Below are 57,671 nucleotides of genomic sequence, written 5' to 3' on the forward strand. Positions count from 1 at the left end.
CTTGATCGCCTCCTCCAGCGCCTCGTCCGGGCTGGAAAACGAGAGCCCCCTGGCAGCCACAATGCTCCTGAGGATCCGGTAGAAACGCTTTCGTTCGCGCTCCCTTAACCCCTCTGTAAAGGGCCTTGCCAGCCCTAGAATGCGCTTGGGCAACCCCCCCAACCGTTGCCCCGCCGCGGGGCGGGCCACCTCCCAGACGTGGGGGGTACTCTGGGCATCTTGGCAGAACCGGCCCCCTAGGTCTGGCAAACAGCACAATGACTTTTATGTGAGTTATGCCATGCTGCTAGTGACCAACCGGAACAGATACCCGCTATGAACTTCGACCGGGAATAAGTGATGCCACCCAAACTCACCAACGATCGACTCCTGCGCTATCTGCTGCTGCTGGCCTTGGGATGGGCCATTTGGCAAGTTTTTAATTATCTCGCGCCGGTACTGGTGATATTTATATTGGCCGGAATCATTGCCTTTCTACTGCACTACCCGGTGGAATATGTACGACGATGGTTGACCAAGGCCCTGGCAGTGACCCTGGTAACCACCATCAGTGGGTTGCTCCTGTTGGCCCTGCTACTCACCATTGGATTTACGGTCCTGGCCCAGGCACAGGATGTCCTGAATCGCTCCGATGAGATCATCAACTCCATTCTCAACCTACTCGACGAAGCGGAGAAACTGTTGGCCCGCTTACGGTTATCGGTTGATTTAGGGCTGGTTGAGAAGGCCATTAAAGATAACTTACTCACCTTGACCAGTTGGGTGCTCACCGCCATCCAAAAATTGGCCTATAGCTTGCTCTATTTCATTGTCATTATCATTATTGCCCTGTTTATGTTGTTTGAGGGGGCCAAGGTTTGGTGGTTTTTGGTGAGTTTTGTCCCGGAACCCTGGCGGAGTCGCCTCACACCGGCTGTGCAAAAAAACTTGATCGGTTTTTTTTGGGGACGATTCGTACTCTCTTGTTTCTTTGGGGCTTCGGTGTTTGTGGTGTTTTGGCTGATGCGGCTGGAACAGGCCTTGTTTTTGGCAGTGATTGCCGGTTTGTTTGACCTGATTCCGGGAGTGGGGGCGACAATAGGAGTGACTTTGGTAGCTTTGATTGTATTACCTCAGGGACCACTGCTCAGCCTGCTGGTGATCCTGGTCTGCGTGGTCATGCAGCAAATTGAAGAGAATTTACTCCTGCCCAAAGTGATGAAGGATTCGTTGAATATTAACCCTGTCGTGATGTTTTTTGCCTTACTGATCGGCGCCCGTGCGGCGGGTTTGATTGGCGTATTTTTGTCCATTCCCATAGCCGGGGTTCTGGTGAGTCTGCTGGACTTGGAGGCTCTCAAGAGTGGATCGGCTGCCGATCAAAACCGCCGACTTCCGCCACCGTAAAGAGGGGACGGGCTTTGACTTCGTCGTAAATGCGGCCAATATATTCCCCCAAAATGCCGATGGCCATTAGTTGCACAGCACTGAGAAACAGGACGGCCAAAATCACCAGCGTGTAACCCGTCAAGGGGGAATCCGGTAGAAATAGTCGCCAGTACAACACTAAAAACAACATGATGATCGCGACCAATCCGGCTAAGAATCCTAAGTAGGTAGCCAAGCGTAACGGCACCCAGGAGAAAGACACCAGGGCGTTCATCGCTAGGGCCCAACTTTTCAGCCAGGTGTACTTGGCTTGACCGGCATAGCGGGGTGGGCGCTGGTACAAAAGGGGAGCTTGCCGAAAACCTACCCAGGCCCGCAGACCCCGGACATAGCGCTGGCGCTCGGGCATGCTATTCAAAATGTCCACCACCTGCCGGTCCAACAAACAAAAATCGCCACTGTCGGGGGGAATGTCCACACTCGCCAGGTAGGTCAACAGCCGGTAAAACACATGGGCGCACAACCGTTTGAACCAATGGTCTTGCCGCTGGATGCGCTGCCCATAAACCACCTGATACCCCTGCTGCCAAAGGTCAATCATATTGGGGATCAATTCCGGCGGGTCCTGTAAATCAGCATCTAAAATCACCACTGCCTGGCCCCGGGCAAACTGTAAGCCGGCACTGATGGCAATTTGATGGCCAAAATTGCGGGCCAGGGCGACATAACAAACACGGGGGTCTTTTTGGCGCAATTCCCGCATGAGATGGAGGGATTCATCCCGACTGCCGTCATCGACCAAAATCAATTCCGCCGGACCATCCAGGCTATCCATAATGGGGCACAGGCGCCGATAGAGATGGGGCAGATTGGCGGCTTCGTTATAGACCGGTACCACCAGGGAATAACGCACCATACCCTAGGATTCCAGCAACTCGCGCCGCACCCGTCGGATGGGGACATTGGCAATGAGGGCGGTCACCCGCTCATCCATTTCCAGGGAAAACTCCATGCCTTCAGCGTCAAATTCCACATAACGGCCAATCACTTCCACAATTTCCTGGCGCATTTTCTCTAGCATTTCCGGCGTTAAGTCCGTCCGGTCGTGGGCTAAGACCAATTGCAGGCGGCGTTTAACCTCGTCCCGGCTACCGGTGGATCGGGGAAACCAGCGCTCGAATAACTCGCGAAGGGCATGCAAGACCGGCATATCAACGGCTAAAGAAACGGCGCAAGCGACCCATAAGCGTATTGTAGGGGGCATCCAGGTCCAACAAGGGCACCTTTTCCCCTTCCAACCGCCGGGCAATGTTCTGAAAGGCCATTCCCGGGAGGGACAAATTAGCCTCCAGTACCAGGGGTTCGCCGCGGTTAGTCGAGATAATCACCCGCTCATCATCGGGGATCAAACCGACCAAGGGAATGGCCAAAATTTCCTGCACGTCGCTGACGGACATCATGTGGTTGCTCTGCACCATCTGGGGCCGGATACGGTTGACGATTAAGCCGATTTTGCGAATGCCGTGGGCCTCTAATAACCCGATCACCCGGTCGGCATCCCGCACGGCGGCAATTTCTGGGGTGGTCACCAATAAAGCTTCCTGGGCCGGGGCAATGGCATTTTTGAACCCCGTTTCGATCCCCGCCGGGCAGTCAATCAATACATAGTCAAATTTTTCGCTCAATAAACCGGCCAAATGGCGCATCTGGTCCGGGGTAATGGCATCTTTATTGCGGTTTTGGGCCGCCGGCAGCAGGGCTAAATTGGGTTGGCGTTTGTCCCGCACCAGGGCCTGTTCTAAGCGACAATCTCCCGCCAAGACATCCAACGCCGTATAGACCACCCGGTTTTCTAAACCCAACAGCAAGTCCAAATTGCGCAGGCCAAAATCGGCATCAATCAAGGCCACCGTCCGCCCCAAACGCGTCAAAGCCATGCCCAGATTGGCCGTCGTTGTGGTTTTGCCAACGCCCCCTTTGCCAGAGGTAATGACGATCACCCGCCCCATCTACGTTGCCAACCTAACCGCTGGATTTGTCTATCAGAATACCCCCCCGAGGGCCGTTCTGCCAAAGTCTCGGGCCGGCTGTAAAAGAATTTCATCCCCCTGGACAACGGCCACTTCTGGGTAAACGGCGGATTGGGGGGGCAGCCGCGCTACTCGGTCGCCAATGCGGATTTGGGTCGCCGCCATTTCCAGGGCCATAATCAACCGGCGAGTATCCCCCTGGGCACCGGCATGGGCCACCCCCCGCAACCGCCCCCACACCAGAATGTCGCCATCGGCCACGATGTACCCCCCAGGATTGACATCGCCGACCACCACCACTGTACCGGGATGGCGGATCTCGACCCCTGACCGCACCGGTTGCACGACATACAGGGGGGGCGCAGCGGCTACCGCCGGCGTTGTTTCTAAGCTGGGTTGTTCCACGGAAAAACCGGCCATCGCTGCCGCCACCGCCGTCGAACGCACCAGGGAGCGCACGGTGGTCAACACCAGTTGTCGCTGCCGAAGTAAGGTTGCCAACCACTGCCACTGGTCGGTGGTGACCATCCGTTCCCCGGCCAGGACGCGCACCGGACTGTGGGGGGGCCACCAGGGATCGGTGAGTTGGAAGTAATGCTGCAACAACTCCTGGAGGTAGGGCCAGTCCGGCTCCGGGGGCAATAGCAAATCCAGCCCATCGGTTCCCGGTTGCACCAGAGGCAGGGTCATGGGGTCCCTATCCGCAGTCGCCGGGTGATGATGGTAATGCCCCCCTGGCGCACCAATACTGCCGATAACCATTGACTACCCGGCGTTGGGGGAGCCTGCCCCGTTTTGAACAGCCCGCCGGCGGAGAGCACCTCCAGTTTCAACCGGGGATGGTCCAGTAACTGGGTAGGCTGTACCGGCTCGGCCACCGCCGTTCCCAGCAATTGGTCGTCCTGGAGCGGTTCCTGCACAATCACGTCAAATTCATACTGCTGACCGGGCGCCACCACCTCTGGAAGATTCACCGTCACCCGGGGCGGTTCCTGGCCGGAGGTCAATTGGGTTTGTTCGCTGAGAATCTCCTGGCGCTGGATTTGCCCTTGCAGAACTGTCTGGCGGGTTTTCAGGACGCTGGTCAGGTCAAATCGGCGATTTTTCTGGGTCTCCGTCCCCCGCAAGGTCATTTGCACATCCACTACAAAGCCCTGGTCTCGGGGTTGCCAGTCCAGCAATTCAACCCGGTAAGTCAGGTTGGGAAAGCGCTGCCACAGGCGGGTCAGGGCCTTGGTCATCAAGTCCCGGTTGAGGCCATCCCCGTGGGTAAAATTGGGGCTGTACAGCTGTAAGACGGCGTCAGGGTTGCGCTGGTTGAGGGTCTCCTCCAGTCGCCGCACCAAGGCCTTTACCGGTTCCGGGGCCGTCTCCGGGGGGAGCGCCTGGGCTACACCGTTGCTGAGACACCCGAGCCACACCCCTACGGCCATCCATCTCGTGCATCGGCCCATGGCTATGCCTGCCCAAGTGGTCGCCCTTCATTTTAGCGATGAATCGGTACAATTTGTCATGTTGGGCGCAGGGAAGGCAGCCATGACGACAGGGGGGGCCTTGACAGTCACCAAGATGGCAGCGGATTGGAGCATCGAAGACAGCGAGGAACTCTATCGCATCCGGGGGTGGGGTGACCCCTATTTTTCCATCAACGCCGCCGGCCATGTGACGGTGTCGCCGATGGGGGAACGGGGCGGCTCCCTGGACCTGTTTGAACTGGTGCAAGCCCTGCAAAAACGCAATATCCAATTGCCCCTGCTCATTCGTTTTCCCGACATCTTGCAAAACCGCATCGAGCGCCTCCATGCCTGCTTTGCCAAGGCCATTGCCCGCTATAACTACAACGGGGTTTACCGGGGGGTTTTTCCCGTCAAATGTAACCAACAGCGGCATCTCGTAGAGGCCCTGGTGCGCTTCGGTGAACCTTTCCACTTTGGCTTAGAAGCGGGGTCGAAACCGGAATTGTTGATTGCCCTTTCGATGCTACCGGCCGGTCAAGAGGACAACCCCCCCCTGTTGATCTGCAACGGCTACAAGGACCGGGAGTACATCGAAACTGCCATGCTCAGCCGCCGCCTGGGGCATCATACCATCATTGTCCTAGAGCAACTGGCGGAATTGGAATTGGTGATTCAGACCAGCCGACAACTGGGGATTCGTCCCGTGCTGGGGGTGCGGGCTAAACTCAGCACCAAGGGGGTCGGTCGCTGGGGCAACTCGGCGGGGGAACGGGCCAAATTCGGCTTGACCATCTCGGAAATTCTGGAAACCGTTGAGCGTCTCAGGAGCGAAGATTTACTCGATTGTTTGCAGCTGCTGCACTTCCATATTGGCTCGCAAATTTCCGCCATTAGCGTGCTCAAGGACGCCCTCAAAGAGGCGGGCCAAATTTATACCGAATTGATGGCCTTGGGGGCGCCAATGGGGTATTTGGACGTGGGGGGCGGCCTGGGGGTGGACTACGACGGCTCCAAAACCAATTTCTATGCCTCGGTCAACTACACCATGCAAAACTATGCCAATGATGTGGTGGCCGCCATTAAAGATGCCTGTGTACAGAAAAATTTGCCGGTGCCCACGATTATTAGTGAAAGTGGCCGGGCGTTGACAGCCCATCAGTCGGTGTTGGTGTTCAACGTGCTAGGGACGAGTGAAGTTTGGCAAGGCATCCCGACGCCCCCTGATCCGTCATCCCACCTAGTGTTGAAAAATCTCTACGAAACCTACAGTACCATTCGCCCAGATAACTATCAGGAGGCCTACCACGACGCCACCCAGTTCAAAGACGAGGCCATTAGCTTGTTTAACCTGGGGTATTTGAGTCTACGGGAACGGGCGGAAGCGGAACGGTTGTACTGGGCCTGCTGTCAAAAAATTCTGGAGATTACCCAGCAGCAGGATTACGTGCCCGATGACCTGGAAGACCTGCCCAAAACCATGGCGTCTATTTACTACATCAACCTGTCGGTATTTCAGTCGGCGCCAGACACCTGGGCCATTGACCAATTGTTTCCCATCATGCCGATCCACCGGTTGAATGAACGCCCCCGTTGTCGGGGAACCTTGGCGGATTTGACCTGCGACAGCGACGGTAAAATTGACCGGTTCATTGATTTACGGGATGTCAAATCCTGGCTGGAACTGCACCCCTACCGGCCCGGCGAACCCTATTACCTGGGGCTATTTCTCGGTGGGGCCTACCAAGAGATCATGGGGAATTTGCACAACCTGTTTGGCGATACCAATGTGGTGCATATCCGCCTGTCCCCGAATGGTTATCAAATTGAGCATGTGGTCAAAGGGGATACCCTGCGGGAGGTGCTGGGTTACGTGCAGTACAATGCCGACGACCTGTTGGAGCAGTTGCGTCGCCAAAGTGAAGCGGCCCTGCAAGCCAAACGCATTACTCTGGAGGAGGCCCAACGCCTGCTGTCCCACTACGAACACAGCTTGAACCGCTACACCTACCTCAGCGATGGCATGGCCTAGGCAACATAGAGACGGGCTACTTCCGTCAGGGACAGGCGGGATTGGCCGACCAAGCTCAAGGGGGACTGCTGCCCCCGGGACAGGCGCATGACCGCCGCACAGCCGATCATGGCCCCATTGTCGGTGCAGTACTTCATGGGGGGAATCACCACCCGGATGCCCTGTGCTGCCGCGGCTTGGGTGATGGTGGTCCGCAGTTCCCGATTGGCGGCTACCCCCCCGGCGACCACCAGGGTTTTCAGGTCGTGATCCAAAGCGCAACGGATGGCCCGGTGGGTCAGGGTCTGGACTACGGTGTACTGGAAACTGGCGGCCAAATCGGCAGTGGGCAACGGGGGAGGGAGTTGGGCCACCAGCCGCCGGACAGCGGTTTTCAGGCCGCTAAAGCTCATGTCGTAGGGGTGATAACCGCCCTGGGGCAGGGAAATTTTCCCCTCCGGCAGCGCAAAGGCCTGGGGGTTGCCCTGGGCTGCCAAGCGGTCGATGGCCGGGCCGCCGGGATACCCCAGCCCCAACAGACGCGCCACCTTGTCAAAGGCTTCGCCGACCGCATCATCCCGGGTTTGCCCAAGGGGTACATAGGTTTGCCAGTCCCGCACCGCCACCAGGCTGGTATGGCCTCCAGACACCAGCAGGCACAAAAATGGCGGCGTCAAATCCGGTTCCGTGAGATAGGCGGCGCAAATGTGGCCCTCCAGGTGATGAATCCCCAAGAACGGTCGCCGGTACAGAACGGCCAGGGTTTTCGCCGCCGCAAGTCCTACGTTCAAGGCCCCCACCAGCCCCGGTGCACAGGTCGCCGCGATGCCATCTATTTCACTCCAGCGATACCCTGTTTCCGCCTGGACTTGGGCGAGCAAAAAATTGATCACCTCCAGATGCTGGCGGGAGGCAATCTCCGGCACCACTCCCCCATAGGCTTGATGCTGGCGAATTTGGGAGGCCACTGCTTCTGAGAGCACCTGCCGGTCTCGCACGAGGGCAACAGCGGTTTCGTCGCAACTGGTTTCAATGGCTAAAACGGTGGTCACGGTGATGGGTGGGCTAGGACGTTGTGATTTGCTTAATTTCTTATGGTAAAAACTGCCCAACCCGGGGGGCGGCATGGCCGTATGCTAGGGTGAGAGTAATGACGCTGCCCCCGGCATGAACTGGAACCTGACAGACGCCCATAAGGTTTGTACTTACGCCCTAGTGGCTATGGCATTTGCCGCCCTGGTCCTGGCCAATGCTACCCATCCAGTGGCCAACGGCCTGTTTTTGCTGCTGGGGGTGGCAAGCTGGTTCTGGGAACCGCCCCGGATTCGCTGGGAGTCCTATGCCCGTCTCTGGCTGCCCTTGACGGTGGGGGTGCTGGTCGTTTTGGTGGGGGGGACCATTCTGTTGCGGGCTAATCCCCTGGATGCGGCGCTTTACTTGCTGCTTTATCTGACGCTGGCGAAATTATTTCAGCGGGAACGCCCGGAGGATTACAACCAGGCGATGGCTCTGTCGTTTTTGCTGTTGGCGGCAACCACGGTCTACACGAGCGATATGTTGTTTGGGTTGATCTTTGCCCTGTACGTGATTTTGGGGGTGGTGAACTTTACCCTATATCACTTGCGGGTACAGGTGCGGGAGCATCCCAAGGCGGCAGCCCAGTCTGGCCGGTTTGGCCCCCGAGGGTTGATGGCTTTGGTGTGGGTGGGGCTGGCGACGTTGGTGTTATCGGTGGGGTTGTTTTTCTTGTTTCCCCGGATTGGGTTGGGTTTTTTTGGCCGGGGGGGAGCTGGGCAGCACCAGGCAACCCGAGGGTTTGGGGAGCAGGTGCGGTTAGGGGAGCACGGGCGCTTGCCCCAGGATACCCAGGTGGTGATGCGGGTGGAGTTTCCCGAAGGCCGACCCCCTTTGCTCCTGCCCCTGTACTGGCGGGGGGTCAGTTTTGACCGCTATGACGGCCAGACATGGTCGCGCACCCGCTTGGATGGGGAATTGCGAGTGGCCCAAGACCAAGTGGTGGAACTGCGTCAACCGGCAGCCCATCTTTCCCTCATTCGCCAGGACATTTATTTGGAGCCGTCGCCCCATCCGGTGTTGTTTGCCCTCCATCCCCTGTACCGGGTGCGTCTGCCGGAGACAGCCCAAGGACTGCGGGTGCAGGTGGGAACCCTAGGGGAAACCCAGCAACGGGCGAAAATTATTCGGCAGCGGGGACGGTCGCTCTATGTAACCCGCACCGGCGATGTGTACTACGGCTATAGGGGCGATGTGGGTTATCAGTACACCGCCTGGAGTCGCCCGATTTTTCCTAGCGCCAACGATTTGCGCCGGGTGGACATGGCCCAGACCCTGCAACAGGTGGCCCAGGCGGGGCTGCTGGATATGTATTTGCAGTTACCCGGTGACCTGAACCCCAGGATTCGGGAACTGGCTGCCGATGTGACCCGCAACGCCCCAACCCTGTTTGACAAGGTCGAGGCGATTCGTCGTTATTTGGCCGAGTCTAAAACTTTCGCCTACACCACCGACCTGCCAGACCCGGGGGCTGAACCGGTCTTGGATGCCTTTTTATTTACCCACCGGCGGGGCCACTGCGAGTACTTTGCGACGGCCATGACGGTGATGTTACGCAGCATCGGGATTCCGGCGCGGTTGGTAAACGGTTATCTGGGGGGACGGTGGAATGCCTACGACCGGTATTTGGCTGTGCAAGCCGCCCATGCCCACAGTTGGGTGGAGGTGCCCTTTGCTGGTTACGGTTGGCTGACCTTTGACCCGACACCGCCCGGCCCCTTACCCCAGGCGGGGAACTGGTGGTCGGATTTACTGGATGCCCTGCGGTTCCGCTGGAACAAATATGTGCTGGATTATGACCTGGATACCCAAATGGAGACCCTGCAGCAGGTGCAGTCCTGGTTACAACTACAGCCCCAAAAGTCGGCGAAAGCCTTGGATATGCAGATGGTTAGGCGAACGGGGGCTGTACTGGTTCTCACCCTCACGGGCGGCTTGTGGGGATATCGCCGGCGGGGACGGGCGTGGGGCTGGCGAGACGGTTTGGGCTTGGTTGTACTGACCGGGGTGGCCGGTTGGGTGGCGGAACCCCTGCCCTGGCCCTGGAGTGGACTGTTGGGGGGCGTGGCGCCGCCGTTAGCCTACTGCGTGGCCCGCTATCTCCAGGAAAAACGGACAAACGTGGGTGTGCCTCCTGTAGCCCGTTTGTACTTGCAATTGCGGCAGGCGCTGGTGGAACAGGGGTTCGGGATCACGCCGGAGATGGGCCCCTTGGCCGTGCGCCGCTGTCTCCAAACCAGCTATCTACCGGACCGGGAAACAGGGGTGCACCTGATTAACACCTACATGGACGTCCGTTTTGGGGGGCGGTCCCTTAGCCCCGGGGAGTTCAGGGCCTATCGGCAGCAGTTGCGCCGTCTATTGCACCGGTGGCGAACCTGGCAAGGGCAGAAAGTCCTGCACTAGGCGATAGACCTGCTCGCGCGGGACATCCCAAGTGAGGATGTGATTCCCTTCCTCCAGCCAATGGAAGACCTTGTGGGGACTGCCGAGTTGTTGGAACCCCTGCCAGGTCGCGCTTGGGTCCACTACCCGGTCGTAGCGGGATTGAATCACCAGGGTGGGTACCGTGACGCGAGGCAACAGGGCGCGGACTTGACGTTGCAGGGCCAGGGCGCTGCGGACAGCCGTCAGGTTGAAGTCCCGGAAAAACGTGCATTGCCAGGCTTGGCGCTCCAGCACCGGGTCGCTGATGGGCAACCGGAGACGGGGCAGACTGGGCAGGAGATAACCCAAGCTGTAGAGCAAGGGCCACTGCCAAGCCCACATTCCCAAAAAGGGCGCCAGTAGGACTAAGCGGTACACCGGCAAGTGGGCAGCCAGATAGAGGGCTAACAAGCCACCGTTGGAAAACCCCACCACAGCCACCTGGTCATGGGTTTGGCGCAACTGAAGGTATTCCTTTTGCACACAGGCGACCCATTCCGGCCAGGTGGAGACGGGCATCTGGGGAGCCGGTTGGTCGTGCCCCGGTAAGTTCATCCCCCGCACCGTCCAGCCCTGCTGATGGAGCCGTTGGCCTAGGGGGTGTAACTCATACACACCGCCCCCCAGCCCGTGAATGAGCAGGCAAGCCCCCTGTCCCCTGCCCGGGTAATAAAACGGCTGATTGCCCATCGGTGACTGCATACCCCGACCCTACCATGAAATCCCTTGCGTTAGCATGAATAAGCCTCTGTGGTCGGTGATGTCTTATGGAACAGGCCCTTTTGTTGGAAAAACTGCTGGACCTGGCCCGCCCCCGCGCCGAGGGAGTGGAGGTCTATTACCTGCGCAGTTACAGCCGCCCCGTCCTGTTTGAAAACAATCGCCTCAAATCCCTCGATAGCAAGGCGATGCAGGGGGTGGCCCTGCGGGTGATTGCCCAGGGACGCCTGGGGTTTGCCGCCAGCACGGACCTCACCCGCCTGGAGGAGGTGGTCAACGTGGCCCTAGACACGGCAACGGTCGGCGACCCAGTAGAGATGGACTTTGCCGCTGCTCAACAGTGGGAGGACACCCGCCCGCCGGTGGAATTGCCGACGACGGCAGCGCTGGTGGAGATCGGTCAAGGCCTGGTCGAACAAGTCCATGCCTATAATCCCGAGATTCTGGTGGATGTCTCGTTGCAGCCCAGTGCCGGGGAGGTGCAGATTCTCACCGATAAAGGTGCCTATGCCCGTTACCAACGGCAATCCCTGAGCGTGGGTCTGGGGGGCAACTGGGTACGGGGGGAAGACTTTTTACAGATTTACAGCTATCAGGTCACGGATGGATCCCCCCCGGACTACCAGCGGCTGGTGCAGGAGGTGGTGCAAAAGTACCGCTGGGCGGAGCAAACGACTTCAATCACCGGGGGTAACTTGCCGGTTTTATTCACCCCCCGGGCGGTCGCCAGTGTGTTAGCCGGACTGTTTGAAGCCATGCTGTCGGGGCAAGCGGTGGTGCAAAAGGCTACACCCCTGGCGGACCGGGTCGGGCAGCGGGTGTTCGACCCCCAGTGGACGATTACCGAAGACCCCACCGCCGGGGTCAACGCCCGCCGATTTGACGATGAATGCACGCCGACTCAGACCCAAACGTTGATCGAGCAGGGGGTGGTGCGGGGCTTTTACTGGGACCGCCTGTGGGCGCAGCGGGCCGGTGGTGTTTCCACGGGTAATGGCTACCGGGGTGGCCTATCCCGACCCGGCCCGGAATTACTGAATCTCTGCATTGCCCCAGGGATGGTTCCTTACGCCGAGTTAGTGGCCCAGATCCGCGACGGGGTAATGGTGGACCAGGTGCTGGGGGCAGGCCAGTCCAATCAGTTGGCCGGGGAATTTTCCGTGAATCTGGACCTGGGTTACCGGGTGGTCAACGGCGAAATCGTCGGGCGGGTGAAAAACACCATGGTGGCCGGGAGCATCCTGGAGGCACCGGTGGCGGCCATGAGCCGGGAACGGGAATGGGTCGGCGGCAGCGTTTACAGCCCGGCGATTTTGTTTGCCTCCCTAGGGGTTGCGACCCGGAGTTGACCAAAGGGTTAAAATGGCTACAGATTGCAGCTCAACTTCGGTCCGTACGCCAATTTGGGTCGGTTAACCCCCACCGATTTCTGCATTGACAAGGTACGATAGAAGTGTCTGCACAACCGGCTCAGGGCAGGGAAGGTTATGTTTGAACGTTTCACGGAAAAGGCCATTAAGGTCATCATGCTCGCCCAGGAGGAAGCCCGTCGCTTGGGGCATAACTTCGTGGGCACCGAGCAAATCCTCCTGGGGTTGATTGGCGAGGGCACTGGGGTGGCCGCCAAAGTGCTCAAGTCTATGGGTGTAAACCTGAAAGATGCCCGGATTGAGGTGGAAAAAATCATTGGTCGGGGTTCGGGCTTTGTGGCGGTCGAAATTCCCTTTACCCCTCGAGCCAAACGGGTTTTGGAATTGTCGTTGGAGGAGGCCCGGCAGTTAGGCCACAATTACATCGGTACTGAACACCTGTTGCTGGGGTTGATCCGGGAAGGGGAAGGGGTGGCCGCCCGGGTGTTGGAAAACTTGGGCGTGGATTTGTCCAAGGTGCGGACCCAGGTGATCCGCATGCTGGGGGAAACGGCGGAGGTGACCGCTGGCGGCGGCAGTACCCGTACCAAGACCCCCACGCTGGACGAGTTCGGAACCAACCTCACCCAGTTGGCGGCGGAAGGGAAATTAGACCCAGTGGTGGGTCGGGAGAAGGAAATTGAGCGGGTGATCCAAATCCTGGGGCGCCGGACCAAGAACAATCCGGTGTTGATTGGGGAACCGGGGGTAGGCAAGACGGCGATTGCCGAGGGTTTGGCCCAGCGCATTGCCAATCGGGACGTGCCGGACATTTTAGAGGACAAGCGGGTGGTGACCCTGGACATTGGCCTGCTGGTGGCGGGTACCAAGTACCGGGGGGAATTTGAAGAGCGGCTCAAGAAAATCATGGACGAGATTCGCCAGGCGGGGAATGTCATCCTGGTGATCGATGAAGTCCATACGTTGATTGGGGCCGGTGCGGCGGAAGGGGCCATTGACGCGGCCAATATCCTGAAGCCGGCCCTGGCGCGGGGTGAGTTGCAGTGCATTGGGGCCACTACTTTGGATGAATACCGCAAGCACATTGAGCGGGATGCGGCTTTGGAGCGTCGGTTCCAGCCGGTGATGGTAGGGGAACCCTCGGTGGAAGAAACCATTGAAATCCTATTTGGCCTGCGGGAGAAGTATGAGCAGCACCACAAGCTGAAGATCACAGACGAGGCGCTACGGGCGGCGGCCAAGCTGGCGGATCGGTACATTTCTGACCGGTTCTTGCCGGACAAGGCCATTGACCTGATTGACGAAGCGGGGTCGCGGGTGCGGCTCATCAATTCGCAACTGCCGCCAGCGGCCAAGGAACTGGACAAGGAGCTGCGGCAAATCCTGCGCCAAAAGGACGATGCGGTGCGCGCCCAGGACTTTGAGCGGGCCGGGGAATTGCGGGACCGGGAGATCGAAATCAAGGCGCAGATCCGAGCTATTGTCCAGAGCAAGAAAGCGGAGGCCCAGCAAGGGGGCGGCGAAACCCCAATGGTGACGGAGGAAGACATCGCCCAAATCGTGGCTTCCTGGACGGGGATTCCGGTGAGCAAGCTGACGGAGACGGAGTCGGAACGCCTGCTACACATGGAGGAAACTCTGCACCAGCGGATCGTAGGACAAGAGGAGGCGGTGCGGGCCATTTGCCGAGCGGTGCGGCGGGCGCGCGTGGGTCTCAAGAACCCGAACCGGCCGATTGCCAGCTTCATCTTCTCCGGGCCAACGGGGGTGGGCAAGACGGAGTTGACCAAGGCGCTGGCGGCCTACTTCTTCGGCTCCGAGGAGGCGATGATCCGCCTGGATATGTCGGAGTATATGGAGCGGCACACGGTCTCTAAGTTGATTGGCTCACCGCCGGGTTATGTGGGCTACAACGAGGGGGGCCAATTGACGGAGGCGGTGCGGCGCCGGCCCTATACGGTGGTGTTGTTTGACGAGATCGAAAAGGCCCACCCGGATGTGTTCAACCTGCTGCTGCAAATCCTGGAGGATGGCCGGTTGACCGATGCCAAGGGGCGCACGGTGGACTTTAAGAACACGCTCATCGTGATGACCTCCAACATCGGCTCTAAGGTCATCGAGAAGGGCGGTGGCGGCTTGGGGTTTGAGTTGAGCGAAAACCAGGAGGATTCCCAGTACAACCGGATTCGCAACCTGGTGCATGAGGAGCTCAAACAATACTTCCGCCCCGAATTCCTGAACCGGATTGATGAAATTATCGTCTTCCGGCAACTGACCAAGGACGAGGTGAAGCAAATTGCCGACATCATGCTCAAGGAGGTCTATGGGCGGCTGGCCGAGCAAGGGATTACTTTGCGGGTGACGGAGGCCTTCAAGGACCGGCTGGTGGAGGAAGGCTACAACCCGTCCTACGGAGCGCGGCCTTTGCGGCGGGCGATTATGCGGTTGCTGGAGGACTCCCTGGCGGAGGAAATCCTGTCCGGGCGCATCAAGGCGGGGGATACGGCCATCGTGGATGTGGACCCGGAGACCAAGCAGGTGAAAGTGCTTGGCGAACCAACCACCCGCGAGCTGTTACCCCAGTCCACCAGTTAAACGAATAGGTACATCCTGAAACGGCAAGAGACCCTGGTATCCAGGGCTTTTTGTAACTGCGCTTAACTCAACACCACTCGACCGGTGAGCTGTTCCCAGCGGCGTTGCAGTTCGGCGGTTAGGAGGGGATGTCGGCGCAAATCCGGGTCCTGTTGCAGCAGGTGTTCTGCGGCGCGGCGGGCCGTTTCCAGCACCTCCTGGTCTTCAATGAGACTGGCCAGGGCTAAATCCGGCAATCCGGCCTGTCGCGTCCCTAAGATTTCTCCCGGCCCCCGCAGGCGCAGGTCCATCTCAGCGATAAAAAAGCCGTCCTGGGATTGGGTTAGGACCTGTAGGCGCTGCTGGGTGTCTTCCCCTTGGCTGTGGGCGACCAAGATGCAGTAGGAGGGGTGCGTTCCTCGGCCTACCCGTCCCCGCAGTTGGTGCAGTTGGGCCAAGCCGAATCGTTCAGCATTCTCCACCAGCATCACTGTGGCATTGGGCACATCCACGCCCACCTCCACCACGGTGGTGCTGACCAGAATTTGAATCTCCCCATCTCGGAAAGCTCGCAGGGTGGCTTCTTTTTCGGTGGCGGACTGGCGCCCGTGGAGTAACCCCAAGCGCAACCCCTTGAAGGTCATTTCCTGCAACCTTTGGTACTCGGCGACGGCGGCCCGGGCCGGTAATTTTTCCGACTCCTCCACCAGGGGCAAGATGATGTAGGCCTGACGACCCTGGGCCACCTCCCGGCGAATCAAGTCATAGGCAAAGTGGCGTTGACTGCCGGAAATCACCGTCGTTTGAATGGGTTGGCGACCGGGGGGCAATTCATCGAGCTGACTCACATCCAAATCGCCGTGGAGGGCCAGGGCCAGGGTGCGGGGAATGGGTGTGGCCGTCATGGTCAGGACGTGGGGGGCCATCCCTTTTTGTTGCAACAGGGACCGTTGTTCTACGCCGAAGCGGTGTTGTTCATCAATCACCACCAGCCCCAAGCGGGCAAACTGCACCTGCTCTTGGATCAGGGCATGGGTCCCCACCACCAACGGCACTTCCCCAGTGGCCAACTGGGCCAGGATTCGTCGGCGTTGACTGGCCTTGGTCGAACCCGTGAGCAATTCCACCGGGATGTGCAGGGGCGTCAACCATGTCAGCAGTTTTTGGTAGTGCTGTTCAGCCAGCACCTCCGTCGGGGCCATCATCGCCACCTGATAGCCCGCTTCAATCGCCGCCAGCATGGCCATAACCGCCACCACCGTCTTGCCGGAACCCACATCCCCCTGCACCAGACGCTGCATGGGTCGGGGCTGGCGCAAATCCTGAAGAATTTCTTGAATTACCCGTTCCTGGGCTCTGGTCAACTGAAACGGCAGGTGTGCCCGAAACCTTTGCAACAGTTCTCCTTCGGCTGACAGCGCCGGACTCGGATACTGCCGTTGCTGTTGCCGTCGTTGCAAAAAACTCAGTTGCAGGTAGAAAAATTCATCGAACACCAAGCGATAGCGGGCCCGTTTTAACGCCTGAGCATCAGCGGGGGCGTGAATGTCCTGGTAGGCCGTTGCCAGGGACACCAGATGGTAGCGCCGGCGCAAGGATTCCGGTAAGGGATCGGGCCAGGAGCGCACCAAGGGTAAAACGGCATGGATGGCCTGGCGCACCCAACTGGCCTTGAGTTCCCCCTTGAGGGCATACACCGGCACCATCTTGGCAACGGCATCTTCGGTTTGCTCGTCAATGACTTGGATTTGGGGGTCGGTCAGGGTTTTGCTGAACTTTGTCCCCTTGACCAATCCCGACACGGCGATCAATGTCCCGGGGGGATACTGTTTTTTTTGCTGTTCTTGCCAGGCTTTATTGGCATAGCGTTTCCCCATGACATAGCGATTGATTTTCAGACGCCCGGACCGGTCGGCCACCCACCATTCCAGGATGGTCAACTGGGGATTTTTCGGGCTGGTGAAACAACGAAAACTGCGAATCGTGGCAATCACCGTGACGGTGTTCCCCGGCTGTAAATCCTTGATCAGCAGGTGCTGGGAGTAATCCACATAGCTGCGGGGGTAATAGCGTAAAACGTCCCCGAGGGTTTGCAGCCCCAATTGCTGGAGATATTTCTTCTGCTGCGGTTTGAGAACCTCCAATTGGCGAATAGGGGTATCGGCTGTAACCACCGGCGCTGGTTTGTCTAGCACCCCCGGTGTAGGGACGGGTTGGCGGATGTGGGGTAAAAAGGTGGCGATGCGCTGGAGTAGGGCTTCCCGCTGGTCGCCAGTCAGATGGGGGTAGTGGTGCAGCTCTGCCAGTAGGATTTCCCATTGGTTGATCTGGGCAGCCGGTAGCCAATCCAGGGGTACCAGGCGCAGTTGTTGCAGGAGAAACTCGGAAAACCGGTACTGGCGGCCCTGCAGGTTGGGATAGCCCGCCTGTTGTTCCACGGCCAACGCCTGAGCCACCCGCGCCGCATCCCAGGTCATAGTTCCAGTGTAGCCACCAAAAAACGGCCACAAAGGTTAATATCAGAGGGAGTACGCCATTGGGATACAGCTTATGGACCTGTTCGGCACAAACTTCCTGTCCAACAACCTGATGCTACCCATTCTGGACTTCTTCTACCAGGTGGTGCCGAGTTACGGGTTGGCCATTGTGGCGCTGACGCTGGTGGTGCGGCTGGCCTTGGCGCCGATTAGTGCCGGGCAGATTCGCAATATGCGGCGCATGAAGGTAGCCCAACCGGTGATGCAAAAGCGGGTGCGGGAAATCCAGGAGCGCTACAAAAACGACCCCGCCAAGCAACAGGAGGAAATGGCCAAGATTTATCAGGAATTTGGCAATCCCCTGGCCGGTTGCTTACCCCTGCTTTTGCAATTGCCCATCCTGTTTGCCCTGTTTGCCACCCTGCGGGGTTCGCCTTTTGCCGATGTGTCCTATCCGGTGGAATTGGAAATTGTACCCCGCGACCAAATCGTCCAGTCTCAACCCCTTAACTCCCCATCCCACAACATCTATGTCCAGCCGGGTTTACACTATCCCATCCGGGTGGTGAGCACGGCAGGGAATAAATTGCCTGTGGGGGAAGAGACCGTTCTTGATTTCCGCACCCCCGATGGCCGTAGCCTAACCAGCATTATCCAGGAGGTGAACCACCCCGAACTCATGCCCCGCTGGACGGTGAAAAACGGTGCTGATTTGGTGGAACTGGTCACGGAAAACGGCCAAGCTCGACTCAAAGCTCTCCAACCAGGCAAAGTTTCTCTTGTTGGCGTCGTGCCGGGCTTAGCAGCTAATGAAGGCTTTTTGTTCATCTCTGCTCTCGGTCAAGTCGGGGCTGTTGATAGCAAGGGTGTAATTCACTGGGATACGTTGATTTTGGTGGCCATCTTTGCTGCCAGTACCTACGTCAGTCAGCTGATTACTAGCCAGGGTGATGTCATCAAAAATCCCCAGCAGGATCAGGTGAACAAATCCCTGCCCTTGATACTGGCGGTGATGTTTCTCTTTTTCCCCCTACCTGCCGGGGTACTGATGTACATGGTCGTGGCCAACCTCTTCCAAACGCTGCAAACCTTTATCCTCTCCCGGGAGCCGTTGCCGGAAAATTTGCAGAAAATTGTGGAGGAGCAGAAGAAAATGCTGGCCGCCCAAACGGAAACCCTACCCTTTGAACGGCAGCGGCCTAAGAAGAAGCCGAGCTAAGGGAACGGTACAGATCAACATACTGCTGCACCACCACCGGCAAGCTAAAGCACCGCTCCACCTTCTGTCGGGCGGCTTCTCGCAACGCTACCCCCTGGTGCACCACCCAAGCCATCCCTTGCGCCAAATCCCGGGGGTCAAAGGGCTGAGCCAGATAGCCGTTTACCCGGTGGTCCACGATGTCCTGCACCCCCGTTCCGGCAAACCCCACCACCGGCGTCCCACAGGCCATGGCCTCCGTAGCGACCTGCCCAAAGGCCTCCTGTCGTGACGGCACCACCAGCACATCGGCAGCGCTGTAGGCCAACACTAGAGCCACCTCATCCGTTAATTTGCCCAAACACCGGACCGGTAACCCCTCCAGACCCGGCGCCTCCTGCTGCCCAAACACCAACCAAAGAGCGTCCACCTGCGACCGGAGCACCTGCGCTGCTGCACACAACACATCCCAGCCCTTGTGGGGTTCCTTGAGCAAACCCAAGCCACCGGTCAGGACAATGGGCGCATCGGGTGGTAGGCGGAGCACCTGGCGCGCGATGGGCGGGGGAATCGGGTAATACCGGTCCGTATCCAGACCGTTGGGGATCACCTCGACCGGACAATGCCCCAGCAAGGAACTGCGTTTCACGGCATCGGCCAGCCAGGCACTGGGGGTAACTATCACCGGTTGAAAATTCCGCCAGGCCCGTTTTTTGCGCCGCCAGAGCCAGTGGGATACATCCTGTTTTTGCGTACTTTTTAATTGGGGGCAACAGCCGCATTGAGCCGTGAAGGAATCGCAACCTTGACTGCAATGGCATCCCCCAGTGATAGCCCACATATCGTGGAGCGTCCACACCAGCGGTTTGGTGGTTAGGTGGGGGAGGGCTTCAGGGGTGAGAAAACGGCTGACCCAGTGGAGATGCAAAAGGTCAAAATCATGTTTGTGGATGTGTCGCGTTACCCCATTGGGCGTCCAATGCACGGAAAAAGCGCGGGCGTGTTCGGGATAAAAGCGCAAGGGCCATTGGTCGGCAATGGAGCGCAACCGGCGCAGCCAACGGGGTTCGGGGTATTCGACAACCATCGGGTCCTGGCTGTGTTTCTGGAGCACCAACTGTTGGGAATCAATCCCTGCCTGGCGCAACCCCTGATGCAGACGATAGGCCGCCCGCGCCGCACCGCCAAACGTGTCGTAGGTACTCAAATGCAAAACTCTCATCAATCCTGGGGCAAGCGATACTGGCTGACAATTTTTTTAGCGAACTCCGGCACATGGCGCACCAATTTTTGGGGGTAGTGCCGGCGGACATAGAGATAGTTGCGGGTGAAATGGGAGTCAATGGAAAAACGGGCATACTCCAGACCTTTGGGGCCTAATTTTTCGATCACCACCCCCATCAATCGGGCCGCCCACATAGGCAACGTTACTCCCTGGTCATAGGCCGCGATACTTTGTTGCACCGCTTCCTGGCGTCGTCCTTGACTGGTCACCGGCTGTAGTTCCAGTTCATCCTTGACCAAATCCAACATCTCCTGACCCCGAGCGTTGCGCACCACCAGCCATTGCCAGCCAAAAGGTGCCCCCATATAGCCCACCACCAAATCCGCCAATCCGTTGACATAATCAAAACAACTCAAACAGGACGGCGCAAAGATATCCTTCAGCTCCCGCGTTTTCAACCCAAAAAACGGTACTTTTTCCACCGAGCCATCTGCATGTTGGAAATGCACATGGTAGTCCTGCATAAATTCGTAGTGGACCACGGTGTGGGGTGAGCGGCTGGTGGTTTCCAGAAACTTTTGCAAACCGGCCCGGGTGACATTATCCACACAGGGCGTTCCCAGAACATACAGCTTTTTCAAACCCAACTGTTTTTCTACTGCCCGCAGGGCCTGAATTTGACACCCCACGCCAATGACCAGCAATCGGCGGATGCCCGACCGTTCGATGGCATCCAAGAGATTCAGGTTCGGCGACAGGGTGGGCTTATTCACCCGGGCGGCCAACACCTCTGCGGGGGTGCGGGCTAGGACAGGTTTGGGCTGGAAACGGTCCTCCGGTGTATTTTGCACACAAACGACAGCTTCCACCCAATTTTGCTGCAACATCCGCATGCCAATGGTAGTGACAATCCCCGTCCACTGGGCGCCGGCAATCGGTTGCTTTTTGCGGGCCGCCACCATCAGGCGATAGACCCCAAAATAGCACTCATCCATATCGTCCACATGGCGGCAGCGGCCGTGGGTTTGGGTTTCTAAGCGGTCAAACTGCTGTTGCAAAAAGGCGCAGGCGGACTTGACGTAATGGATGTAGGACGTATCGCACAGGCCGCACTCACTGCAGAGTTCCTTGGCCGGGCGGGGACGACCCGGAGGCAGGGGGCGAGCCTTGTGATGGGGAGCCATAGCGCCAGGGAACCGATTGCACAGATACACCTTCTTTACTGTAAACCCTGTCAGCAGCCTGCGCCACCTGTAAACTGCCCTCTGATATAATCAAGCTGTTAACTTAAGATTTCGCTGACCTCACACCAGTTATCACGCATTGAAGGAGGCATCTAACATCATGGGCAAGCTCAATTTCTGGGCTGTTGTTGGGGTCAGTTTTTTCCTCTATGGCGCTCATGCTTATCCCTCTTGGGCGGGGGGATTTACCCAACCGGAAGGGGGTGCTTTTGTGAGCACGACATTTCGCACCCTGGACAGTGGCAGCTTTGAAAAATTAGAAATAGAGGCCTACGCTGAATACGGCCTCAAGGACAACATTACCCTCCTTTTCAAAGTCCCTTATCAATGGATTCGCGATGAGCAGTTCAACCCTGCTCGCACCAATAGTGGGTTTTTCGATGCCGAAGTCGGGGTACGTTGGCGGTTCACTCAAGACCCTCGCTGGGCCGCAGCATTGCAGGTGACGCCCATTATTCCCTTGGGGTATGATCCCAATGCCCCCTTGCCCTTATCCCGGGGGGGAGTGGGCCTGGATGTGCGGGTGCCGGTAAGTCGTACATTTCCGGTTGGCAAGCGGTTTGGTTATTGGACCCTGGAGGTGGCTTATCGCCCCTACTTCAGTAAACGTTCGGATGAGTTTCGCACCTTTGCTGAAGTGGCTATTCCGGTCACCGATCGTCTGGATGTCGCCACCCAGATTGACAGTATTATCGGCACCCAAGACCGGGAGGCAGATTTTACTAAAGTGGTTGGGCAATTGCGCATCAAAGCCAACGACACCATCCGCATTGTACCGGCAGCCTATAAGCAAATTGACGGCCCGGGCTATGGCTTTGAACTCGGTCTATGGTTCACCTTTGGCGGCGCCATTGCTACCGGTAAATGAATCCCCTCTCCCGACGAATTGTTTTATCAGGGGCAGTCGCTTACTCTCTGGCAAATAGTTTTTCATCTTGCTTGTCCCAAGCCGTGGAGCAAATGCCCCGCCTTTATGGCGTCAATGCCTACTACCTATTGGTTGAAAGCTACCGCCAGGCGAGGGAGCAACCAGGACGGGCTTTGAAGGATGTGGTCATGGACTACCTGACCCAAAGTTTGCGCCTGGATATGCTTCGTCGCAACAGTCGTATCAATGCCCTGCGGTTTTGGGCCTTCAATGATTACCCTATTTCTGCACCGGAGGTGCCACCGGGGGTTTTTGATGGCGCCCTGTGGCAAGCTCCTAATCAACCGGTGGAATTCGTCTTTCGCCTTCTCGATACATTAGTTGCCTGCCTAAGCGAACTGGGTTTTTGGCTGGTTGCCGTCCTGGGCAATTACTGGTTGTCCTATGGTGGGATTTTGCGCTATTTAGAATGGGCCGAAGCTGTTCCACCCGGTACGTGGCTCAATGCCTTTTTAACCCTAAAAGACCAGGATAAATATCTCCAATACGGCCCAGAGTTTTATCTCAACAAAAAAGTAGAGCAAATTTTCCAGAGTCACACCGGAGAAGTCCTAGGGATTCTTGGAAAATATCCCAGTATCATTGCTATTGATATCCTTAATGAACCCAGGGGCAAAGGGATATACGCCCAGGAAAACCGTCCGGTCAAACCTAATGTTTTCATGCAACAAATTGTGGCAGACTGGTTGCAGAGGCAGGCCGTTTTTATCCAGGGTCAAATCCCCCGTCGTATATGGGTAAGTTCTGGGGAAGAAGGATGGTTGAATCAACCGCCCCGGTTATCCCTCAACTACCTGCGCGCCGAACCCCAATTTTATGAGGGCATTGACCTGGCGCTCAATATGACCCGTCCGGCTCTGACCCTGGGCAGTATTCACATGTACACCCATCCGGCCGTTGAACTGACCAAAACTACCATCCTTGGGCTACCATTCCTAGACCGGCGCGGTTGGGATTTTCTGCTGCGTTCTGACCGTCCGCCTACGCGTCAAACCTACCGCCAGTTAGGGGATGAATGGTTGCGTTCCCGCGCGCTGGCGATGCACCGCAAACCTTGGTATCTGGGGGAGTTAGGATGGTGTCGTCCCCGCAGCCTCACCAATAGACGCCCCCTATCGAGCCACGCCTTGCAAAGCGAGCGGATAGTTCTCTACCGTCACTGGGCAGAATTGGCCTTTAATTTGGGTGCGCGGGGGGTGTTCCTTTGGTTACTCAACGGCCGACAACACCAGGATGAGTTTTACGGCATGACTCCTGCCCAAATCCAAGCCATCTTTCCCCGCTAATGTCGCTCCTATTGCCGCTGCCATAACTGGTAGAAATCATTGCTGGCAATGTTGATAAATGCCCCCCCCAGGGGAAGATTGTCCAGTTGCAGTTGGTCGGCCGAGGGTTCGAGGTCCGTTCCGCGCCGCAGTAAAACATAGCTCACCACCTCCTCCGGTTGGGTCAAAGCCAAGTTGAATTCGTACTGATGGGGTAGGACAAACAGATGGGGGTTGTGCAGGAGATAAATAAAGCTGAAATTGACGGCATCATCGAGTAAAATTCGCTGGTCTGGTCGTAATCGCTCGAACAAGACCTGGACGATGGTCTGTTGCGCCCTTTGTTTTTGCTGCCAACGCCTAACCCCAGAACCGGCGCTTTCCCTGGGGCCAGCGATCTGCTGCCACACCACCTGTTCCGTCGGCACTAAATCGGCTGAGGCCAACAGGTGCCCGCTACTATAAAGCGTCAGCCCCAAAACCGCTACAATCGGCAGCAACTGAACCGGCTGCCACTGACGCCCTTGCAACAACATCACCGGCAGTAAACTCACCAGGGCGCCACTGCTGGCTAACTGGGGGAGAAAATGGCCCTGCCACAGCATGACCGCCAACAGCAGCGCAGGAAGCGCCAACAGCAGCGCAGACGGTAGCCAACGATGCCGACCTGTCCAGAGCGTCAGAGCCGCCAGTACATAATAAGCGGGCAGCGTTTTTGCCAACCACAGCAGACTTTCGGCCAGGGCCTGCCAACCCGGGGCTGAGGTCAACCACAAGCCCATCTCCGGCCAGCGCAAGCCGTTGCCCGGGGCTTGGAGAAAGTAAAAGGCATCCCCCGCGATTAACCAATTCACGTACAGAAAGCCCAAAACCGCAATGATGGGCATAAAGCTGATGACCAGAACCACCGTGAGCTTCAAGGGGATATAGGATTCTTTGAGGGCAAACCAACTGACAACCATCAGCACCGGCAATAGCCACCAGAACTCATACCGCAGGAGCATCAGGGGGGTCAGCGTCAGTCCCAATAGAACCAGATTCACACTCAAGGGGTAGTGGGGGTCCCGCGGCTGAATCAGTTGCCAGTACAGGAGAACACTCAGACCTAAAAACAGGCTAATGGCCGTCCAGGTCGGACTGGTCAGGACCATGACCACAAAAGCCGGATTGAACAACAGCATCCCCAAAATGACCCGCCGCCACAGAGGCCGACAGGGCAATTGGGCCACCAACCATCCGAGCCAAAAGACTAACCCCGCCACCAACAACACCTGTGTAGTTATAGGGGAGCCAAGCAGCATAGTCAGGTAAATCAGCAAAGGGGGAAAGGCATAACCGATAGCACTCAAGCGGGGGTCTGGCCCTTGTGCCGCAATCAAACCCTTAGCCCCCAGAAAGTGAAATTCCTCACTGAGTAAATTATGTGTATCTAAAAAGATCAAGCCAAACGTCAAGAGCAGGCTGTAGCCCAGAGCCAACGCCAAATGACGATTCCCAGCAGACATGGCACCCCCTCACCCCCCAAGCGCCATTTTACCCCGGAACGCCCTGGGCGGGTTCGAGGTCAAACCAGAAGGTACTACCAATGCCCACTTCACTAATCAGATGAATGTCCGTGTGGTGCTTTTGCAGAATGCTTTTGACAATGGACAACCCCAGACCCGTGCCCTCCAGGGTGTGCACCCGATTTTCCACCCGGAAAAACCGGCCAAAAATGGCTTTTTGGTGTTCTGGCGCAATGCCAATTCCCGTATCACTGACCTCCACCCGCACCCGTCCTTCCCAGGGAAACGCCCAAATGATCACATAGCCCCCTGCCGGTGTAAACTTCAGAGCGTTACCCACCAAATTGGCAAACACCTGGAGCAATAGGTCATAGTGGCCAATCACATCCGGTAAATCCGGGTCCACCACCGCTGTCAAATGAATGCCCTTGTCCTTAGCCGTCAGACGATGGGCACGCAGCGTTTGCTCAATCACCGCGCTTAGGGAAGTGGGACTCAAAGGATAGGGTTTGCCCGATTCTAAACGGGAGATGTCCAGGACGTCATTCACCAAACGGGTTAGCCGGTCCGTCTCCCGATTGACCGTTTCCAGAAAATCTTGTTTTTGCTCCTCCGTTAGACTATGGCCGTACTCATACAGCGTCTCGATAAAAGATTTGATGTTGAATAGGGGCGTGCGCAACTCGTGGGAGACATTGCTGATGAAATGGCTTTTGGCCTCATTGAGTTCCATTTCCCGGGTGACGTCCTGAATCGTAATGGCAATGCCCTGGAGTTGGTTGCGCACCTGGTCAAAAACAGTCGTCAGGAGAACCTTAAGGATGCGTTTGTAAGGGGACTCCAGAGCAATGCAAAACTCCAGGGGTTCAGCCAAGGGTGCTTTTTTTTCAATCAGGTCGGCCAGGGGCTGTGCCAAGGTAGTAGCGACTGGTTCCGGCAAAACATCCATTGCCAGCTGTCCTAGAACCGTCTGACCCGACCAACCAAACAGGCGCTCCGCTGCCGGATTTACCAGCACAATTTTCAAATCCCGGTCCAGCAAAATTGCACCATCGGCGATCGTGGACATCAAGGTATCCAATTTCGCCTTTTGGGCCGTGATTTCTTCAATGTTTTGCTCCTCATAACGGGCCAGGCGTTCCGCCATGTCGTTGAAGCTGTCGATGAGTTCGCCAAGCTCTCCCCCGAAGGGTAAGTCAATCCGCTGACGGAAATTCCCCGAGGCAATATTCTTCACACCGATGAGTAATTCCCGAATCGGGCGGGTGATGGTAATGGCATTGAACACTCCCCCCAGAATCACCAGAATCCAAATGGAAATAAAAACAGCTAAGGTAATATTGCGGGTGAGTAAGGAAGCATTCAAAATCGTCGGGTTGGGATTGATCCCCAGCGCTAAAATGCCAAGGTACTCACCTTCGTGCACCAGGGGCACAAAAATGTCAGCGATGAGACCATCAGGCGTGAGGTGCTGGCGCACAAAGGGTTTGTCGGGGGTAGTCGGTTCCGGTAACTGAATGCGTCGGCGCAGGGTTAACGAATTTTGCACCTCCACCGCTGAAAAGGGAATGCCGAAGTAGATTTCCCCTTCTTGATCGGCATACAAAATGTAGCGAATGCTGGAGGTGCTGTTGTAGAACTTTTCCGAAAGACGCGCCAGTTCATTGCGTTTATCTTGGGCTACCAAGGGTGCGACGTTTGCTGCCAACAGTAACCCCAAATCCCGACCAAAGCGGGTGTCATTCAGCCGGGCATCCTGCTGGATACTATGAACGGCCCAAAAGGTCAACAAACTCATCAGCAACGAAACGACCAGTGTCGCCGCTGCCATGAGCCGCGTTTGCAGCGTGAAATCGGACCACCACCGAACAATCAGGTTGATGAATCGCTGGAACAACGGCGTTGTCAGTACAGGTCAACTCTATATATTACGTTACGCCATCGCTCCCTTGGGCTGGCGAGACGGGGTTCCCCCTTCGGAGCTAACTGGCATAATAGGATTAGGGTTGGACTGGACGGATGCTCTCGCCCCAGAGAATTACCCAACTGATTCAGGCCCATCTGCCGGACGCCCGGGTGGACCTGCAGGACCTGACAGGAGGCGGTGACCATTGGCAGGCGGTGATTGTCTCTGAGGCCTTTGTGGGCAAAAATCGGGTCCAGCGGCACCAACTCATCTATCAAGCGCTGCAAAGTGTCCTGGCGACCAACGAACTCCACGCCCTGACCATGAAAACCCTCACACCGGCGGAGTGGGATGCCCTGACGCAGCACTCCCGATAGGATTGGGCAATTCCTAGGTGATAACCCTGGCTTACTTAAACCAATTTCATAAACCCGTAGCAACATAACTGGTACTAAGCCACTCGCCCATGATAGTTTTTGAGTAGGGGGGGCGCGTCAGGGGTGAAAAAAATGATCAGCATTAAACGTTTTTTGACGGGCATATGCGTTGTGGGTTTGGTCTTAGGATTCGGCATCCGTGCTCAGGCCAATCCCTTTTTACATAGCATCAGGGAGCAGTTGCAACTGGTGGCAAGAACGTTGGGTTGGGATGGCTATCGTCTATCCCATGAGCCTTTCACTGGTGTCCTGCGGCAAGGGGAAACTGATTGGATTGCTATTCGACTTCGTTCAGGCATCGAGTATGTGATAATTGCTGTCTGCGACCAAGATTGCCGAGACATTGATCTGCGGCTATATGATGAAAATGGGTATCTGATTGACGATGATTTGGCTTTGGATGATGTTCCTGTTGTCACGGCCATCCCTAGGCGGACGGCTACATTCCAGATTGAGGTCATCATGAGTCGCTGTAGGACGCGCGATTGTGTTTATGGAGTGGGGGCCTTTGCCCGCTAATGCCGCATTGACCCAGCCTTTAGCTGCGCTGCTGCGCTGGTGGATACGCCAACAAGTGACGCAGGCGGTTGAAGTGCAAGTGTACCTAGGAGACATGACGTCGCTGTGGCGGTCGGGTCGTCTACCCCTTATCCAGGTGAGTGCCCACAACGTCATTTACCGCCAAGTTCACTTACAGCAGGTGGTACTCCAAGCTCAAAATATCCAATTTCATTGGCCTTTTTTCCGTCAATACAAAGAACCCTTTATCGAACCAATTGCTGTTGCCATCACGGCCACCATCACCGAACAAAACGTGAATCAATCCCTGTCTGTATTGCAGGACTTTTTACAGCCCTATCTCCAGGAATTGACCGGTCAGAGGTCCAGAATTCAGGAACTCCATATCCGCGAGCAATATATAGATTGGTGCTTGGCCAACGGTCACACCTACAGGACCCAAGTAACTTTGGTTTCACCTTGGGAATTGGAACTGCAAACCCTGGCGCCAGAACCGAAAACCACCCGGATTTCCCTGGGTTCCGATGGGCAAATAGATAAGTTGAATATCGAAACGGGAACTATCTATCTATCGGGGCAATTAGTCATCCGACCAGCAGGGGCACCAGCAGGGTCACAAAGTAATAGGCCAGGGGAGCCGTAAAGACATAGCTATCGGCGCGGTCCAAAATCCCCCCATGCCCCGGAATAAACTGCCCGGAATCTTTGACGCCGGCATCCCGCTTCATCATGGATTCCGTCAAATCCCCCAGCAAACTGGTGACCCCCGTCATCCAGCCCAACACCAAACCTAAGCCCACCGGCCAGGCTAATTGCACTGCCCCCATGGCTCCTACTCCCATACTGGCCAGTACCCCAAAAACGGCCCCCTCCACTGTCTTTCTGGGACTGATTTCCGAAAGTTTCGTCTTGCCAAAGGCCCGTCCGAAAAAAAAGGCGCCAATGTCCGCTGCCCAAATACAGCCAAAGGCCAGCAACGTCACCTTTAAGCCCAAGGGCCACTCACCGCCGTCCGGCCAAAAGCCCAACAAAGGCAAGTTGCTGTAGGCGCTTTGCTCCACCCCCCGTAACCGCACCCAAAAACTGGGCAGATATCCTCCGTAAAACAACCCCAAAATTGATGTGGCAATGTCGGCAATGGTGGCCAACTTCGGCTGAAAGAGCAAATAAAAACAAATCCAGCTCCCACCAATCGGTAATACGGCGTCGGCTAAATTGGGAGCGATGGTGGCTGTGATGATTAATAGTTGGCTCACTACCAGGGTAGTTTTCGTCGCTGGGAGGATGCCTTTCCGTTGCGCCAAGGCAAAGTACTCCCGCTGTCCCCAAAACACCAAAGCTGCTACTCCCGCACTAAAATACCAGCCCCCCAAAATCACCCACACTAGCGCCAGCAGCAAGGCCACGGCACCGCTGATAATTCGCACTCCTGGAATGGATGCCCAGCGAGACCAGTCCTTCAACCTAGCTCACCTTGAATTGGGCCACATTTTTCTGTAATTCCGCCGCCACCCCCACCAAATGGGTAAAGGAATCCGCCACCGCTACCGACTGCTGGGACGTATGATTGGCAATCTGGGCCACGTCCTCCATCGTACGACTGACCACCGCGGAGGTTTCCGACTGGGCCTGGGCCGCCTGGGCGATTTCCGCCACCAAACTGCTGATTTGGGCTGTAACTTCGGCAATGCGACTCAGTTTCTGGCGCGCCTCAGCCACCAGTTGCGTCCCCACTACCACCTGCTCCGTCCCCGCCTCCATCGCCGCCACCACCTCATTGGTTTCCGCCTGGATTTCCTCCACCAGTTGCTCGATTTCCCCAGTAGCGTTAGCGGATTGCTGGGCCAGGGAGCGTACCTCCTCCGCCACCACCGCAAACCCGCGTCCCTCTTCCCCCGCCCGCGCCGCCTCAATGGCCGCATTCAACGCCAGCAGGTTGGTCTGGGCGGCAAAGTTACTGATGAGACTCACCACCCGGGAGATTTTTTGAGAAGCCTCGCCCAGGCGCTTGACCTTCTTAGCCGTGGCCGCCACCGTCTCGCGAATCGCTGAAATCCCCGCTACAGTACGGTTCATGGCCTCGTCCCCCTCCCGGACCGTTTCGTTGGCCCGCTGCACCTGCAACTCGGCGCTGTGGGCATTAGCCGCCACCTGCTGAATCGACCGCACCATCTGCTGGATTTGGGCTAGAGCAGCTTGGATGGCCTCCGCCTGCCGGGCCGCCTCCGACGACAGGGCATGCACAGAAGGCGCACTGTGTTGGGCTGTGTCAGTCACTGCCTGGGCCGCCACCTGCACCTGTTGCACCAGTTGCTGCAGGCTTTCGATGATGGCGTTGAAAAAGTCGGCGACCGTCCCCATTTCCCCCGACGTCACCCGCGCTCGCACCGTCAAATCCCCCTGGAAGGCACCCTCAATATCCGCCAGGAATTGCGCCAATTGCCCCTGGAGAGCTTCCCGCTGCTGCCGCTGCTCCTGGGAGACCGCCTCCGCCTGTTGCCGCGCCTGCTCCACCTGCTCCAGCAAAATGGCCTGGTCCAGGGCATAGCCCACCTGCAGCGCCACCTGCCGCAGCAAATCAACCTCTAACGCCGTCCACTGACGCGGACCGCTGCACTGATGGGCAATCAGCAACCCCAGCAACTTCCCCTCCGCCAGGATCGGGGCCACCAAGTTCGCCTTCACCGCAAAGGGTTCTAACTGTTGCAGGTGACAGGGCGTCAACCCGGCTTGGTAAATGTCCGGCGTCGCCTGCACCCGTCCCTGACGGTACTTCTCCACATAGCCCTCGGCAAAGCAGGGGTCGTCAATCTGCGCTCCTAAGGCTTTGGGCCAACCACCCGTTACGGCCTCCGCCACCACCGTCCCTTGCCAGTTCTCGTCAAACAGATACACAATGCACCGGTCGCACTGTAGGGCTTGGCGCACCTCCTGCACCGCCGTGTTGTAGATGGCCGAGCGCTGTAGACTCTGGCGAATTTTCGACGTGATGGCATTGATGCGTTGGGCCTGGGCCGCCGCCAATTCCTGCTGCCGTCGCAGGGTCGCCTGTTCCTCCAGGGCCACCGCCTGGTCCAGGGCATAGCCCACCTGCAGCGCCACCTGCCGCATCAGGTCAATCTCCAACGCCGTCCACTGGCGGGGACTGTCGCACTGGTGGGCAATCAACAACCCAAACAGCTTATTCCCCAGCAAAATCGGCGCGACTAAGTTGGCCTTGACCCCAAACGGCTCCAGTTGCTGCAAATGACAAGGTGTCAAGCCGGCTTGGTCAATATCTGGTGTAGCTTGCACCCGCCCCTGCTGGTACTTCTCCACATAGCCCTGGGCAAAGCAAGGATCGTGAATCTGCGCCCCCAAAGCCGGCGGATACCCAGGCGTCACCGCCTCCGCCACCACCGTCCCCTGCCAGTTCTCGTCGAACAAATACACAATACACCGGTCGCACCGCAGGGCCTGGCGCACCTCCTGCACCGTCGTCTCGTAAATCCGTTGCCGCTCCAGGGACTCCCGAATCCTAGACGTAATGCGGTTGAGCAACTGCTCCTGCTCCGCCTTGGCCCTTTGCTGCGCCAGGAGATTGGCCTGGTCCAGGGCAAACCCCACTTGCAGCGCCACCTGCCGCATCAGCTCAATTTCCCCCTCTTGCCACTGGCGCGGACCACTGCACTGGTGGGCAATCAGCAAGCCAAAAAGTTTATTCCCCAGCAAAATCGGCGCCACCAGATTGGCCTTCACGGCAAAGGGTTCCAACTGCTGGAGATGACACGCCGTCAATCCTGCCCGATAAATATCCGGTGTAGCTTGCACCCGCCCCTGCTGGTACTTCTCCACATACCCTTCGGCAAAACAGGGGTCATAAATCTGCGCCCCCAACGCCCGCGGCCATCCCGGCGCCACCGACTCCGCCACAATCCGTCCCTGCCATTGCTCATCAAACAAATACACCACGCAGCGGTCGCTTTCCAGGGCCTCCCGCATTTGCTGCACCGTCGTCTGGAAAATCGCCTGCTGGTCCAAAGTCTGGCGAATGCGCAGGGTGATGTCATTGAGCAACTGAGCCAGGTTGGCCTTGGTCTCCTGTTCCCGCCGCAACTGCTCCTGCCGCTCCAGGGCAATGGCCTGGTCCAGGGCAAACCCCATCTGCAGCGCCACCTGACGGATCAGTTCAATTTCGTGGGGCTGCCACTGGCGGGGACCCCTGCACTGGTGGGCAATCAACAACCCCAGCAACTTCCCCTCCGCCAAAATCGGCGCCACCAAGTTGGCCTTGACCTGGAACGGCTCCAACTGCTGCAAATGGCACGCCGTCAACCCCGCCTGATAGATATCCGGCGTCGCCTGCACCCGTCCCTGACGGTACTTCTCCACATACCCTTCGGCAAAGCAGGGGTCATGAATTTGCGCCCCCAGCGCCCGGGGAAACCCATTGGCCACCGATTCGGCCACCACCGTCCCCTGCCACTGCTCATCGAACAAATAGACAATGCAGCGGTCCGCCTGCAGGGCCTGGCGCAACTCCCGCACGGTGGTGTCGTAAATGCGTTGACGGTCCAGGGACTCCCGCATCTTGACAATCAGGTGATTGAGCAGGGCCGCCTGGGTCATCTGCACCTGTTGCGCCTGCCACAACCGCGCCTGCTCCAGGGCCACCCCCAGTTGCAAAGCCACCTGGGCCAAAAACTCCTTTTCCCCTTGGGTCCAAGCCCGGGGTTCGCCGCACTGGTGGGCAATCAGCAACCCCAACAACTTCCCCTCCACCAGGATCGGCGTCACCAGATTGGCCTTGACCTGGAACTGCTCCAGGATGCGCACATGACAGTCTTGGAGACCCGCCTGGTGGATATCCGCCACCGCCTGCACCCGTCCTGCCTGGTACTGGGCCAGATACCCCCCCCGAAAACAAGGGTCATCAATTTTTTCCTGCAGCGCCGACCGCCAGCCCGACCCGACGGATTCCGCCACCACCGTCCCCACCCCCTCGGCATCCAACTCATAGACCACCACCCGGCCGCAACGCAACACCCGCCGGGCCTCTTGTACCACCTGGTCCATGATCGCCTGGGGGTCATGGGTCTGGCGCAATCGCTGGATCAAATCCCGCAGCGCCTGGGCCTGCTCCTGCTCCGCCTGTTGTTGCTCCGCCATCTGTTGCAGGTGGGCCGCCAGGGCGTTAAGTTCCTGGGCCATCCCCACCCAGCCATCGCCACCGGTTAGCGCCACCCGCGCCTGCCAATCCCCCCGCCGCAACCGCTGCACCATCTGCACCAACAACCAGGCCGGTTGAGTCAAGCCCTGCCCCAAGAGCGCCGCCGCCGCCAAGCCCAACACCAGGCCCACCACCGCTGCCGCCCCACCTGCCCACATCTGCCGTTGTTCCCCAGGCGCAGGGCTGGCCGAATTCACCGCCTGGTAGGTCACCGCACCCCCCACAGCCCCCGCCAACCCAGCCAACACCGCCAGCGTGACCACTTGCCGCGCCAAAGCTCGAGTAAGATTCCCTGCCGGTGCAGGCTCCACCACCGGGGCTGCCCCAGCCTGGGTTGGCGCTGCAGGAGGCATCTCGACAAGCGTGGGGCGGGGGGACGTCTGAGTCATCGCTGTTCCTTGGCCGGTCACCTTTTCCATCTTGCCCCGCTGTTGGCTCCACCGCCCAACCCTTGTAACGTTTTGTTGCGACACGGGAACTAACTCAAAGGCGCCATGACCACCTCGTGGCTATCAATCAGCGCCTGCAGCTCCTCCGCGTCCACCGTTTCCTTTTCCACCAGTAGTTGCGCCAGCTTGTCCAGGAGCGCCCGGTTGTGAGTGAGCACATACTTGGCCTTTTGATAAGCCCGCTCCACCAACGCCCGTACCTCCTCGTCAATCAGGGCCGCCGTTTCCTCCGAGAAATCCCGCTCCAGGGCAATTTCCCGCCCCAGGAACATGCCACCTTGACTGCGCCCCAAAGACACCTGCCCCACCCGCTCGCTCATGCCGTAGCGCATCACCATCTGCCGCGCCACCCGCGCCACCTGTTGCAGGTCATTGGCCGCTCCGGTGGTCACCTCCTCTTCCCCAAAGACAATCTCTTCCGCCACCCGGCCCCCCAAAGCCACCGCCATCTGGTTTTCCAGGTAACTGCGGCTATACAGCCCCGAGTCCATCCGGTCCTCGTTGGGGGTAAACCAGGTCAGCCCACCGGCCCGCCCCCGGGGGATAATACTGATCTTCTGCACCGGGTCGTAATCCGGCGTCAAAGCCCCCACCAGAGCATGACCAGCTTCGTGGTAGGCCACCAGGGTTTTGCGCTTCTCGCTCATCACCCGGTCCTTTTTCTCCGGCCCTGCCAGGATACGGTCAATCGCGTCGTTGATTTCATCCATGGAAATTTCCGTCAGGGAGCGCCGGGCCGCCAGGATAGCCGCCTCGTTGAGCAAGTTGGCCAAATCCGCCCCCGTAAACCCCGGCGTGCGACGCGCAATCTTTTCCAAATCCACATCCGGTGCCAGCACCTTCCCCCGGGCGTGCACCTTGAGAATCTCCAGCCGTCCCTTGTAGTCCGGGCGGTCCACCACCACCTGCCGGTCAAACCGTCCAGGCCGCAACAGGGCCGCATCCAGCACATCGGGCCGGTTGGTCGCCGCAATCACAATAATGCCACTGTTGCCCTCAAACCCATCCATTTCCGTGAGCAACTGGTTCAGGGTCTGCTCCCGCTCGTCGTTGCCACCCCCCAAACCAGCCCCCCGTTGGCGACCCACCGCATCAATCTCATCAATGAACACAATGCAGGGGGCATGTTGCTTGGCCTGTTCAAACAAATCCCGCACCCGAGACGCCCCCACCCCCACAAACATCTCCACGAATTCCGAACCCGAGATACTAAAGAAGGGCACCCCCGCTTCCCCGGCCACTGCCCGCGCCAGCAACGTTTTCCCGGTCCCCGGCGGTCCCACCAGCAGCACCCCCTTGGGAATCTTGGCCCCTACCGCCGTAAAACGCTCCGCATTCTTGAGAAAATCCACCACCTCCGCCAATTCCAGCTTCGCCTGGTCAATCCCCGCTACGTCGGCAAAAGTCACCTGGGTTTGGGGTTCCATGTGCACCCGGGCCCGGGACTTGCCAAAATTCATCGCCTGGGAGCCGGGACCCGCCTGCGCCCGCCGCAGCAGGAAAAACAACCCCAGCAGCAACAGCACTGGCAAAAACAGGCTGCTCAACGCCCGGAACCAGAACCCTTCTTCCCGCCGGGGCACTACAGAAATATCCACATTCTTCTCCGTGAGGATGTTGATCAAATCCGGGTCATTGGGCAAATTCACCATCACCCGGGTGCCGTCCTGGCGCACCACCTCCGCCTGAGTTCGGTCCGACGTGATGCTCACCTTGGCCACCTGCCCCGCCTGCACCGCATCAATAAATTGGCTATAGCGCCACACCTCCACCTGCGGGCGCCGGTCTAAAAAGGCCGTCCCAAGAGCCACCACCACAATCGCCAGCAACACGTACAGCCCAACGTTGCGCCACCGCTTGTTCACCGAACCCACTCCTTAGCCCAACTGTCTTTGTTTTGATGTTAACGCAAGCCAGAGTAATGTGAACAATTGTTACGATTCTCAGAGAGAAAGGGGGGTGTTTGACTGGGTGCTGGGGGTCTGGGGCGTAGGTTGCCCATTGGCAGACCGCTGGTGGCCATTAAGCAGCAGCGATTCCCACAGTACCCTTGGCCGGAGGTATCCCTGCACTAGACGCCACAGCCGCCCCACCTCCTCCAGGTGCAACCGGTCATCTTCCGTCAGGGCCAAAACCAGCTGGGTTCGCAAAAATCGCCCCTCTTCCGACAACAAGTAACGCAGCGCCGGTCCCAACAGGGGTTGCAGGTTGAGGTCCCCCGCTTCTTGGGCCACCGCGAGTAAACTTTCCAGCCGCTGCCATTGGAACCGATTGTCCTTGAATAAGACCTCCATCAGCCGCCGCCGGAAGGCCGGAGTTTCCCCGGTGAGCAAACGCTGGGCCACATAGGGATAGGCCGCATCCACAATGCGAAAATTCGGGTCCAAGGTCATGGCTATCCCCTCTTGGGTCACCAGGGAGCGAATGATCAAGGCAAAATGGGCCGGCACCCGAAAGGGGTAGCGATACATTAAATCGGAAAACTCATCCGTGGCCTGCTTGAAGCGAAAATCCCGCAGTTGGGTCCCTACCGCATGCTGCCACAGGTTTTCCAGGGCCGGCACGATGGGGGTGATGTCCGTATCCGGTGGCAAAAATCCTAGCCTTACAAAATCCTTGGCCAATTCCACGTAATCCCGGTTGACCAGATGCACCAGGGCATCGGCAATTTGTTCCTTCGCCTCCTGGGTCAACTGGTCCATCATACCAAAGTCAATGTAGGCCAATTTGCCGTCGGTGGTGAGAAATAAATTGCCCGGGTGGGGGTCAGCGTGGAAAAAGCCGAACTCCAACAACTGCCGTAGTCCCGCCCGCACCCCAATTTGCACGAACTGGTGCATTTCGATCCCAACTTTTTTCACCACCTCCGCATCGGTGAGTTTATAACCGTGAATCCACTCCAGGGTCAACACCCGGTGGTTACTATAGGCCCAGTAAATTTTCGGGACTTTAATCGTCGGGTCATCCCGAAAATTGTCGGCAAATTTTTCCGCATTACAGGCCTCGTGCAGGTAATCAATTTCCTCAAACAACTTACGGCCAAATTCATCCACAATGGAGCGCAAATCGTCCTTCATGTGAATGGGTAACCAGGGCTGCAACCAGTGGGCCAGCTCCCGCAGGATATACAGGTCCAGGGTGAGAATGGGGATCAGGCCCGGTCGCTGCACCTTGACCGCTACCTCTTCCCCCGTGCGCAGGCGCCCCCGATAGACCTGCCCCAAACTGGCCGCCGCCACCGGTTCCGGCGATAACTCTTCGTAGATTTCCGACACGGGCCGTCCCAGTTCGCTCTCGATAATTTGGTAGGCGACGGCGTTGGGAAAGGATGGCAACTGGTCCTGCAGTAACGTTAGTTCCTCCAGATAATCCCGCCGCACCAGGTCAGGCCGGGTGGACAGGGCTTGCCCCACTTTGATGAAGGTTGGCCCCAAGTGGGTAATCAATTGCCGCAGTTGCGCCGCCCGCTGGGGCCGATTTTGGACTTCTCGCCCCGTGAGACGGTCCCACCCCAGCGCCGCCAGAAACTGGGCCATGGCCCACCCCACCTGGATCAACCGCCCCCAGACCCGCCAGAAGCGCCACCGGTAGTAAGCTGCAATCACCTTGGGGTCATACCGTCGCAGGTGATCAATCCCGCCCCGCTTGCTCATGGGTCACCGCACCGCCCGCCTCTCTTAATCTAGTTAAGAATTGTTTTGGCTCCCATTAAGAAATTCTATTGTTTCTGGGGCTGTCCCCGGCGTTGCAGGCGATGCAGCCACCAGCCGGAGAGCACCGCCAGGCTCCAGCAGGTCCAGCCGGTTATCGGTTGCCAGAGCAAGACCCCCCCCATCCCCAGGAGCGTCCCCAGGAGCAGACCCACCCCGGCGAGGGTGCGTTGCACATCCCAGCCCAAGTCCTGTAAAGGGGGCAATCCCGTTGCTTCCCGTTGTCGCCGCCATCCCGGTCCCCCAGGGCGAATCCGGCGGTAGAAGGCATTTAAGGTCTCTTCCCTTTCCGGGGGCGTGCAGTACATCACCACCGACCAGGCCAGGGCCGTTAACCCCGTGGTGACCAGCAATCGCCAGCCAAAATCTTCGATGCGGATAAGGGGCGCCACCGTTGTTCCCAGGCCAATCCCTAAGCCCGCCACCAGGGCCGTCCATTCCGCCGCCGCGTTGATGCGCCACCAAAACCAGCGCAGGATGAGCACCAAACCCGGCCCCGTACCCATGGCAATCACCAGGCGAAACACCGTCGTCACCTCCTGGGCATAAAATGCCGCCAACCCCGCCAACGCCGTCACCAGCACCGACGAGAGCTGCCCGACCGCCACCAATTCCGCCTGGCTGGCCTGGGGGCGAAGAAAGCGCTGGTACAAATCCCAGGTCAGGTAGGACGCCCCCCAGTTAATCAGGGTGGACATGGTGCTCATAAACGCCGCCAGCAGGGAGGCCACCACCAGTCCCAACAGCACCGGCGGCAGGAAATCCCGCATCAGGCGGGGGTAACCCAACTCCGGGTCCGGCAAATCCGGGTAGAGCATGCGAGCCACCAGGGCCACGATCACCCAGGGCCAGGTGCGCACCACATAATGCAGCAAGTTAAACCACCAGGCGGCCCGTTCGGCTTCCTGTTCATTGCGGGTGGCGGCCAGGCGTTGGATGAATTCTCCCCCACCGTCGCTGCGTCGGAAAGCCCACCACTGCACAAAGACATAGGCCAACAAGGTGCTGGCGGACAGTCCGGCCTGTTCCCCCCAGGGCCAGAGCTGCAACATGGCCGTGCCCTGGAAATGGGTCACTACTTGGGCCATGCCCCCTACCCGTTGCAGCGCCGCCACCGCCACCACCACCGCTCCCGCCAGGGCCAAGACAAACTGCAGCAAATCCGTCACCACCACCCCCCACAGACCCGCCACCCCGGCGTACACCAGCACCAGGAGGCTGAGGGCTATCACGCTCCACAGCTTGCCCTGGGGTCCCGGGTCTATCCCCAAGCTGGTCCAGATATCCAGCCCATCCATAACCTTGACAGCCGCCAGGATCCCGTAGCCCATGCCGATACAGTTCAGAGGCACCGCAAACAAAAACGCCTTAGTAGCCCGTAAAAGCGCTGCCCCCCTACCCCCATAGCGCAGTTCCGTCAATTCCGCATCGGTGATGATTGCCGCCCGCCGCCACAGCCGCGCAAACAGGTAAATCAGCACCACGTGGGTCAAGGCGAAACTCCACCATTCCCAGTTGCCTGCCACGCCCCGTTTGGCCACCAAACCGCATACGTACAGGGGGGTATCGATGGAAAAGGTCGTGGCCGCCATGCTGGTACCGGCTAGCCACCAGGGCAGTGCCCGCCCCGACACAAAAAACTCCTCCAGGTTGCGGCTGCCCCGGCGCGCCAGGTACAGCCCTACCGCCAGACTGCCCACCAGATAAAGCCCCACAACCACCCAATCGGCAACGGTCACCTGCCCTCACCGGCAAAACCATTGATTCACTATACCTTGGCCTGGGATGAAGGCTGGTGACCGGCAGGCCTCACGGGTGGCCGTTTCCCACCGGTGGTTAGGACGGGATTTCAGGGAAAACAACCCCCGACTGCAACCATCCTCATCCCCATACACGAAGACCTGATTTTTGGGAGCCTAGGACTTGGCTGCCTTTTGTTTTTGAAACTGGCCGAACTGCAATTCGTAAACCGTTTCTTCCTGGTCCGTTTCCAGCACCAAGGGTGAACGGGGATAGGCCACACATAACAAGGCAAACCCCTGTTCCACCAGGGCCGGGCTTAAGCCCATGGCATCCGGTTGATCCACGGTGCCGCTGATCAGGCGGGCTGCACAAGTCGTACAAATGCCGGCGCGACAGGAGGACGGTAACTCCACGCCAGCAGCTGCAGCGCTATCCAAAATTGTCCGGTCGGCTGGCGCCTGGATGGTAAACACCTGTCCCCGATGGCGAATCTCAACCGGAAAGACCGCAGTCATCGTCGTTCTTGCTCTCGGTCATTTCACCTAGGCTTCATTATAGGACATGACCCCCACGCTAGGATCAAAAGCAGTGCCGGGTCGGAAGTGGGATGGGGAACAGTCTGGAGATTCACCGCGAGACGCTGGAGTTGCTGGAATGGCCGCGCCTGTGTGAACACCTAGCCACTTTTGCCCAAACCAAAACTGGACAGCGGGCCGCCCGTCATTGGCAACCGGTAACCGACCAGGCCACCGCCCTGCACCTACTGGCGGAAACCCAGGCCCTAGACACTCTGGCGGAACGGGGGGTGCGCCTGGATTTGACCAAGGTGGAGGATGTTCTCCCGACCTTGGAACGGGCTGAGCGGGGGGGGGTGCTCAGTGGCCACGAACTGCTGTCTCTGGCTTACTTGTGTCAAACGGCCCGGCAGGTGCGGCGGCAGATTGCTGGGCAGCGGGACATCCCGGTTTTACAAGATCTAGTGGACCCCTGGCGCACCCATCCTGATCTGGAGCAACAGATTTTCCACTGCATTGACGACGGGGGAGAGGTGACCGACCGGGCCAGTCCCGCCCTAGCCCAAGCCCGCCAGCAATGCCGGTACACGGAAGAACGCATCCGGCAAACCCTGCAACAGCTCATGCACAAACACCCCCAGGCACTCCAGGAACCCCTGATCACCCAGCGCCACGACCGGTATGTATTGCCCATCAAAGCCAGCCACAAGGACGCCATCCCCGGTCTGGTCCACGATACCTCGGCGTCAGGGGCCACCTACTATATCGAACCCCAGAGCTTAGTTCCCTTGAACAACGAGTGGCGCATCCAGCAGCAACGGGTGCAGGAACTAGCCGAGGCCGTGCGGCGGGAATTGAGCCATCAGGTGGCTGCCGTTGCCGATGACCTGCGTCTGTTGGCCGAGGGGTTAACCCGTCTGGATGTGGCCTATGCCCGGTGTCACTACAGTCGCTGGCTAAAGGGCCATCCCCCGGTCTTGGGCGAGGCGGTGCAACTGCGCCAGGTGCGTCATCCCCTGCTAGTGTGGCAGGCCCAGCACGAAGCGGGTCGGCCCGTGGTCCCCATTGATATCCTGATCCCGGCAGAGGTGCGGGTGGTGGTGATCACCGGCCCCAACACCGGTGGCAAAACCGTCACCCTAAAGACCTTGGGACTGGTCGCGCTCATGGCCCAGGCAGGCCTTTATGTCCCGGCGGCGGCTCCGGCGCAACTGCCCTGGTTTGACCAAGTCCTGGCCGACATCGGCGACGAGCAATCCCTCAGCCAGAATCTCTCCACCTTTTCCGGCCACATCACCCGCATCAACCGCATCCTCCAGGCGGCCACCCCCACCTCCCTGGTGCTGTTGGACGAAATTGGCGCCGGCACCGACCCCACCGAGGGTACGGCCTTGGCCCGGGCGATTCTAGAAACCTGCGCCGAGCGGGTTCGTTTGACCTTAGCCACCTCCCACTACGGCGAACTGAAGCTGCTCAAATACCGCGACCCCCGTTTTGAGAACGTTTCCGTGGCCTTTGATGAAGTCACCCTAGCCCCGACGTACCATCTGCTCTGGGGCATTCCCGGCCGGTCCCAGGCCCTCCAGATTGCCCGACGGCTCGGCGTGGACCCCACTATTCTGGAGCGGGCGGCATCCTACCTGCACAGCCACCACCGGGAACTCAACGACCTCCTCCAACAAATCGAGCAACACCGTCAGGAACAGGTGGCGAAAAATCAAGCTGCCGCTGACCTCCTGGCCCAGGCGGAACAGCTCTATCAGCAAATCCGGCAACAGGCCCAGGAACTCCGGCGGCAAAAACAGGCCCTCGCCGAACAGCATACCCAAGCGGTGGAGGCAGCCATTGCCCAAGCCAAGCAGGAAATTGCCCAAGTGATTCAAAGGCTCAAGGGTCGGCGAGTAACCCCCCAGCAAGCCCACCGAGCCAGCGCCACCCTGGGCGAGATTCAAAGACGCCATCAACCCTCCCCTCAAACCATTACCGTCGGCTTTAACCCCCAAATTGGGCAGCCAGTGCGGGTACTGGGGCAAGTGGGGCAAGTGCTCAGCCTACCGGATGCGGACGGCAAGATGACGGTGCGTTTGGGACAACTGCGGGTGACCGTCAACGCCAAGGATGTGACCTCTTTAGACGGACAACCCGTGGCCCTACCCTCACCGCCACCGGTGCAAACGCCGGACAACACCATTGACCTGCGGGGGCTGCGGGTGGAACAAGTCCCCGACCAACTGAACCAGCGGCTCCATGGGGGGCAACGGGCCTGGTGGATTATCCATGGCCAAGGCAGCGGGCGACTCCGGCAAGCGGTCCAGACCTATCTAGCACAGCACCCCCACATCCAACGCTGGGAAACGCCTGACCCCACCACCACCGTCGCCTATTGGCGCCCATGAACCTGCAGCGACGGGTGCAGCGATTTCTCCGGCAATCCCACGCCCTACCCGCCCAAAGCCGCGTGCTAGTGGCCGTCTCCGGTGGGCAAGATTCCCTATGTCTCTTAGATGTGCTGCACCATTTGCGTCCCCGCTGGGGCTGGGTGCTGGGGGTAGCCCACTGCGACCACGGCTGGCGCCCCGATAGCACTGCCAACGCCCAGTACGTCGGGGAATTAGCGCAACGCTACGGCTACCCGTTTCACCTGGTGCAAGCCACCGACTTACCCCAGCAGGAAGCCGCCGCCCGCCAATGGCGCTACCAGGCCCTGGTGCAGATCGCCCAACAACACCAGTACACCTACATCGCCACCGGCCATACCGCCAGCGACCGAGTGGAAACATTTTTGTTTAACCTGTGGCGGGGCAGTGGGCTGAGCGGGTTGGTGGCCCTGGTTCCCATACGGCCATTAACGCCCGGCATTCAGTTGGTCCGGCCCCTGTGGGACATCACGCGGGAAGAAACCGCCGCCTATTGCCAGCACCAGGGGTTAACCATCTGGCCCGATAGCACGAATCAAACCCTCCAGCACCGACGCAACCGCATTCGCCATGAGCTAATCCCTTACCTACGCCGCCATTTCAACCCCCAAATCGAGCGACAGCTGCTGCAAACCCTCGACATCCTCACCGCCGAACAGCAGTTTTGGCAACAGTGGGTCAACCAGGTCTGGCCCCAGCTCTACGACCCCCAGCGGCAAGCCCTAAACCGACGAAAATTGGCACAGTTGCCCTTGGCCGGCCAACGGCATATCTTGCGGGTTTTTCTGCAAAAACAACTGGGTCGCCCCGTGACCTTTTACCACATCGAGCAGGTGCGACACCTGGTAACCGCAGGCCACCGCTCCCAAACCGCTCCCCTCCCCGGAGGCAAACGGGTAATGGTGCAAAGGGACGTTTTCGTGATGACCGATTAACCCTGAAGGACTTGCTGTATCAGCCCCAGTAATTCATCCACAACGGGGGCCTGACCCTGCCCAATCCCCTGATTGACCTGGTGATAGCACGCCCAGAGCTGACGCAGGTGGTCCTGGCAGGGGGGCAATAACTCCTGGTAAGCCTGGATCCGTCCCAGCAATTGTTCCAGTTGCTGCTGGGTTTGCTCCCATTCCTGCTGTTGGTGGGCCAAGGCCTGCTGCCGCTGGCTCTGGGCCTCCCGTTCCTGCTGCATCTGTTCCCGCAATTGATGCAACTGGGCCTGACGGGCCTGAAGCTGCTGCTGACAGACCTGCCGCTCTTGACTCAGGCGTTGCCACTGTTGCTCTGCAGCCTCCAGGATAGGTTCGAGGTCCGACGTTTGGTCCTTAACCGGGGTGTGTCCCAAGCGTTGTTCCAGAATCTGTCGGTAGGCGCGGGCGATCGCTTCCCGCTCCGCCAAGGTTTCCCGCTGCCCCTGGAGAGAGGCCTCTAAAAGTTGGTAACTCTGCTGCTCACTTTCCAGTTCAGTTTCCAGGTCAATGCGCTCGTAGTCATTGGCGTGCTGAATCCTGGCGCGAATTTCATCAATCGCCTCCTGTTGCATCCGTAGCTCCTCTTCCTGCTCCCGCAAATAATCCCGGAGTGTTTGAACCGCCTGTTCCTTCTCTTGCACTTCCTTTTCCAGTTCCGTTAAGTCCATCGCCATCAACGCCCCTCGATCCACCAGGGCGCCGGCACCTACCAAATGTTTGAGTCGTCTACAGGTCTGTTCCTGGTCATGGACCGCCTGGTCAAGCCCCTGCAACCGTTGCCGGAGTTGTTCGCTCTCCGCCTGCCAATGTTCCACTAAACGTTCCCGGGCCAGCAATTCGGCTTCCTGGGAGTACCATTCCGCCCATTGGGGTTGCAGGTGCTGTAGCCGTTCTTGTAAGGCATATACCTGGGCCTGAGCTTGGTCGAGCCAATGGTGTTGCTGCTCGAGGAACTGCTGCTGCTGCACCAAGAGGTCATGCCAACGCTGGAGACTGCCTGCAACCAGTGGCACCTGGCGTAACTGGTCAACGCAACTGATGATCTGCTGGGCCATGTCGTGGGTGAGGATTCCCGCCCGGTTGGCTTCCCACTGCTCCCGTTCCCGCTGGAGTTCCTCCCAGGCCCGCCTCAGAGCTGCTTCCTTCTGCTGGATTTCTACTTGCAGCGCCTCGACCTCCGCCTGGATGGCCTGTAGCTGACGTTGCTGTTCCTCTAAATCCTTCAGCGCCTCCTCCGCTTGCTCCACCTGGGCCATCCGCTCCTCTAGCTCCATCTGCCGCCGGTGGAATTCCTGCGCCTGGAGCATGAGGGATTGCTGCATCTCCTCCGACTCCTGCTCCACCCGCTGCACCCGCTCCTGCAGTTGGTTGATCTGGCGCAGAATGTTCAGAACATGCCGCTTGCCGTCCTCTATTTGTAGTATCTTGTTATTGCTATCGGTCTCGACAATCACCAGAGCGCCGTTGCCGTAGGTATTCTCCAGACGTTTTTCGTCGGCAGAGGCCACAGTCAGGGTGGTGGTGGTCATGGCCCACAGTTCCCCCCGTTGGACTGCCAAAACGTTCAACTCTGTACTGGTCGTCGTCCCTAAAAACCCGGTCTTGGTCCGTCGCTGAATTTCCGCTAGATACCGCACTGTTGCCGCCCTCTGGATGCCTTGCGACCGTAAGCTGGGTTGAGACGTAAAGACAGTATAGCAGGTTTCTAGAGTCAACTTGAGGGCCTAGGAGTTCTGTGTAAAATAGAGGTACATCGATAGGGCCGGGGTCCTTATGGCGACAGTATTGGTGGTGGAAGATCAGCGCACCCAGCGGGAAATGATGGCCGAAACCCTGGCGAGGGATGGCCTACAGGTGATTGCCGCAGCCGATGGCCGGGAAGCCCTGGAAAAGCTGAAGACGATTCGCCCGGACGTGATCGTTCTGGATGTGGTCATGCCCAATATGAATGGCTATGAGCTATTGCGGGAAGTCCGCAAGCGCCCCGAGCTCGCCAAGGTACCGGTGGTGGTGTGCAGCGTCAAGGGGGAACAGTTTGACAAACACTGGGCGCAGCGGTTGGGGTCTAATGCCTATGTCGTCAAGCCCTTTGAACCGCAGGTGTTGGTCGGCACGGTGCGCAGTCTGTTACGGGCCAGTCAACAGCACGGCCAGGGCCTCCATTCGGTGTAAAATCAGGGAAACCAGCCAAAGGAACAGGTAGGGTCATGGGAACGGTTCTAGTGGTTGAAGACAGCGTCCCCCAGCGAGAGATGATCGTAGGTTTGTTGCGGGACAACGGCTTAACTGTCATGGCCGCCAGTAACGGGAGTGAAGCCCTCGAGTGCCTTAAGCAAGCTATCCCCCAGTTGGTGATTACCGATGTGGTGATGCCGGTCATGAATGGCTATGAATTGATCCGCCAGTTGCGTAAGCCCGAATCGGCGACGGCGGAGGTGCCCATTTTGGTCTGTTCGTCGAAGGGGGAACCCTTTGATGAGCAATGGGCCAAGCGGCAGGGGGCAACGGATTATATCGTCAAGCCCTTTGAACCCCAGCAATTGCTCGCCAAAGTCAAAGCCCTGTTACAGGGGTAGGACTTTTCCCCGTCCCTAAACATTTTTCCTCCAGCCAGGCCATCACCACCTGCCCCAACTGGGTGCCGCTGAGCCGGTCAATTTCACGGATGCCCGTAGGGCTGGTGACGTTAATTTCCGTTAAGAAACCGCCAATCACATCAATCCCCACCAAATACAATCCCGCTGCTTGCAAAACCGGTTGCAAACCGGCCGCAATTTCCCGGTCCCTGTCGGTGATCTCGGCCGCCACGGCTTGACCGCCAACTGCCATATTGCCGCGAAAGTCATGACCGGTAGGGATGCGGTTCACGGCGCCGATGGGTTCCCCGTCGAGCAAAATAACCCGTTTATCCCCCTGGCGAATCGCCGGCAAGTACATTTGCACCATCACCGGCAACCGACCCCCCGCCGTACTCAATTCCACCAGCGATGCCAGGTTGCGGTCCGCCGGGTCCAAATACAGGATGCCTTCCCCCGCCTTGCCCCCCAGGGGTTTGAGGACCGCCGGCCCATAACGCGCCAGAAATTTGCGGATCAGGGCCAGTTGACTGGTGACCAGGGTAGGGGGCAGCAGGTGGGCAAAGCGCAGGGCGTACATTTTTTCGTTAGCTGCCCGCAAGGCGCTGGGCCGATTGATCACCATGGTGGTAGGGGGCACGTAGTCGAGCAGGTACGTCGCCCACAGATAGGCCGTATCCACTGGCGGGTCTTTACGCATCCACACCGCAGCCATTTCCCCCAAAGCCAAATAGGCCGGTTCCCCCAGGCGATACCAGGGTTGGGGAATCTCATAGCGTCCCTGCCGGATGCGCACCGGTTGTATCTGAACCGGCCATAGCCAGGCCCAGGTTTGTCCCCCCTGCACAGTGAGTTGGTCAATGGTGGTGACCCAGACCTCATGCCCCCGTTGGTTGGCTGCCTCCATTAAGGCCACCGTTGAGTCATGGCCTGGGTCCAACTTCTCCAGGGGGTCAATCACAAAGGCCAATTTCATGCCTGCAACAGCCGATCCAGTTCCCCCGCCCGCTCTAGAGCGTACAGTTCCTCACAGCCGCCAATGGGCTGACCATTGATAAAAATCTGGGGCACCGTACGCCGACCCCCGGCCCGCTCCGCCATCCGCTGCCGCGCCTGCTCATCCCCATCAATCGCGTATTCGACATAGGGAATCCCCTTGCGGTCCAGCAGCGCCTTGGCCCGGAGGCAAAATGGGCAGGTACGCCAGGTGTAAATTTCCACCTTCTTCATGGGCGTTGTCTGCTTGGGGGTGAGGGGGGATGGGGATTGAGGAAAAGAGGAATAAACCGCTCGATGAACTTTTGGGGGTCCCGCTGCCAGGCCCGCTGCAGGATGTCTATACGGGTGCGCTGCAAATCGGGCGCCAACAGGGCCGACGGCAACCGCTCGATCAAATAGCCCGGCCGTTCCCACACCGGTAGGGTGCTGGCAATGTTCACCAATCGCTCAACCCGCCGCAGTTCCGCCCCCAACGTAATATCCATACCCGCCTCGAAGGCCGCCTGCTCAATCGCACTATAACGCCGCTTGGCCTGCTCGACTAACCGCCGGTGTTCTGGACTTTGGCGCGCCAACTGGGCCAGCCACCGATTCCCCCAACGCACGTGGGCCGCCTCCTCCGGGAAAATCCGTTCCAGAGTCGCCCGGATAGCCACATTTTCCGCCGTCTGGGGTGCTTGCCGCAAGGCCGCAATATGAGCGGAAAAATACTCACATCCCCGCTTCTCGGTCACGTTAATCGCCGCCAGGGAGGAAATGATAAATTCATCGGTGCCCGGGGTATGGGCGTCAGCATCCAAGAGGGCCTCAAACTGGTCAATGTAGCTCGTGCCGGGGGGCTTGCCCACAGGAGCGCCCAAGTCGCACAGCAAATCTGTCAACCACATGGCGTGGCGAGCCTCGTCGCTGATATGCCGCGATAAATCCCGCACCAGTTCCGGGGGCCGACCGTCCAGGCGCTCCACCAGATCCGTCAAGTCCTTGCAACTGCGCTGCTCACTAAACCGGTAACGATTGAGGGTGATTAAATGAATCTCCCGGTCCCGTACCACCTGATCCAAAACAGCCCGGGCGCTCCATTCTCCGAACTTCCGGGGATAAGCGACGGTCATGGCGTTCACCCCAACGCGGCAGCAGTAGATTGCGTTTTGTAAACCAGCCTCATCTTACCGTGTTTTTCCCGCTGGCGACAACGGGTAGGGTTTTCCTCCCCCGACCTTTGGTCCGGCGGCTCGACTATACTGGTAAACAAGAGATGGGCTGAAATTGGCAGATATGGCGATAAAAAAATCTCCCCAAGTTCCCGGCCCCCGGGCCATTGGTAACATTCTCTTTCTCATCGGTATTGGCTTTTTACTGCTGAATCTATTTTTGCCGGGGTTACTGGGGCCTCGCATCCCCCAAGTCCCCTACAGTCTGTTTATTCACCAGGTGGAGGAGGGCCAAGTTGCCCGGGCTTCCGTTGGTCAAAATGAGATTCGCTACCAGTTGCGTCCGGAGTTTGGCGGTCAAGTGCTAGCCACAACGCCGATTTTTGACCTGAACCTGCCCCAGCGGTTAGAGGACCATGGCGTGGAGTTTGCTGCTGTACCGCCGCCGCGCAATAACTGGTTGACCAGTCTGCTGGGGTGGGTGTTGCCGCCGCTGATTTTTGTGGCCATCTGGCAGTTTTTCCTGGGTCGCGGGGCGGGGGGTCCCCAGGGTGCCCTGTCCATCAGCAAGAGCCGGGCCAGGGTCTATGTTGAGGGGGAAGTGGGCAAGGTTACCTTTGCGGATGTAGCCGGTTGTGACGAGGCCAAGGCCGAGTTGGTGGAAATTGTGGACTTTCTCAAGTCGCCGGAGCGCTATATCCGCATTGGGGCCAAAATTCCCAAGGGGGTGCTGCTGGTGGGACCGCCGGGAACCGGGAAAACCCTCTTGGCCCGGGCGGTGGCGGGTGAAGCCAAGGTGCCGTTTTTCAGCATTTCCGGTTCGGAGTTTGTGGAATTGTTTGTGGGGGTCGGTTCGGCCCGGGTGCGGGATTTGTTCGAGCAAGCCAAGAAGCAGGCCCCTTGCATTATTTTCATTGACGAGTTGGACGCCATCGGCAAATCCCGCAGCAGTGTGGGGTTCTACGGCGGTAATGACGAGCGGGAGCAAACCCTGAACCAGTTACTTACCGAGATGGACGGGTTTGACAGCTCCAAGGCGACCGTGATTGTCCTGGCGGCTACCAACCGGCCCGAAACCCTCGACCCGGCGCTCCTGCGACCTGGACGCTTTGACCGGCAAGTGCTGGTGGACCGGCCCGACCTCGCCGGACGGGAGGCCATCCTCAAAATCCATGCCGCCAAGGTGAAATTAGGACCGGATGTGGACTTGCACAAAATTGCCGCCCGGACGCCCGGTTTTGCCGGTGCGGATTTGGCTAATTTGGTCAACGAAGCGGCGTTGTTGGCGGCCCGGAACCAACGGGACCAGGTGACCATGGCGGACTTCAGCGAGGCCATTGAGCGGGTGGTGGCCGGTTTGGAGAAAAAGAGCCGCGTGCTGACCGAGAATGAAAAACGCATCGTCGCCTACCACGAGGTGGGGCATGCCCTAGTGGGTTCCCTGATGCCGGGGTCGGGTAAGGTGGAGAAAATTTCCATCGTCCCCCGGGGTATGGCAGCCTTGGGCTACACGTTGCAACTGCCGACGGAGGACCGTTTCCTGCAAACGGAGCCGGAGTTGCGGGGACAGATTGCCACCCTGTTGGGCGGTCGAGCTGCCGAGGAGCTGGTGTTTGGGCAAGTGACCACGGGCGCCAGCAATGACCTGCAACGGGCAACGGACCTGGCCGAACGAATGGTCACGGCTTTCGGCATGAGCAAGGTCTTGGGTCCGCTGACTTTCCAGCAGCGCCAGCAAAACCTGTTCCTGGGCAATGCCATGGAAATGCGGCGGGCCATGAGCGAAGAAACCGCCCGGTTGATTGACCAGGAAGTGCGGGAAATCGTGGATCAGGGGCATCAACAGGCCCTAGAGATCCTCCGGTACAACCGGGAGATACTGGAAGCGATGGCCCAGGAAATCCTGGAAACGGAAGTGATCGAGGGGGACAAGCTGCACCACTGGTTGAGCCAGGTCAAAATGCCGCCTAGCCTCGCGCCTGCGGTCGAACCCACACCGGTAGCGGTTTGAAGCCAATCGAGGGGGCTGAGGGCATCCCGACTCTCCTTAGGGGCATCAGTTACCCCTCAGGCTTGGCCGGCCGGTTCAGGACGCAGGGCAAAAAAAGTCTCGAAAATGGTGTCATCCAGGCGATTAAACTCCACCAGGAGTCGGTCGAGGAATTCGTGCAACCCCCCCTGGATAATCTCATCAATCGTGATGTACTCTAAATCGGCACACAGGCGACCCAGGCGACGTTCCACGGCGATGTGCCAGTCCGGTAGGGCCGTGCCCGTGATCCGCCGCAGGGAATGGTCCAATTGGCGCAGGCAAAACAGGACCGACCGGGGAAACTCCCGATTCAGGAGTAAAAACTCGGCCACCAGCCTAGGCGTAATCAGATGGCGTCCCTGCTTGCGGTACATTTCGTAGGCGCTGGCCGATTTGAGTAGGGCGATCCACTGAATTTCATCCAGCGTGGTTCCCACATCCTGCACTGACGGCAGCAATACGTAGTACTTTACATCCACAATGCGCGTTGTTTTATCTGCCCGTTCTAACAGACGCCCCATCTGGCCAAAATGCCAGGCTTCGTTGTGGGACATGGTGGCGTCCATGACACCGGCAAAGCGATGGCTCGACCGTTTGACCTCTTGGAAAAACTGATACAAATCCACCTCCTGACTGTGGGCCGCAGCCTCTTGCACCATCAAGTAAAAGGAATTCACCTCCTGCCACATTTCTGAGGAAATGATTTCCCGCACGGAACGGGCATTTTCCCGAGCCATGTATAGGCAAGAGACGATAGAGTTTGGGTAATCGGCATCGAAGGTCAGAAACTGGATCACCTGTTCTTGGGTGGGTAGTCCATAGCGTTCCTGGAACAGGGCCAAATCCCCGGTGACCATGACCAACGGTTCCCACTGGGTGACAGATGGCTGGGGCAAATCCAGGATTAAATTCAGATTGACATCTACAAAACGGGCGACATTTTCGGCGCGTTCGATGTAGCGATTTAGCCAGTAAATGGCATGGGCCACACGACTCAACATGGTGCGGACTCCGCCAAGACCCACGTATCCTTACTGCCCCCCCCTTGGGAGGAATTGACCACCAATGACCCTTTTTTCAGGGCCACGCGGGTCAAGCCGCCGGGATGCACGTAAATCTCTTGCCCGTGCAGGACATAGGGACGCAAATCCACATGACGCCCCTCAAAATGGTCATTCACGATGGTGGGCACACGGGATAAGGGAATGACCGGTTGAGCGATATAGTTGCGGGGAAAACGCTGAATTTTCTCGGCAAATGCTGCTCGTTCCTCCGGGGTAGCCGTATGACCCATTAACATCCCGTATCCTCCCGACTCATTGGCAGATTTAACCACCAATTGATCCAGATGCTTTAATACATAGTCCCGGTCCGCTTCTTGCCAGCACAAATAGGTGGGCACATTGGGCAGGAGCGGTTCCTCCCCCAGATAGTAACGGATCATATCCGGCACATAGGCATAAACCACCTTGTCATCGGCCACACCGGTCCCCGGGGCATTGGCCAAGGCCACCCGTCCCTGGCGATACACCTCCATCAGGCCCGGGATCCCCAGCAGGGAATCGGCGCGAAACACCTGGGGGTCGAGAAACACATCATCTATACGGCGGTAGATCACGTCCACCCGTTGTAGCCCCCGGGTGGTGCGCATTTGCACATAGCCATCAACAACCACCAAATCCCGCCCCTCGACCAACTCCACCCCCATTTGTTGGGCCAAAAACGAGTGTTCAAAGTAGGCGGAGTTATAGACCCCAGGGGTGAGCACCACTACGCAGGGGTCATCGAGATAGCCTGGTGCCAAGCTCAGCAACATCTCTAGCAGGTGGCCCGGATAATCATCGGTGGGGCGAATGTTCAGCATGCGAAAGACCTTAGGGAAGGTATTTTTCATCACCCGCCGGTTTTCCAGGACGTAAGAGATGCCCGAAGGTACCCGCAAATTGTCCTCTAGAACCCACCAATGACCCTGCCGGTCCCGAACCAGGTCACTGCCAGTGATATGACACCAGATACCCCCCGGGGGGGAAAGTCCTTGACAGGCCGGTAAGTAGCCCTGGGATGAATAAATGACATCTGCCGGAATTACCCTATCTTTGATGATTTTTTGGTCGTGGTAAACGTCCTGCAGGAATAAATTCAGGGCCGCTACCCGTTGTTTAACGCCCCGTTCTAAATAGGCCCATTCCTGCGCCGTAATCACCCGGGGGATGACATCAAACGGCCAAATCCGTTCCCGGGCAGCGGGGTCGTTATACACCTGAAAGGTCACCCCCATTTGCATCAAAACGGCTTGGGCTGCTTGTTGACGTTGACGGAGTTCACCAGGAGGTAGCTGATTAATGCGTTCTACTAAAGCGGCAACGTGGGGGCGGGGTTCTCCCTTACGCACAAACCATTCATCGTAAAAGTCGCCAGGGTCATAGTCATGAAAGTGCATATCGGCCCGTCAAACACCTGATCCCATTCTAAAATTAGCGGAGCAGGTGCCCGTCAGATGGTTATTTTGAGTACAATCATCAGACCAACTCATCCAGTAAAGGGGGACCAGGAAAATGGGTAGCCGGGGAATTAACTACAGGGCCCCCCAGTCAAGGGCAGCCGTCCTCGCCGAAAAAGTAGGGTTAAAACCAACAAAGGACAAGGTGACCGTAAGGAGCACAGATGGCATTGCTGATTAACGACACAGATTGATCGTTGCCGCCAACAAAATCTCAATCAGCTCTGTCTCACTGTGGTTGCGTTCAATGGTCTGGATGAGGCGCGGGATAGAGTCGTGGTCTTGCCGACGAAGGGCCTGGCTGAGGGCGTCAATCTCAACTTGGATACTGGGCACGCGGGGAGCGCCGGCCGCCGGTATGGGGGACTCGGGGGATAGGTGACCGGTTTCCGTCCCGTTGTCCTGGCTAACTGCAGGTGAGGCAGATGTTGCCACTGAAGGAGCTAGACTTTCCCCTTGATTTAACCAGGCCGCCCAACTGTCGAGGGTCTGATTACCGCTTGGAGCTTGGGCCATAAACCTCTCGCTTTTTCTTTAACCATAGCAGAATCCCTATCGCCTAGTCCTGGCCACCTACCTGGAAGCCAGCAGGACGGGCAACCTATACTCAGAGGTAGGTCCGCTTTTGGCTCGCAGTCGGCGGGAACTTGCCCACGATGACCATGGCCCTTACTTCTGATGTAGAAATTTGCAGTGCATCAGACCATCCGACCCGACCGCCTGTTACGGTTCTCGATATGGCGACGGCACAGCGCATGGCCCAATGGCTGGCTTTTTTAGCCGACCCAAACCGGTTACGGATTTTGTCCATTTTGGCGACGGGACCCCACTGCGTCGGGGATTTGGTGAATTTGCTGCAAATGAGCCAATCGGCGGTTTCGCACCAGTTGCGTACCTTACGGGCGATGGGGGTAGTGCAGGGACAACGCCAGGGTCGCCACGTCATTTACCGGCTCCACGATGACCATGTGTTGACGATTTACGAAACGGTGCGCCAGCATTTACGAGAACTGAACCTGATTTGAGCGGGTAGCTGGGACAGGGGTTATGGCCATGGATAGGGGCGGGGCCAGGGACATCCAAAGGATCAGCCGTCGCTGGTTGACTTGGGGATGGGCTGCTTGGTTGCTGTTGGTCCCTTTTAGAGCGCTTACCCAACCATTTCGTACTGTACAAGAACACTTTTTAGGGATTCCGGAGACGGTGCTGCCCTTGGGGTCTTCTGCCAACCGCCAACGCTATTTACAACAGGCCCTGGTGGATACGGACCATGGCTACATCCGCTATCAGGCGAAGGATAACCCAGAACGGTTTGAGTTTGCCATTTTTCGCAAGCGCAACGGCCAGTACCTGGCAGCCTTTAGCGTACCCTACAACCCGAATTTCGGCGACCGATCGGGGAAATCCCTCCTGCTCCTATTGGACTATCAACAGGGCCAGTGGCGCAATGTGACCCGGCAATTGTTGCCTGTGCCCTTTGACCCTACCTTGACCTACCAATTACCCCGGGTGGGACGGGATGTGGTGGTCGTCAATGCTCGTAACCAACGCCTCTATCGCCTGCGCTGGCAAGATGACCGCTTTATCCATTTGCCGTTGTAACGCTCCCACAACCCAATGCTAGGATAGCGATGGATTGGGAAAGAGAGTGAGCGATGCAAAAGTCAATATTGTTTGACGGAAGGGAGATCCGTCTGCGCTTGGGTGAGTTGGCGCCCCAGGCGGGGGGTTCAGTGTTGGTTTCTTGTCAGGATACGGCGGTTTTGGTGACGGCAACCCAGGGAACTGCGCGGGAGGGGGTGGACTTCTTGCCCCTGATGGTGGAATACGAGGAACGCTTGTATGCCGCCGGTCGGATTCCTGGGGGGTTTTTGCGCCGGGAAGGACGGCCTCCGGAAAAGGTGATTTTGACCAGCCGATTGATCGACCGGCCCCTACGCCCCCTGATCCCGGATTGGCTACGGGAAGACATCCAGGTGGTGGCCACAACCCTGTCCCTGGATGAGGAGGTGCCCCCGGACATCTTGGCTATTTTGGGGGCGTCTTTGGCAGTGGCCACGGCGGGGATTCCTTTCCTGGGGCCGATGGCGGCGGTACGGGTGGGCCTGTTGGGGGATGAATTTATTATCAACCCTACCTATGCGGAAATCGAGGCCGGCGACCTGGACTTGGTGGTGGCGGGTTCGCCCCAGGGGGTGGTGATGGTGGAATGCCGGGCCAACCAACTGCCGGAGCAGGACATGATCGAGGCCATTGATTTCGGTCACGAGGCCATCCAGGAGCTGATCCGGGCACAGCAGGAGTTGTTGGCGGAGATGGGCATTACCCTGACTGTGCCCCCGGCGCCGGAACCCCCAGCGGACCTGGTGGAATTGGTGGAACAGACGGCGGCGGCAGACGTTCAGGCAGTGCTGGACCAGACGATTGCCGATAAGCAACAGCGTAACCAAGCCCTGGAGGCGATCAAGGCCAAGGTGACGGCGGCCCTGGACACCTTACCGGAGGAAGACCCCCGACGACAAGCGACCGCCCACGACCCGAAGCTGGTGGATGTCCTGTTCAAGGCGCTGACCAAGAAACTCATGCGCCGCCATGTGCTGGAAAAGGGTATTCGGGTGGATGGCCGGAAGGTGGACGAGGTGCGGCCCATCTACTGTGAAGTGGGCATTCTCCCCCGGCGGGTGCATGGGTCGGCCCTGTTCCAGCGGGGTTCGACGCAAATTCTCTCGGCGGTGACCCTGGGAACGCCAGCAGATGCCCAGGAGTTGGCGGATGACCTGCACCCGGAGGAGGAAAAGCGTTACCTGCATCACTACAATTTCCCGCCCTACTCGGTGGGGGAAGCGCGGCCATTGCGGGCACCTTCACGCCGGGAAATTGGGCATGGGGCGCTGGCGGAACGGGCGTTGGTGCCGGTGTTGCCCAGCAAAGACGAATTCCCCTATGTGTTGCGGGTGGTGTCGGAGGTGCTCTCTTCCAATGGTTCCACCTCCATGGGGTCCGTCTGTGGGTCAACCCTGGCGTTGATGGATGCGGGGGTTCCCCTCAAACGCCCCGTGAGTGGGGTGGCTATGGGGTTAATCAAAGAGGGGGACCAGGTGCAGGTGCTGACGGACATCCAGGACATCGAGGATTTCCTAGGGGACATGGACTTCAAGGTGGCCGGCACTGACACGGGGATTACGGCTTTGCAGATGGACATGAAAATCCCTGGTTTGGACGTGGCTACCCTGGGGCGGGCGATTCACCAGGCGAAGGCCGGGCGGCTATTCATTCTGGAAAAGATGTTGGCGGCCCTGGCGGCTCCCCGACCGAGTTTGTCCCCCTACGCCCCACGCCTGCTGACTCTGAAGATTGACCCCGAACTGATCGGTGTGGTGATTGGGCCGGGGGGCAAGACCATTCGCGGCATCACCGAGGAGACGGGGGCCAAGGTGGACATTGAGGAGGATGGAACAGTCACCATCAGCGCCGTGGATGAGGAGAAAGCCCAGAAGGCCTACCGGATCATTGACGGCATGACTCGCAAGCTGAATGAGGGGGATGTGTACGCCGGTCGGGTGACGCGGATCATTCCCATTGGGGCGTTTGTGGAAATCCTGCCGGGGAAGGAAGGGATGATCCACATCTCCCAGTTGGCGGAACACCGGGTGGGCAAGGTGGAAGACGTGGTTTCCGTCGGCGATGAGGTGATTGTGCGGGTGCGGGAGATCGATAGCCGAGGCCGGATTAACCTGACCCGCCTGGGGATTCACCCGGATGAGGCGGCGTCGGCCCGACAACGCAGTAGAATGACCTGACTCTATACTGACTGTTAAGGAGGGGAGCGTTACGGGAGGAGACAGGTCGGATGGGACGCTGGTTATGGGTTGGGGTATTGGTTTTATGGCTGTGGTTGGGGGGGATGGCAGCCGCCCAAGCCACGGCCGTCAGCGACCTGCCAGCGACACCACCCGCCAGTTGGGTCTTCGACGAAGCCGATGTGTTTAGCCCCAGCACCGTCAACCAGGTCAACCGCATCCTGACCCAACTCAGTCAAGACACGGGTTTTCAGGTCCACGTCGTCAGCCTGCGCCGTCTGGATTATGGGGAAACCGCCAACAGTTTTGGCGAAAAACTGTTTCAACGCTGGTTCCCCGATGGGGGCGCCAGACAGGTTTTGGTAACCCTGGTGGCTCGGACGGCAACGGCGGATTTGCAGGCCGGCGCCGAGGTGCTTCCCCTGTTACCGTCAGCCACGGCGGTCAGTGTGGTGGAAGAAACGCTGCTGAAACCGGTGCGCAATAACGTTTACAACCTGGCCCTGGTGAACACGGTAGCCCGCCTGCAAGCCATACTCTCGGGTCAACCCGACCCCGGCCCGCCCCCGGAAGAGGTGGAACGGATCGAAGGGACCTTTGCCACGGCTGCTGAAACTCGCCAAAGCAGGGACATCTGGACGGCGGTGGTGATTGTCCTGTTGATCCTGGCGACCGTGATTCCCATGGTGACCTACTACTGGTACGTCCAGCGATGAGGTGTTGGGTGTACCATACGCCGGAGCAGGTGCCGGAGGGGGACTGGCCGGACTGTGCGGTCGTGGTGGATGTCCTGCGGGCAACAACCACCATGGCGGTGGCTTTAAACGCCGGGGCAACGGCGGTGCAGGTGTTTGCCGACTTGGAAGAACTGTGGCGGGTGAGCGAACAGTGGCCGGCGGAGCAACGGTTGCGGGTGGGGGAACGGGGGGGCCAGGTGGTCAGCGGCTTTGACATGGGCAATTCCCCCCTGGATTGCACACCGGACCGGGTCAAGGGGCGACGCTTGTTCATGAGCACAACCAACGGCACGCGTGCCCTGGCTCGGGTGCAAGCCGCCCCCTGTGTCCTCACCTGTGCATTAGTCAACCGGCAGGCCGTGGCGGAATTTCTGCGACAGCACCAACCTGAACGGGTATGGGTGGTGGCGTCTGGCTGGGAGGGGTCCTTTTCCCTAGAAGATACGGCTTGCGCTGGCGCCCTGCTGATGGGGCTAGGAGACCAGGTGACCACCGGCAATGACGAAGCCGTGGGAGCTTTGGCGCTTTTCCGGCAGTGGCAGGAGGACTTGCTGGGGTTGTTGCAGCGGGCTAGCCACGGGCAACGGCTGTTGAAGCTGGGGCAGGGGGCGGATTTGCGCTTTTGTGCCCAGTTAGATTGCCTGACCACCATCCCGGTCCAGACGTCACTGGGCCTTTTAACTGCCAGGGCGGGGGGGGTGTTGTAAATGTTATATTCTTTATTACTTTTAGACAGGGGTTTCCATGGCGGCCAAGGAAATCAGCGGGGAAGAACTGTTACTTCGCTATGCGGAGGGAGAACGGGACTTCACCGGTGCTTACCTCAAGGAAGTAGATCTGAGCAATAAAATTCTCAGCCGGATTATATTGGTGGAGGCCAATTTAGAACGGGCCAACCTGATCGGCACCAATTTTTTGGGCGCCAATTTTCGGGGAGCGGTCCTTAACCAAGCGCGCATGTATAACTGCAATCTCAGCGGGGCGAATTTGGTGGACGCGCAACTGTGGCGGGTGGACCTGCGGCGGGCCTACCTGCGGGGAGCCAATTTAACGGGGGCCTATATGAGCGAATGTGACCTGAGCGGGGCCAATCTGGGGGATGCGATTTTGAAACTGGCCCGGCTGCGGGACGC

47 protein-coding genes (1 of these 47 running past the window's edge) are annotated in these 57,671 nt (G+C 58.4%); 22 read left to right on the forward strand and 25 right to left on the reverse strand.

Annotated features, from left to right (window positions below; translation table 11 throughout):
• The first annotated feature begins 339 nt into the window (after nt 1-339).
• Nucleotides 340-1,386: an AI-2E family transporter gene (locus Q6L55_09025; GenBank protein MEN9258850.1), complete on the forward strand. Its 1,047-nt coding sequence runs from the start codon at nt 340-342 to the stop codon at nt 1,384-1,386.
• On the opposite strand, the gene Q6L55_09030 is transcribed toward Q6L55_09025, so the two are convergent.
• The 5 genes from Q6L55_09030 to Q6L55_09050 are packed head-to-tail and all read right to left on the reverse strand — an operon-like array spanning nt 1,337 to nt 4,852.
• Entirely contained in the window at nt 1,337-2,284 is a 948-nt protein-coding gene (locus tag Q6L55_09030; protein ID MEN9258851.1) for a glycosyltransferase family 2 protein, read from the reverse strand. The genes Q6L55_09025 and Q6L55_09030 overlap by 50 nt on opposite strands.
• 3 nt (nt 2,285-2,287) lie before the next feature.
• Entirely contained in the window at nt 2,288-2,578 is a 291-nt protein-coding gene (gene minE, locus Q6L55_09035) for a cell division topological specificity factor MinE (GenBank protein ID MEN9258852.1), read from the reverse strand.
• 1 nt (nt 2,579) lies between these two features.
• Entirely contained in the window at nt 2,580-3,377 is a 798-nt protein-coding gene (gene minD, locus Q6L55_09040; GenBank protein MEN9258853.1) for a septum site-determining protein MinD, read from the reverse strand.
• Nucleotides 3,378-3,410: 33 nt separating this feature from the next.
• Nucleotides 3,411-4,088, reverse strand: a complete 678-nt coding sequence (locus Q6L55_09045; GenBank protein ID MEN9258854.1) for a septum site-determining protein MinC — start codon at nt 4,086-4,088, stop codon at nt 3,411-3,413.
• Entirely contained in the window at nt 4,085-4,852 is a 768-nt protein-coding gene (locus tag Q6L55_09050; protein MEN9258855.1) for a nuclear transport factor 2 family protein, read from the reverse strand. The genes Q6L55_09045 and Q6L55_09050 overlap by 4 nt, the downstream gene beginning before the upstream one ends.
• A gap of 82 nt (nt 4,853-4,934) precedes the next feature.
• On the opposite strand from Q6L55_09050, the gene speA reads away from it, so the two are divergent.
• Entirely contained in the window at nt 4,935-6,884 is a 1,950-nt protein-coding gene (gene speA, locus Q6L55_09055; GenBank protein MEN9258856.1) for a biosynthetic arginine decarboxylase, read from the forward strand.
• Here the strand turns inward: speA and tsaD are convergent.
• Complete coding sequence (gene tsaD, locus Q6L55_09060) at nt 6,881-7,915, reverse strand: tRNA (adenosine(37)-N6)-threonylcarbamoyltransferase complex transferase subunit TsaD (protein MEN9258857.1); 1,035 nt, start codon at nt 7,913-7,915, stop codon at nt 6,881-6,883. The two genes, speA and tsaD, sit on opposite strands and share 4 nt — an antisense overlap.
• A 115-nt stretch (nt 7,916-8,030) precedes the next feature.
• Between tsaD and Q6L55_09065 the strand changes: the two genes are divergently transcribed.
• Nucleotides 8,031-10,343, forward strand: coding sequence for a DUF3488 and transglutaminase-like domain-containing protein (locus tag Q6L55_09065; GenBank protein MEN9258858.1), 2,313 nt, complete (start codon nt 8,031-8,033; stop codon nt 10,341-10,343).
• Here the strand turns inward: Q6L55_09065 and Q6L55_09070 are convergent.
• Complete coding sequence (locus tag Q6L55_09070; GenBank protein MEN9258859.1) at nt 10,296-11,066, reverse strand: alpha/beta fold hydrolase; 771 nt, start codon at nt 11,064-11,066, stop codon at nt 10,296-10,298. The two genes, Q6L55_09065 and Q6L55_09070, sit on opposite strands and share 48 nt — an antisense overlap.
• Before the next feature lie 65 nt (nt 11,067-11,131).
• Between Q6L55_09070 and Q6L55_09075 the strand changes: the two genes are divergently transcribed.
• Nucleotides 11,132-12,433, forward strand: a complete 1,302-nt coding sequence (locus tag Q6L55_09075) for a metallopeptidase TldD-related protein (protein MEN9258860.1) — start codon at nt 11,132-11,134, stop codon at nt 12,431-12,433.
• Nucleotides 12,434-12,571: 138 nt separating this feature from the next.
• Nucleotides 12,572-15,049, forward strand: a complete 2,478-nt coding sequence (locus tag Q6L55_09080) for an ATP-dependent Clp protease ATP-binding subunit (protein MEN9258861.1) — start codon at nt 12,572-12,574, stop codon at nt 15,047-15,049.
• 62 nt (nt 15,050-15,111) lie between these two features.
• Here the strand turns inward: Q6L55_09080 and recG are convergent, their stop codons facing one another.
• Nucleotides 15,112-17,505 (reverse strand): ATP-dependent DNA helicase RecG, encoded by a 2,394-nt coding sequence (recG, locus tag Q6L55_09085; GenBank protein MEN9258862.1) that lies wholly within the window; start codon nt 17,503-17,505, stop codon nt 15,112-15,114.
• Nucleotides 17,506-17,617: 112 nt separating this feature from the next.
• Between recG and yidC the strand changes: the two genes are divergently transcribed.
• Nucleotides 17,618-18,724, forward strand: coding sequence for a membrane protein insertase YidC (gene yidC / locus Q6L55_09090; GenBank protein MEN9258863.1), 1,107 nt, complete (start codon nt 17,618-17,620; stop codon nt 18,722-18,724).
• Here yidC and Q6L55_09095 read toward each other — a convergent pair.
• Together Q6L55_09095 and Q6L55_09100 are read right to left on the reverse strand one after the other, a co-directional pair.
• Nucleotides 18,705-19,925: a glycosyltransferase family 4 protein gene (locus Q6L55_09095; GenBank protein MEN9258864.1), complete on the reverse strand. Its 1,221-nt coding sequence runs from the start codon at nt 19,923-19,925 to the stop codon at nt 18,705-18,707. The genes yidC and Q6L55_09095 overlap by 20 nt on opposite strands.
• Nucleotides 19,925-21,112 (reverse strand): Coenzyme F420 hydrogenase/dehydrogenase, beta subunit C-terminal domain, encoded by a 1,188-nt coding sequence (locus tag Q6L55_09100; protein MEN9258865.1) that lies wholly within the window; start codon nt 21,110-21,112, stop codon nt 19,925-19,927. Before Q6L55_09100 ends, Q6L55_09095 begins: the two co-directional genes overlap by 1 nt.
• Nucleotides 21,113-21,383: 271 nt before the next feature.
• Between Q6L55_09100 and Q6L55_09105 the strand changes: the two genes are divergently transcribed.
• Complete coding sequence (locus tag Q6L55_09105) at nt 21,384-22,040, forward strand: hypothetical protein (GenBank protein MEN9258866.1); 657 nt, start codon at nt 21,384-21,386, stop codon at nt 22,038-22,040.
• 92 nt (nt 22,041-22,132) lie between these two features.
• Nucleotides 22,133-23,386 (forward strand): hypothetical protein, encoded by a 1,254-nt coding sequence (locus Q6L55_09110; protein MEN9258867.1) that lies wholly within the window; start codon nt 22,133-22,135, stop codon nt 23,384-23,386.
• Between the two features lie 8 nt (nt 23,387-23,394).
• On the opposite strand, the gene Q6L55_09115 is transcribed toward Q6L55_09110, so the two are convergent.
• Both Q6L55_09115 and Q6L55_09120 read right to left on the reverse strand, forming a co-directional pair.
• Nucleotides 23,395-24,870, reverse strand: a complete 1,476-nt coding sequence (locus Q6L55_09115; protein ID MEN9258868.1) for a hypothetical protein — start codon at nt 24,868-24,870, stop codon at nt 23,395-23,397.
• A gap of 28 nt (nt 24,871-24,898) precedes the next feature.
• Nucleotides 24,899-26,701 (reverse strand): ATP-binding protein, encoded by a 1,803-nt coding sequence (locus Q6L55_09120; protein MEN9258869.1) that lies wholly within the window; start codon nt 26,699-26,701, stop codon nt 24,899-24,901.
• 188 nt (nt 26,702-26,889) lie between these two features.
• Here Q6L55_09120 and Q6L55_09125 point away from each other — a divergent pair, with 188 nt between their 5' ends.
• From Q6L55_09125 to Q6L55_09135, 3 genes are all read left to right on the forward strand, one after another.
• Nucleotides 26,890-27,153 (forward strand): BolA/IbaG family iron-sulfur metabolism protein, encoded by a 264-nt coding sequence (locus Q6L55_09125; GenBank protein ID MEN9258870.1) that lies wholly within the window; start codon nt 26,890-26,892, stop codon nt 27,151-27,153.
• A gap of 123 nt (nt 27,154-27,276) precedes the next feature.
• Complete coding sequence (locus tag Q6L55_09130; protein MEN9258871.1) at nt 27,277-27,732, forward strand: hypothetical protein; 456 nt, start codon at nt 27,277-27,279, stop codon at nt 27,730-27,732.
• Nucleotides 27,707-28,375, forward strand: a complete 669-nt coding sequence (locus Q6L55_09135) for an LmeA family phospholipid-binding protein (GenBank protein ID MEN9258872.1) — start codon at nt 27,707-27,709, stop codon at nt 28,373-28,375. The genes Q6L55_09130 and Q6L55_09135 overlap by 26 nt, the downstream gene beginning before the upstream one ends.
• Here the strand turns inward: Q6L55_09135 and Q6L55_09140 are convergent.
• From Q6L55_09140 to Q6L55_09165, 6 genes are all read right to left on the reverse strand, one after another.
• Complete coding sequence (locus Q6L55_09140; GenBank protein MEN9258873.1) at nt 28,317-29,159, reverse strand: phosphatidate cytidylyltransferase; 843 nt, start codon at nt 29,157-29,159, stop codon at nt 28,317-28,319. The two genes, Q6L55_09135 and Q6L55_09140, sit on opposite strands and share 59 nt — an antisense overlap.
• A 37-nt stretch (nt 29,160-29,196) precedes the next feature.
• Complete coding sequence (locus Q6L55_09145; GenBank protein ID MEN9258874.1) at nt 29,197-33,330, reverse strand: GAF domain-containing protein; 4,134 nt, start codon at nt 33,328-33,330, stop codon at nt 29,197-29,199.
• Nucleotides 33,331-33,419: 89 nt separating this feature from the next.
• On the reverse strand, nt 33,420-35,255 hold the full coding sequence (gene ftsH3 / locus Q6L55_09150; protein ID MEN9258875.1) for an ATP-dependent zinc metalloprotease FtsH3: 1,836 nt from the start codon (nt 35,253-35,255) through the stop codon (nt 33,420-33,422).
• A 78-nt stretch (nt 35,256-35,333) separates the two neighbouring features.
• Nucleotides 35,334-37,043 carry an AarF/ABC1/UbiB kinase family protein gene (locus Q6L55_09155; GenBank protein ID MEN9258876.1) on the reverse strand — a complete coding sequence of 570 codons (1,710 nt, stop codon included), beginning with the start codon at nt 37,041-37,043 and terminating at the stop codon, nt 35,334-35,336.
• A 65-nt stretch (nt 37,044-37,108) separates the two neighbouring features.
• On the reverse strand, nt 37,109-38,839 hold the full coding sequence (locus Q6L55_09160) for a sodium:solute symporter family protein (GenBank protein ID MEN9258877.1): 1,731 nt from the start codon (nt 38,837-38,839) through the stop codon (nt 37,109-37,111).
• Between the two features lie 177 nt (nt 38,840-39,016).
• The gene (locus tag Q6L55_09165) at nt 39,017-39,358 is read right to left on the reverse strand and encodes a 2Fe-2S iron-sulfur cluster-binding protein (GenBank protein MEN9258878.1); all 342 of its coding nucleotides are present in this window, start codon (nt 39,356-39,358) and stop codon (nt 39,017-39,019) included.
• A 92-nt stretch (nt 39,359-39,450) separates the two neighbouring features.
• Here Q6L55_09165 and Q6L55_09170 point away from each other — a divergent pair, with 92 nt between their 5' ends.
• Nucleotides 39,451-41,754: an endonuclease MutS2 gene (locus Q6L55_09170; protein MEN9258879.1), complete on the forward strand. Its 2,304-nt coding sequence runs from the start codon at nt 39,451-39,453 to the stop codon at nt 41,752-41,754.
• Nucleotides 41,751-42,710: a tRNA lysidine(34) synthetase TilS gene (gene tilS / locus Q6L55_09175; GenBank protein ID MEN9258880.1), complete on the forward strand. Its 960-nt coding sequence runs from the start codon at nt 41,751-41,753 to the stop codon at nt 42,708-42,710. Before Q6L55_09170 ends, tilS begins: the two co-directional genes overlap by 4 nt.
• Here tilS and hmpF read toward each other — a convergent pair.
• Entirely contained in the window at nt 42,707-44,380 is a 1,674-nt protein-coding gene (gene hmpF, locus Q6L55_09180; GenBank protein ID MEN9258881.1) for a pilus motility taxis protein HmpF, read from the reverse strand. The genes tilS and hmpF overlap by 4 nt on opposite strands.
• Nucleotides 44,381-44,516: 136 nt before the next feature.
• Here hmpF and Q6L55_09185 point away from each other — a divergent pair, with 136 nt between their 5' ends.
• The gene (locus Q6L55_09185; protein MEN9258882.1) at nt 44,517-44,915 is read left to right on the forward strand and encodes a response regulator; all 399 of its coding nucleotides are present in this window, start codon (nt 44,517-44,519) and stop codon (nt 44,913-44,915) included.
• Nucleotides 44,916-44,950: 35 nt separating this feature from the next.
• The gene (locus tag Q6L55_09190) at nt 44,951-45,319 is read left to right on the forward strand and encodes a response regulator (GenBank protein MEN9258883.1); all 369 of its coding nucleotides are present in this window, start codon (nt 44,951-44,953) and stop codon (nt 45,317-45,319) included.
• Here the strand turns inward: Q6L55_09190 and gshB are convergent.
• The 3 genes from gshB to Q6L55_09205 are packed head-to-tail and all read right to left on the reverse strand — an operon-like array spanning nt 45,297 to nt 47,430.
• Nucleotides 45,297-46,295 carry a glutathione synthase gene (gene gshB / locus Q6L55_09195; protein MEN9258884.1) on the reverse strand — a complete coding sequence of 333 codons (999 nt, stop codon included), beginning with the start codon at nt 46,293-46,295 and terminating at the stop codon, nt 45,297-45,299. The genes Q6L55_09190 and gshB overlap by 23 nt on opposite strands.
• Nucleotides 46,292-46,549 (reverse strand): glutaredoxin 3, encoded by a 258-nt coding sequence (grxC, locus tag Q6L55_09200; protein MEN9258885.1) that lies wholly within the window; start codon nt 46,547-46,549, stop codon nt 46,292-46,294. The genes gshB and grxC overlap by 4 nt, the downstream gene beginning before the upstream one ends.
• The gene (locus tag Q6L55_09205; protein ID MEN9258886.1) at nt 46,546-47,430 is read right to left on the reverse strand and encodes a ferritin-like domain-containing protein; all 885 of its coding nucleotides are present in this window, start codon (nt 47,428-47,430) and stop codon (nt 46,546-46,548) included. Before Q6L55_09205 ends, grxC begins: the two co-directional genes overlap by 4 nt.
• Before the next feature lie 163 nt (nt 47,431-47,593).
• Here Q6L55_09205 and ftsH point away from each other — a divergent pair, with 163 nt between their 5' ends.
• Nucleotides 47,594-49,480, forward strand: a complete 1,887-nt coding sequence (ftsH, locus tag Q6L55_09210; GenBank protein MEN9258887.1) for an ATP-dependent zinc metalloprotease FtsH — start codon at nt 47,594-47,596, stop codon at nt 49,478-49,480.
• A 56-nt stretch (nt 49,481-49,536) separates the two neighbouring features.
• Here ftsH and Q6L55_09215 read toward each other — a convergent pair whose 3' ends face one another.
• The 3 genes from Q6L55_09215 to Q6L55_09225 all read right to left on the reverse strand — a co-directional run bounded on the left by Q6L55_09215 (nt 49,537) and on the right by Q6L55_09225 (nt 52,517).
• The gene (locus Q6L55_09215; protein MEN9258888.1) at nt 49,537-50,502 is read right to left on the reverse strand and encodes an alpha-E domain-containing protein; all 966 of its coding nucleotides are present in this window, start codon (nt 50,500-50,502) and stop codon (nt 49,537-49,539) included.
• Complete coding sequence (locus tag Q6L55_09220; protein ID MEN9258889.1) at nt 50,496-51,941, reverse strand: circularly permuted type 2 ATP-grasp protein; 1,446 nt, start codon at nt 51,939-51,941, stop codon at nt 50,496-50,498. Before Q6L55_09220 ends, Q6L55_09215 begins: the two co-directional genes overlap by 7 nt.
• A gap of 237 nt (nt 51,942-52,178) precedes the next feature.
• A complete protein-coding gene (locus Q6L55_09225; GenBank protein MEN9258890.1) occupies nt 52,179-52,517 on the reverse strand; it encodes a hypothetical protein in 339 nt (112 codons plus the stop codon).
• Between the two features lie 221 nt (nt 52,518-52,738).
• Here Q6L55_09225 and Q6L55_09230 point away from each other — a divergent pair, with 221 nt between their 5' ends.
• The 6 genes in view from Q6L55_09230 to Q6L55_09255 are tightly spaced (at most 53 nt apart) and all read left to right on the forward strand, a layout consistent with a single transcriptional unit that may run on beyond the window.
• Entirely contained in the window at nt 52,739-53,026 is a 288-nt protein-coding gene (locus tag Q6L55_09230) for a metalloregulator ArsR/SmtB family transcription factor (GenBank protein MEN9258891.1), read from the forward strand.
• Between the two features lie 22 nt (nt 53,027-53,048).
• The gene (locus Q6L55_09235; GenBank protein MEN9258892.1) at nt 53,049-53,603 is read left to right on the forward strand and encodes a hypothetical protein; all 555 of its coding nucleotides are present in this window, start codon (nt 53,049-53,051) and stop codon (nt 53,601-53,603) included.
• A 53-nt stretch (nt 53,604-53,656) separates the two neighbouring features.
• The gene (locus Q6L55_09240) at nt 53,657-55,801 is read left to right on the forward strand and encodes a polyribonucleotide nucleotidyltransferase (protein MEN9258893.1); all 2,145 of its coding nucleotides are present in this window, start codon (nt 53,657-53,659) and stop codon (nt 55,799-55,801) included.
• A gap of 50 nt (nt 55,802-55,851) precedes the next feature.
• Entirely contained in the window at nt 55,852-56,517 is a 666-nt protein-coding gene (locus Q6L55_09245; GenBank protein MEN9258894.1) for a TPM domain-containing protein, read from the forward strand.
• Complete coding sequence (locus Q6L55_09250) at nt 56,514-57,245, forward strand: 2-phosphosulfolactate phosphatase family protein (GenBank protein MEN9258895.1); 732 nt, start codon at nt 56,514-56,516, stop codon at nt 57,243-57,245. Before Q6L55_09245 ends, Q6L55_09250 begins: the two co-directional genes overlap by 4 nt.
• A 37-nt stretch (nt 57,246-57,282) precedes the next feature.
• On the forward strand, nt 57,283-57,671 hold the 5' portion of the coding sequence (locus Q6L55_09255) for a pentapeptide repeat-containing protein (GenBank protein MEN9258896.1). The gene runs 118 nt beyond the window's last position; 389 of the gene's 507 nt are visible here — the first part of the coding sequence; the start codon lies at nt 57,283-57,285; its stop codon lies beyond the right edge, outside the window.

Source organism: Gloeomargarita sp. SRBZ-1_bins_9, from assembly GCA_039794565.1.
In the GTDB taxonomy this organism is placed as follows: domain Bacteria; phylum Cyanobacteriota; class Cyanobacteriia; order Gloeomargaritales; family Gloeomargaritaceae; genus Gloeomargarita.

Coding starts and splice junctions, on each gene's coding strand:
- Q6L55_09025 (MEN9258850.1), top strand. CDS start 340: ATGCCACCCAAACTCACCAACGATCGACTCCTGCGCTATCTGCTGCTG.
- Q6L55_09030 (MEN9258851.1), bottom strand. CDS start 2,284: ATGGTGCGTTATTCCCTGGTGGTACCGGTCTATAACGAAGCCGCCAAT.
- minE (MEN9258852.1), bottom strand. CDS start 2,578: ATGCCGGTCTTGCATGCCCTTCGCGAGTTATTCGAGCGCTGGTTTCCC.
- minD (MEN9258853.1), bottom strand. CDS start 3,377: ATGGGGCGGGTGATCGTCATTACCTCTGGCAAAGGGGGCGTTGGCAAA.
- Q6L55_09045 (MEN9258854.1), bottom strand. CDS start 4,088: ATGACCCTGCCTCTGGTGCAACCGGGAACCGATGGGCTGGATTTGCTA.
- Q6L55_09050 (MEN9258855.1), bottom strand. CDS start 4,852: ATGGGCCGATGCACGAGATGGATGGCCGTAGGGGTGTGGCTCGGGTGT.
- speA (MEN9258856.1), top strand. CDS start 4,935: ATGACGACAGGGGGGGCCTTGACAGTCACCAAGATGGCAGCGGATTGG.
- Q6L55_09065 (MEN9258858.1), top strand. CDS start 8,031: ATGAACTGGAACCTGACAGACGCCCATAAGGTTTGTACTTACGCCCTA.
- Q6L55_09070 (MEN9258859.1), bottom strand. CDS start 11,066: ATGCAGTCACCGATGGGCAATCAGCCGTTTTATTACCCGGGCAGGGGA.
- Q6L55_09075 (MEN9258860.1), top strand. CDS start 11,132: ATGGAACAGGCCCTTTTGTTGGAAAAACTGCTGGACCTGGCCCGCCCC.
- Q6L55_09080 (MEN9258861.1), top strand. CDS start 12,572: ATGTTTGAACGTTTCACGGAAAAGGCCATTAAGGTCATCATGCTCGCC.
- recG (MEN9258862.1), bottom strand. CDS start 17,505: ATGACCTGGGATGCGGCGCGGGTGGCTCAGGCGTTGGCCGTGGAACAA.
- yidC (MEN9258863.1), top strand. CDS start 17,618: ATGCTACCCATTCTGGACTTCTTCTACCAGGTGGTGCCGAGTTACGGG.
- Q6L55_09095 (MEN9258864.1), bottom strand. CDS start 19,925: ATGAGAGTTTTGCATTTGAGTACCTACGACACGTTTGGCGGTGCGGCG.
- Q6L55_09100 (MEN9258865.1), bottom strand. CDS start 21,112: ATGGCTCCCCATCACAAGGCTCGCCCCCTGCCTCCGGGTCGTCCCCGC.
- Q6L55_09110 (MEN9258867.1), top strand. CDS start 22,133: ATGCCCCGCCTTTATGGCGTCAATGCCTACTACCTATTGGTTGAAAGC.
- Q6L55_09115 (MEN9258868.1), bottom strand. CDS start 24,870: ATGTCTGCTGGGAATCGTCATTTGGCGTTGGCTCTGGGCTACAGCCTG.
- Q6L55_09120 (MEN9258869.1), bottom strand. CDS start 26,701: ATGGCAGCGGCGACACTGGTCGTTTCGTTGCTGATGAGTTTGTTGACC.
- Q6L55_09125 (MEN9258870.1), top strand. CDS start 26,890: ATGCTCTCGCCCCAGAGAATTACCCAACTGATTCAGGCCCATCTGCCG.
- Q6L55_09135 (MEN9258872.1), top strand. CDS start 27,707: ATGGAGTGGGGGCCTTTGCCCGCTAATGCCGCATTGACCCAGCCTTTA.
- Q6L55_09145 (MEN9258874.1), bottom strand. CDS start 33,330: ATGACTCAGACGTCCCCCCGCCCCACGCTTGTCGAGATGCCTCCTGCA.
- Q6L55_09155 (MEN9258876.1), bottom strand. CDS start 37,043: ATGAGCAAGCGGGGCGGGATTGATCACCTGCGACGGTATGACCCCAAG.
- Q6L55_09165 (MEN9258878.1), bottom strand. CDS start 39,358: ATGACTGCGGTCTTTCCGGTTGAGATTCGCCATCGGGGACAGGTGTTT.
- Q6L55_09170 (MEN9258879.1), top strand. CDS start 39,451: ATGGGGAACAGTCTGGAGATTCACCGCGAGACGCTGGAGTTGCTGGAA.
- tilS (MEN9258880.1), top strand. CDS start 41,751: ATGAACCTGCAGCGACGGGTGCAGCGATTTCTCCGGCAATCCCACGCC.
- Q6L55_09185 (MEN9258882.1), top strand. CDS start 44,517: ATGGCGACAGTATTGGTGGTGGAAGATCAGCGCACCCAGCGGGAAATG.
- Q6L55_09190 (MEN9258883.1), top strand. CDS start 44,951: ATGGGAACGGTTCTAGTGGTTGAAGACAGCGTCCCCCAGCGAGAGATG.
- gshB (MEN9258884.1), bottom strand. CDS start 46,295: ATGAAATTGGCCTTTGTGATTGACCCCCTGGAGAAGTTGGACCCAGGC.
- grxC (MEN9258885.1), bottom strand. CDS start 46,549: ATGAAGAAGGTGGAAATTTACACCTGGCGTACCTGCCCATTTTGCCTC.
- Q6L55_09205 (MEN9258886.1), bottom strand. CDS start 47,430: ATGACCGTCGCTTATCCCCGGAAGTTCGGAGAATGGAGCGCCCGGGCT.
- ftsH (MEN9258887.1), top strand. CDS start 47,594: ATGGCGATAAAAAAATCTCCCCAAGTTCCCGGCCCCCGGGCCATTGGT.
- Q6L55_09215 (MEN9258888.1), bottom strand. CDS start 50,502: ATGTTGAGTCGTGTGGCCCATGCCATTTACTGGCTAAATCGCTACATC.
- Q6L55_09220 (MEN9258889.1), bottom strand. CDS start 51,941: ATGCACTTTCATGACTATGACCCTGGCGACTTTTACGATGAATGGTTT.
- Q6L55_09225 (MEN9258890.1), bottom strand. CDS start 52,517: ATGGCCCAAGCTCCAAGCGGTAATCAGACCCTCGACAGTTGGGCGGCC.
- Q6L55_09230 (MEN9258891.1), top strand. CDS start 52,739: ATGGCGACGGCACAGCGCATGGCCCAATGGCTGGCTTTTTTAGCCGAC.
- Q6L55_09235 (MEN9258892.1), top strand. CDS start 53,049: ATGGCCATGGATAGGGGCGGGGCCAGGGACATCCAAAGGATCAGCCGT.
- Q6L55_09240 (MEN9258893.1), top strand. CDS start 53,657: ATGCAAAAGTCAATATTGTTTGACGGAAGGGAGATCCGTCTGCGCTTG.
- Q6L55_09245 (MEN9258894.1), top strand. CDS start 55,852: ATGGGACGCTGGTTATGGGTTGGGGTATTGGTTTTATGGCTGTGGTTG.
- Q6L55_09250 (MEN9258895.1), top strand. CDS start 56,514: ATGAGGTGTTGGGTGTACCATACGCCGGAGCAGGTGCCGGAGGGGGAC.